The organism is Bacillus sp. sid0103 (assembly GCF_019219025.1).
Window position 1 is genome coordinate 115,343 of record NZ_JAHUWN010000004.1, and the last position, 57,671, is coordinate 173,013.

54 protein-coding genes and 2 pseudogenes (2 of these 56 running past the window's edge) are annotated in these 57,671 nt (G+C 38.9%); 4 read left to right on the forward strand and 52 right to left on the reverse strand.

Features of this window, described 5'->3' with window-relative positions; all coding sequences use genetic code 11:
- The 22 genes and pseudogenes from KW850_RS06190 to KW850_RS06295 all read right to left on the reverse strand — a co-directional run.
- Positions 1-209, reverse strand: the 5' end (the start) of a protein-coding gene (locus KW850_RS06190; RefSeq protein ID WP_218346702.1) for an S-methyl thiohydantoin desulfurase family protein. 910 nt of this gene lie to the left of the window's left edge; only the first 209 of its 1,119 coding nucleotides appear in the window; its start codon is at positions 207-209; the stop codon falls past the left edge of the window.
- Positions 210-237: 28 nt separating this feature from the next.
- Positions 238-1,557, reverse strand: a complete 1,320-nt coding sequence (locus KW850_RS06195) for a purine-cytosine permease family protein (protein WP_218346703.1) — start codon at positions 1,555-1,557, stop codon at positions 238-240.
- Between the two features lie 94 nt (positions 1,558-1,651).
- The gene (locus tag KW850_RS06200) at positions 1,652-2,677 is read right to left on the reverse strand and encodes a dipeptidase (protein WP_218346704.1); all 1,026 of its coding nucleotides are present in this window, start codon (positions 2,675-2,677) and stop codon (positions 1,652-1,654) included.
- Between the two features lie 155 nt (positions 2,678-2,832).
- The gene (locus tag KW850_RS06205) at positions 2,833-4,413 is read right to left on the reverse strand and encodes a hydantoinase/oxoprolinase family protein (protein ID WP_218346705.1); all 1,581 of its coding nucleotides are present in this window, start codon (positions 4,411-4,413) and stop codon (positions 2,833-2,835) included.
- On the reverse strand, positions 4,410-5,507 hold the full coding sequence (locus KW850_RS06210; protein ID WP_218346706.1) for an S-methyl thiohydantoin desulfurase family protein: 1,098 nt from the start codon (positions 5,505-5,507) through the stop codon (positions 4,410-4,412). Before KW850_RS06210 ends, KW850_RS06205 begins: the two co-directional genes overlap by 4 nt.
- Positions 5,508-5,550: 43 nt before the next feature.
- Positions 5,551-6,894 (reverse strand): purine-cytosine permease family protein, encoded by a 1,344-nt coding sequence (locus KW850_RS06215; protein WP_218346707.1) that lies wholly within the window; start codon positions 6,892-6,894, stop codon positions 5,551-5,553.
- A 171-nt stretch (positions 6,895-7,065) separates the two neighbouring features.
- The gene (locus KW850_RS06220; RefSeq protein ID WP_218346708.1) at positions 7,066-7,794 is read right to left on the reverse strand and encodes an aspartate/glutamate racemase family protein; all 729 of its coding nucleotides are present in this window, start codon (positions 7,792-7,794) and stop codon (positions 7,066-7,068) included.
- A gap of 330 nt (positions 7,795-8,124) precedes the next feature.
- A complete protein-coding gene (locus KW850_RS06225) occupies positions 8,125-9,678 on the reverse strand; it encodes a hydantoinase/oxoprolinase family protein (protein WP_218346709.1) in 1,554 nt (517 codons plus the stop codon).
- Positions 9,662-10,777, reverse strand: a complete 1,116-nt coding sequence (locus KW850_RS06230; protein ID WP_218346710.1) for an S-methyl thiohydantoin desulfurase family protein — start codon at positions 10,775-10,777, stop codon at positions 9,662-9,664. Before KW850_RS06230 ends, KW850_RS06225 begins: the two co-directional genes overlap by 17 nt.
- Before the next feature lie 68 nt (positions 10,778-10,845).
- Positions 10,846-12,522: a sigma-54 interaction domain-containing protein gene (locus tag KW850_RS06235; protein WP_218346711.1), complete on the reverse strand. Its 1,677-nt coding sequence runs from the start codon at positions 12,520-12,522 to the stop codon at positions 10,846-10,848.
- Between the two features lie 345 nt (positions 12,523-12,867).
- A complete protein-coding gene (locus KW850_RS06240) occupies positions 12,868-13,326 on the reverse strand; it encodes a RidA family protein (protein WP_218346712.1) in 459 nt (152 codons plus the stop codon).
- A gap of 20 nt (positions 13,327-13,346) precedes the next feature.
- Positions 13,347-14,471 carry a M20 peptidase aminoacylase family protein gene (locus tag KW850_RS06245; protein WP_308128760.1) on the reverse strand — a complete coding sequence of 375 codons (1,125 nt, stop codon included), beginning with the start codon at positions 14,469-14,471 and terminating at the stop codon, positions 13,347-13,349.
- Between the two features lie 40 nt (positions 14,472-14,511).
- A complete protein-coding gene (locus tag KW850_RS06250; RefSeq protein ID WP_218346713.1) occupies positions 14,512-15,345 on the reverse strand; it encodes a GNAT family N-acetyltransferase in 834 nt (277 codons plus the stop codon).
- Positions 15,323-16,930, reverse strand: a complete 1,608-nt coding sequence (locus KW850_RS06255; RefSeq protein WP_218346714.1) for an N-acyl-D-amino-acid deacylase family protein — start codon at positions 16,928-16,930, stop codon at positions 15,323-15,325. The genes KW850_RS06250 and KW850_RS06255 overlap by 23 nt, the downstream gene beginning before the upstream one ends.
- Positions 16,931-16,964: 34 nt before the next feature.
- Complete coding sequence (gene menC / locus KW850_RS06260) at positions 16,965-18,095, reverse strand: o-succinylbenzoate synthase (RefSeq protein ID WP_218346715.1); 1,131 nt, start codon at positions 18,093-18,095, stop codon at positions 16,965-16,967.
- Between the two features lie 34 nt (positions 18,096-18,129).
- Positions 18,130-19,002, reverse strand: coding sequence for a MurR/RpiR family transcriptional regulator (locus KW850_RS06265; RefSeq protein ID WP_218346716.1), 873 nt, complete (start codon positions 19,000-19,002; stop codon positions 18,130-18,132).
- Positions 19,003-19,082: 80 nt separating this feature from the next.
- The gene (locus KW850_RS06270; protein ID WP_218346717.1) at positions 19,083-20,573 is read right to left on the reverse strand and encodes a M81 family metallopeptidase; all 1,491 of its coding nucleotides are present in this window, start codon (positions 20,571-20,573) and stop codon (positions 19,083-19,085) included.
- Between the two features lie 48 nt (positions 20,574-20,621).
- On the reverse strand, positions 20,622-21,851 hold the full coding sequence (locus KW850_RS06275; protein WP_218346718.1) for an MFS transporter: 1,230 nt from the start codon (positions 21,849-21,851) through the stop codon (positions 20,622-20,624).
- 142 nt (positions 21,852-21,993) lie between these two features.
- Positions 21,994-23,499 carry an amidase gene (locus KW850_RS06280; RefSeq protein WP_218346719.1) on the reverse strand — a complete coding sequence of 502 codons (1,506 nt, stop codon included), beginning with the start codon at positions 23,497-23,499 and terminating at the stop codon, positions 21,994-21,996.
- A 1,090-nt stretch (positions 23,500-24,589) separates the two neighbouring features.
- Positions 24,590-24,882: pseudogene (locus KW850_RS06285) on the reverse strand (hypothetical protein); the annotation flags it as partial.
- 372 nt (positions 24,883-25,254) lie between these two features.
- Positions 25,255-25,722, reverse strand: a complete 468-nt coding sequence (locus KW850_RS06290; protein ID WP_218346720.1) for a phage tail protein — start codon at positions 25,720-25,722, stop codon at positions 25,255-25,257.
- Positions 25,723-25,744: 22 nt separating this feature from the next.
- Positions 25,745-26,224 carry a GyrI-like domain-containing protein gene (locus tag KW850_RS06295; protein ID WP_218346721.1) on the reverse strand — a complete coding sequence of 160 codons (480 nt, stop codon included), beginning with the start codon at positions 26,222-26,224 and terminating at the stop codon, positions 25,745-25,747.
- 109 nt (positions 26,225-26,333) lie between these two features.
- Between KW850_RS06295 and KW850_RS06300 the strand changes: the two genes are divergently transcribed.
- Positions 26,334-27,293, forward strand: coding sequence for a helix-turn-helix transcriptional regulator (locus tag KW850_RS06300; RefSeq protein WP_218346722.1), 960 nt, complete (start codon positions 26,334-26,336; stop codon positions 27,291-27,293).
- Positions 27,294-27,625: 332 nt separating this feature from the next.
- On the opposite strand, the gene KW850_RS06305 is transcribed toward KW850_RS06300, so the two are convergent.
- The 5 genes from KW850_RS06305 to KW850_RS06325 all read right to left on the reverse strand — a co-directional run bounded on the left by KW850_RS06305 (position 27,626) and on the right by KW850_RS06325 (position 32,059).
- Positions 27,626-28,729, reverse strand: a complete 1,104-nt coding sequence (locus tag KW850_RS06305) for a Ger(x)C family spore germination protein (RefSeq protein ID WP_218346723.1) — start codon at positions 28,727-28,729, stop codon at positions 27,626-27,628.
- Positions 28,726-29,826, reverse strand: coding sequence for a GerAB/ArcD/ProY family transporter (locus KW850_RS06310; protein WP_218346724.1), 1,101 nt, complete (start codon positions 29,824-29,826; stop codon positions 28,726-28,728). The genes KW850_RS06305 and KW850_RS06310 overlap by 4 nt, the downstream gene beginning before the upstream one ends.
- A gap of 4 nt (positions 29,827-29,830) precedes the next feature.
- Positions 29,831-31,378, reverse strand: coding sequence for a spore germination protein (locus tag KW850_RS06315; RefSeq protein ID WP_218346725.1), 1,548 nt, complete (start codon positions 31,376-31,378; stop codon positions 29,831-29,833).
- A 197-nt stretch (positions 31,379-31,575) separates the two neighbouring features.
- Entirely contained in the window at positions 31,576-31,791 is a 216-nt protein-coding gene (locus tag KW850_RS06320) for a helix-hairpin-helix domain-containing protein (RefSeq protein ID WP_218346726.1), read from the reverse strand.
- A gap of 97 nt (positions 31,792-31,888) precedes the next feature.
- Complete coding sequence (locus KW850_RS06325; RefSeq protein ID WP_218346727.1) at positions 31,889-32,059, reverse strand: hypothetical protein; 171 nt, start codon at positions 32,057-32,059, stop codon at positions 31,889-31,891.
- 181 nt (positions 32,060-32,240) lie between these two features.
- Between KW850_RS06325 and KW850_RS06330 the strand changes: the two genes are divergently transcribed.
- Both KW850_RS06330 and KW850_RS06335 read left to right on the forward strand, forming a co-directional pair.
- Positions 32,241-32,612, forward strand: coding sequence for a VOC family protein (locus KW850_RS06330; RefSeq protein ID WP_218346728.1), 372 nt, complete (start codon positions 32,241-32,243; stop codon positions 32,610-32,612).
- A 24-nt stretch (positions 32,613-32,636) separates the two neighbouring features.
- Entirely contained in the window at positions 32,637-33,035 is a 399-nt protein-coding gene (locus tag KW850_RS06335) for a nuclear transport factor 2 family protein (protein ID WP_218346729.1), read from the forward strand.
- A 271-nt stretch (positions 33,036-33,306) separates the two neighbouring features.
- On the opposite strand, the gene KW850_RS06340 is transcribed toward KW850_RS06335, so the two are convergent.
- From KW850_RS06340 to KW850_RS06360, 5 genes are all read right to left on the reverse strand, one after another.
- On the reverse strand, positions 33,307-33,639 hold the full coding sequence (locus tag KW850_RS06340; protein WP_218346730.1) for an IDEAL domain-containing protein: 333 nt from the start codon (positions 33,637-33,639) through the stop codon (positions 33,307-33,309).
- Between the two features lie 112 nt (positions 33,640-33,751).
- Complete coding sequence (locus KW850_RS06345; protein WP_218346731.1) at positions 33,752-34,165, reverse strand: RrF2 family transcriptional regulator; 414 nt, start codon at positions 34,163-34,165, stop codon at positions 33,752-33,754.
- A 157-nt stretch (positions 34,166-34,322) separates the two neighbouring features.
- On the reverse strand, positions 34,323-34,457 hold the full coding sequence (locus KW850_RS06350; protein ID WP_218346732.1) for a BA3454 family stress response protein: 135 nt from the start codon (positions 34,455-34,457) through the stop codon (positions 34,323-34,325).
- 71 nt (positions 34,458-34,528) lie between these two features.
- Positions 34,529-34,924, reverse strand: coding sequence for a transcriptional regulator SpxA (gene spxA, locus KW850_RS06355; protein WP_218346733.1), 396 nt, complete (start codon positions 34,922-34,924; stop codon positions 34,529-34,531).
- A 581-nt stretch (positions 34,925-35,505) separates the two neighbouring features.
- The gene (locus tag KW850_RS06360) at positions 35,506-36,348 is read right to left on the reverse strand and encodes an aldo/keto reductase (protein ID WP_218346734.1); all 843 of its coding nucleotides are present in this window, start codon (positions 36,346-36,348) and stop codon (positions 35,506-35,508) included.
- 300 nt (positions 36,349-36,648) lie between these two features.
- Here KW850_RS06360 and KW850_RS06365 point away from each other — a divergent pair, with 300 nt between their 5' ends.
- Positions 36,649-37,716 (forward strand): sulfite oxidase, encoded by a 1,068-nt coding sequence (locus tag KW850_RS06365; protein ID WP_218346735.1) that lies wholly within the window; start codon positions 36,649-36,651, stop codon positions 37,714-37,716.
- Between the two features lie 721 nt (positions 37,717-38,437).
- On the opposite strand, the gene rpmG is transcribed toward KW850_RS06365, so the two are convergent.
- The 20 genes and pseudogenes from rpmG to KW850_RS06465 form a co-directional block, all read right to left on the reverse strand.
- Positions 38,438-38,587: a 50S ribosomal protein L33 gene (gene rpmG, locus KW850_RS06370; protein WP_088090954.1), complete on the reverse strand. Its 150-nt coding sequence runs from the start codon at positions 38,585-38,587 to the stop codon at positions 38,438-38,440.
- Positions 38,588-38,613: 26 nt separating this feature from the next.
- Complete coding sequence (locus KW850_RS06375; RefSeq protein WP_218346736.1) at positions 38,614-39,798, reverse strand: GTP-binding protein; 1,185 nt, start codon at positions 39,796-39,798, stop codon at positions 38,614-38,616.
- Between the two features lie 148 nt (positions 39,799-39,946).
- Positions 39,947-40,951, reverse strand: coding sequence for a CobW family GTP-binding protein (locus tag KW850_RS06380; protein WP_218346737.1), 1,005 nt, complete (start codon positions 40,949-40,951; stop codon positions 39,947-39,949).
- Positions 40,952-41,824: 873 nt separating this feature from the next.
- Positions 41,825-42,175 (reverse strand): DUF1980 domain-containing protein, encoded by a 351-nt coding sequence (locus KW850_RS06385; protein ID WP_218346738.1) that lies wholly within the window; start codon positions 42,173-42,175, stop codon positions 41,825-41,827.
- Positions 42,176-42,178: 3 nt separating this feature from the next.
- Positions 42,179-43,192 (reverse strand): permease, encoded by a 1,014-nt coding sequence (locus tag KW850_RS06390; RefSeq protein WP_218346739.1) that lies wholly within the window; start codon positions 43,190-43,192, stop codon positions 42,179-42,181.
- A 497-nt stretch (positions 43,193-43,689) separates the two neighbouring features.
- Positions 43,690-44,520, reverse strand: coding sequence for a DUF427 domain-containing protein (locus KW850_RS06395; protein WP_218346740.1), 831 nt, complete (start codon positions 44,518-44,520; stop codon positions 43,690-43,692).
- Entirely contained in the window at positions 44,507-46,093 is a 1,587-nt protein-coding gene (locus tag KW850_RS06400) for an HAL/PAL/TAL family ammonia-lyase (protein WP_218346741.1), read from the reverse strand. Before KW850_RS06400 ends, KW850_RS06395 begins: the two co-directional genes overlap by 14 nt.
- On the reverse strand, positions 46,086-47,192 hold the full coding sequence (locus KW850_RS06405) for a thiohydantoin desulfurase (RefSeq protein WP_218346742.1): 1,107 nt from the start codon (positions 47,190-47,192) through the stop codon (positions 46,086-46,088). The genes KW850_RS06400 and KW850_RS06405 overlap by 8 nt, the downstream gene beginning before the upstream one ends.
- Positions 47,185-48,855 (reverse strand): thiourocanate hydratase, encoded by a 1,671-nt coding sequence (locus tag KW850_RS06410; protein WP_218346743.1) that lies wholly within the window; start codon positions 48,853-48,855, stop codon positions 47,185-47,187. The genes KW850_RS06405 and KW850_RS06410 overlap by 8 nt, the downstream gene beginning before the upstream one ends.
- Positions 48,856-48,865: 10 nt before the next feature.
- On the reverse strand, positions 48,866-50,206 hold the full coding sequence (locus KW850_RS06415; protein ID WP_218346744.1) for an LLM class flavin-dependent oxidoreductase: 1,341 nt from the start codon (positions 50,204-50,206) through the stop codon (positions 48,866-48,868).
- 62 nt (positions 50,207-50,268) lie between these two features.
- Positions 50,269-51,213 (reverse strand): ABC transporter substrate-binding protein, encoded by a 945-nt coding sequence (locus KW850_RS06420; protein WP_218346745.1) that lies wholly within the window; start codon positions 51,211-51,213, stop codon positions 50,269-50,271.
- 25 nt (positions 51,214-51,238) lie between these two features.
- Positions 51,239-51,889 carry an ABC transporter permease gene (locus KW850_RS06425; RefSeq protein WP_218346746.1) on the reverse strand — a complete coding sequence of 217 codons (651 nt, stop codon included), beginning with the start codon at positions 51,887-51,889 and terminating at the stop codon, positions 51,239-51,241.
- Positions 51,890-51,944: 55 nt separating this feature from the next.
- Positions 51,945-52,703, reverse strand: a pseudogene (locus KW850_RS06430) (ABC transporter ATP-binding protein); the annotation flags it as partial.
- Positions 52,704-52,834: 131 nt separating this feature from the next.
- On the reverse strand, positions 52,835-53,662 hold the full coding sequence (locus KW850_RS06435) for a DUF427 domain-containing protein (protein WP_218346748.1): 828 nt from the start codon (positions 53,660-53,662) through the stop codon (positions 52,835-52,837).
- A gap of 137 nt (positions 53,663-53,799) precedes the next feature.
- Positions 53,800-54,012, reverse strand: a complete 213-nt coding sequence (locus KW850_RS06440) for a Fur-regulated basic protein FbpA (RefSeq protein WP_218346749.1) — start codon at positions 54,010-54,012, stop codon at positions 53,800-53,802.
- A 73-nt stretch (positions 54,013-54,085) separates the two neighbouring features.
- The gene (locus KW850_RS06445; RefSeq protein WP_218346750.1) at positions 54,086-55,231 is read right to left on the reverse strand and encodes an amidohydrolase; all 1,146 of its coding nucleotides are present in this window, start codon (positions 55,229-55,231) and stop codon (positions 54,086-54,088) included.
- A 13-nt stretch (positions 55,232-55,244) separates the two neighbouring features.
- A complete protein-coding gene (locus KW850_RS06450; protein ID WP_218346751.1) occupies positions 55,245-55,757 on the reverse strand; it encodes a GNAT family N-acetyltransferase in 513 nt (170 codons plus the stop codon).
- Between the two features lie 26 nt (positions 55,758-55,783).
- The gene (locus KW850_RS06455) at positions 55,784-56,557 is read right to left on the reverse strand and encodes an amino acid ABC transporter ATP-binding protein (RefSeq protein WP_218346752.1); all 774 of its coding nucleotides are present in this window, start codon (positions 56,555-56,557) and stop codon (positions 55,784-55,786) included.
- Positions 56,554-57,264: an amino acid ABC transporter permease gene (locus KW850_RS06460; RefSeq protein ID WP_218346753.1), complete on the reverse strand. Its 711-nt coding sequence runs from the start codon at positions 57,262-57,264 to the stop codon at positions 56,554-56,556. Before KW850_RS06460 ends, KW850_RS06455 begins: the two co-directional genes overlap by 4 nt.
- 15 nt (positions 57,265-57,279) lie before the next feature.
- Positions 57,280-57,671, reverse strand: the 3' portion of a protein-coding gene (locus KW850_RS06465) for an amino acid ABC transporter permease (RefSeq protein WP_218346754.1). It continues 316 nt past the right edge of the window; 392 of the gene's 708 nt are visible here — the last part of the coding sequence; its start codon lies beyond the right edge, outside the window — the gene reads right to left on this strand; it ends in the stop codon at positions 57,280-57,282.

A 57,671-nucleotide genomic window follows, 5' to 3' on the forward strand; every position in this document is an offset into this window, starting at 1 on the left:
ATCGTAGGCGCACCCATCATTGCTGTTGGGATGACCGTTTCTTCATCGGGAACTTCAGAAGGATCCAATAACAAAATTGGGCCGTTTTTCCGTATTGCCTTTTGTACCATTAGCTTCCCGAGATATGGATCTCCTCCTCCTCCTGTACCAAGAATCGCTGCCCCTACTGCCAAATCTTCAATCTCTTCTTCTCCTATCCATTTCCCCATCGAGCATTCTCCTTTGTAAAAAAATTTATTATGCTTGTTTACTAGTTTCGATGTTTCGTTGGTTCTTAACTAGATCTATCAACTTCATTCCTACATAATAGATAATTCCGCTTATTAAAATGGAATTAAGTGATGGAATTCCTCCTTGAATCAAATAACCTCCGGCAAATCCAGCTCCCCATGCAACTAGAGTCATATAATTAATATTTTCACATGATATCGGTAGACTGCCTTGCGCTCTAGTTTCATCTAAAACCTTTCGGCTGCGCTTTAGGATGAAGTAATCAATTACCATAATTCCAGCGATAGGTGGTACCCAAATTCCAAGGAAGACAAGGAATTGAACAAATTTATCTAGGATTCCAATGATAGACAAAAACGTTCCTAATAAACCAATGATCAATGTCACAAATGCCCGATTTACTTTTCTATTAAAAAGAGTATTAATTAAATTGGTAATTCCTAAAGAAGAAGAATATAAATTAATATCATTAATTTTTACAGTAGCAAAAGCAACGATGGCGGCACCCAACAAGCCTGTAAGCTGAAGGACGATTGACATAATATCACTGCTTCCAACCGCATGTGCCATTAACACAGCGATAAGGTTAACCCCAAATTCACCGAGAAACGTACCTATGGTGGCAATCCAGAACACATCCTTACCTGACCTGCAATATCTGGTTAAATCAGGAGTTGTTACACAACCTACAATAAATCCGCCTGCTACCATTGTTGTTGCAGCACCTATTGTTAATGCAGGACCTGGAGCTGCGGAGGAGATTAAGCTTGGAATCGAATGGTCTTCCAGAACTTTATAAATCCCGTATCCCATAACGATGAGGAAACCAGGTACTGCAATTTTTGCTGTCCAACTTAACCACTTGAATCCAAATACTACGATCGCGGTTACAAATAAACCTGTTAGAGCCGCAGCTAACGGAAAGCCTAGTGCCCCGCCAAGAGCCGCATCTACCCCATTGGCGAATACGCTGTTTTGGACCCCGAACCATCCGGTCAGACTAATCGCAAACACGATACTAATAATGCCAGACCCATATTTGCCAAAGCCAGTCCATCGGGCCAGTACACTAGTTGAGAGCCCCTCACGCGCTCCTGCAATCCCGAGCATCAAACTGACCACTTGCAGGATAACACTTCCAAACATCGTTGCCCAGAAAGCTTGCCATAGTGTCATTCCAAAACCAAGGGCTGAACCGAGCATAAATTGCGAAATACACGTAAATGCCCCAATTCTGACAAGCAAAACTTCCCACATCGGCAGCCGCGCTTCCCTCGGTACCCTTTCAAGCGAATAATCATCGGCATTATTCATTTGTCCTGCCATGCTTAATCATCCTCCCTATCTTTTTAGCGGCAGTAAGCGTTACTTTTTTTTAAATAGCGCCTTTTCCAATGCCTAGCTTTTATAAGTTTAAAATCTATCTAAAAATCCTTAAAAAATTGGCGCCCAATATTTTCTCCATCTCATCTTCTTTGTATCCTCTATTAATCAAGCCCTCTATCAACTCTGGAAGATTTTGATGACCCTTAATGACATCAAAAGGTTTCCGTTGCATACTCGTTAAAACTTCTGGGGACACATATTTAAAGAATTCCTCACACAAATCCAACCCAATTCCCACATGATCAATTCCAACTACCTCTACCAAATGATCTATGTGATTTAATAATTGCTCTAAATGGCTATTTTCGTCTTCCATGCCAACGATTATGCTTACCGCATTAACTCCAATTACTCCACCTTTTGATGCGATCTCTTTTATTTGTTCAATCGTTAAATTCCGCATGGTGCTGGCAATTACCCTTGAGTTCGAGTGAGAGGCTATGATAGGCTTCTTTGAAATTTCCATCACATCCCAAAAACCTTCATCATTAAGATGTGTGACATCAACCGTCATTCCAAGTCTTTCAGCCTCTTCAATTACTTCAATGCCAAAAGGGGTAATTCCCCCCTTTTTCCCTTCACGAATGGGGCTAAAATGACTTCCATCACCGACTTCGTTTCTTCTGCTCCAAACCAAACCAAGGTTGCGCACACCCAATTCATAGAATACTCTTAATAGACTTAATTCCTTCCCAATGGGTTCCGCTCCCTCAAGGGATAATAAAAATCCAATCTTTCCCGATTGCTGTGCTTGAATCATATCATCACTATTTTTGCAAATCATCAATTTATCGGGCGATTCTTCCACTTCTGCATACAAAGAGCTCACCTGTTCAAGCGCTTTTTGTAAGGCCAGATGTGGTATAAAACTGTTATCTACAAAAAGGGCCGCAAGAATGATATTGACTCCACCTTCAATGAAGCGGGGCAAGTAATCTGTTTCAATAACCTTCTTTCTCCCTTTTTCTCTTTGAATTGCAACATCCATCAATAAATCAAAATGGGCGTCAATAATTAATGCACGCTTTTTAAATTGATTTATGTAAAATTTCTCCTCCATAAACACACATCCAATATTTAATTATTTGGAAAAAGAAGCTGTCTCAAAAGTTCTATAATATGACCATTTGAAACAACCTTGTCTTTTCATTTTTAATAATGGTGCCCCAAAGATTGGGGCACCTACCTATAGATTTCAAGAATGCGCCAAATGATTCATACCGGTTCATTTACTTCAACTTGAGCTAAATCCCCGGCAGCTTTAACACGAATTCGAGTTGCATTGCCTGGAAGATAGGCGAGCGGTACATCTTCAATGTCGACGATGATGAGACTATCCGGATTTGCACCCGCATTTATGGCTTCCGACATCGCTTTTTCTTTGGCCAGCTCCAAAGCCTTCTCTCTTCCAATATCCTCTAAGGCATATACCTTTTCAATTTGTCCACTGACTTGAGCAATAGCCGCTCCTATAGCATTTGCCACACCGAAATTATGTGGTCGAATAACTTCTGACGCACCTTTAAGTTGATCTGGAAGCAGAATACTCCCACCGCCGACTAAGATGACCGGTACAGGGTCTGCACTAGTTTTCATCTTATCAATGGCCACTTCAACTAGTTCAACCATTCCTTGATAAACTTTTTCTAATAAATCCTGATCCAAATGACTTACTTTCGAAGGGTCTCCTAAGTCGACCATACCTAATGCAACCACAATATCAGTTGTGGTTAAGGTTGTTCCTCCAAAGACCAATCCTTCTTGGGGTAGACGATAACCGACACTGTCAGGACCGATCGTAAACTCACCATCTTCTTTAATTCGAACAATCGTTCCGCCACCCAACCCGATGGAGACTAAATCAGGCATCCTAAAGTTTGTGCGGGCACCGCCAATTTCAACTGCAAGTGATGACTCACGAGGAAATGAGTTGATTAAAACGCCAATATCGGTTGTCGTACCCCCTACATCCACAACCAGCGCATCAGAATGGCCACTTAGATAGGATGCTCCTCGTAAACTATTCGTTGGACCACAGGCAATGGTTAAAATAGGGTACTTGATTGCATATTCAACAGCCATTAATGTCCCATCGTTTTGACCAAAGAATACTCTTGCCTCAATTCCCTCATTTTTTAATGCATTGACAAATCCTTCAGCCGTTGCTTTTGCTACGTTCACTACAGCAGCATTTAAGATGGTCGCATTTTCCCTTTCTAGTAAACCGACACTGCCGATTTCTGATGATAAAGAAATATGGACTTGATCTCCTAATACTTCCTGGATGATTTCTTTTGCACGGTGTTCATGACTTGTTGAAACAGGCGAGAAGACGGAGGTAATGGCAACCGAATCTACAAAACCCTTAATTTCATTCGCAATTTGGTAGAGATGATTTTCATCTAAATCAGTAATTTCTCTGCCATCAAATTCATGCCCGCCACGAATAATATAATTGTACTTACCAAGAAGTTGTCTTAAGTCCGCCGGGACACCCATTAAAGGTTTAATAGCTAAAGTAGCAGGTGCACCGATTCTTATGATTGCAATCGTATTTAGCCTTTTTCTTTCCACTATGGCATTTGTACAATGAGTAGTCCCTAACATGGCATATTTAATATGCTCCCTTGGGACACCTGAAGAACTAATTACTTTTTTCATAGCTTCATAGATACCTGTACTTACATCTTCTGTAGTAGGAGATTTAGTTTCAGAAACCACCTGATTGTCTTTGTCCAAGATAACGGCATCTGTATGCGTTCCTCCTACATCAATACCTATACGATAGAAACTCATTTTGCACCTACTCCTTTCATTACAAGCTCTTCAACCGGAACATAGTCAAATTCATATCCAAAATATTTTGGTCCGCAGGTTGCAATCCCTTTTTCCGTTCTCCATTTAGGATGACAAGGGAGTCCAACAACGACACAACGAGCCCCATATCGTAACGCTTCTGTTGTAATTGGAATGCCGGTTTCGGCATCTAGAACCGCGATAAGGTCTGGAGTAACACAAAGCAAACGGTCTTTCGTTAACGCGAGTAAGTGTTCATTTTGAAACCTTAACTCTAGATCTTCACCTTTATAATTTTGGATTCCTTCTATTAATGCTGTTCCTCGAGCAAAACCTGTTTCCGTTTTGCGGTTAACATCGACTACTTTACCCTGGAATAGTTTATAACCACCTGTTAACTTCAAAACTTCATGGATTGGGTCTTGATTATTCTGTTTGGCTAACCGAATGGTTTTACCAATATTTTCTTCCAGTTGTAAAATATTATGAATAGCACTATCCTTAATATTTCTGCCTGTCATTGGATAGAGGGCAATCATCGCCGCTCCGCCTTTTTGGATAACTGCCGTTCTTGCGAGTCTTTCTGCCCACACATTATTGATTGCATTAAATAGTGAGATATTGCCCTTTTCATCCGCAACGATCATCGGTGTTGCCGAGATTCCATCCAAATAGAAAGTGACCATTTGCAATTCCGGGAAAGCTCTTCCCATCCCGTCTGCATCCACTACTGGCAATCCTAACCTTGCTGCAAGAGCAAATGGAAGAAGAGAGTTAACCCCGCCTGCTTCAAGCGGCATGGTGGCAAAAATTTTCTTTTCTAAATAGGATTCAAGGCTATTAAAGGCTTTTATGGCCTCATCACCGCTTGGTGTTTTTTCTACCAAAACCGTGGGTGCTCCCATCATACCTGAAGGGACAACCATAGCATCATCCGGCACCTCATCAACCGAAATAAGCTTGATTGGACCATATTCTTCTATGGCTTGTAGGGCCATCAACTTTCCAATATACGGATCCCCTCCGCCGCCAGTACCTAGTAATGCCGCTCCTACAGCGATATCTTCGATTTCTTGCTTTCCAATTAGTCTCAAATCCATTCTCCTTTCAAATAACTATCTTTTATTTGATAATCTTTTATCCTACAATTCCTTCTTGGGTATCTTCTTCAATTATTTTTGCCCCAAGAAATGGCTTTTCTACTCCGTAATATAAAATGATATATAATAGAACAGAACCTACTATACTCGTAATGGCGGCCATAGGTAAAAGTCCAAATTGCGTTAATAATCCAATCGATACAGCTGAAATTAGTCCGGCAAGTCCCTTTGTTTCAACCTTCTTACCGCCTTTTTCAATCACATAATAATGGCCTATTAAAACCCCGGCCATTGGTACTAACCATGCTCCCAATGCACCGACAAAGCCAAGTATGGCACCAATTGCTCCGGATCCGACAAATGCTAGAACAATCCCAATAATTGCTGGAACTAGTGTTCCTTGTTTTCTGGTTAATCGAGGGATTCTTTTATTTTTTTCATGCAAGGTGGTAAAAATAGTCGATAAAGCTAAACCGCTTGAAAATGCATTCACATCATTTGTAGTCCATTGGGCAAGGAATAGTCCGATGACCGCAAAAATACTAAATGCCATCCCAAATTGTGAAAATACAGTCCAATAGGATCCGCCTTCAGCCGCACCAACGACTACGCCCCAAATAGGGATGAAAGTAGAAGCTATATAGCCAATTACCATGGCCTTGATTAAACCACTTCTGCTACTAATAAATCTTGAAACATCAGGCATAAATGCTGAAAACCCTGCGTATAATGCAACTCCTAAAAACATAACAGATGAAAAGCTTACTTCATCGTGCTGAATCGTCATAATGGCAGGAAGTCCACCAGGATACTTATTAACCGAAAAGATAAAGGATAAGATCAATACAGCAGAAAAAATAGGAACGGATATCCAGCTAATTAGCTTCATTTGGCTAATTCCTCGATAGGATGTAAACATCATCAGTGAACACAATGCTGCAGCCACTAAACCTCTTTTTAAATCGAATCCTTCATTGAAGGAAATACCTAATATAGACATTCCAATTCTGGCAATCGCATCTGCTTGCACCCCAATAAATGCGCCTGCAATTAGAAACACAATAAATACGGGTACAATTTTTCCATATTTAGAAAAAGGCCGATCACATAACACCGGAGTCGCTAATCCCTCACGTCTCCCAATCTCCCCTACCAAATAGCCAAATATCATACAAATCACATAGCCCAAGAAAAAGGCTAGTGACGCTTTCCATGGGGTTAGTTTTGTTCCAACATCTACCCCAACCCCTATTGCACCTAGTGAGGTCCACATGCCAAGAAATAACATAAGAAAACTAACCCAGTGCTGCTTCGCGCTCTCTGCCACTTTTTTGTATACATCATCATCCATATAGCCTATTTCTTTTTCTTTCTCATTCATCATTATTCTCCACCTTTCACATATAGTTTTGTTAAAAAAAAACAAATTTTTGAGTAAGGATTTTGCTCTGCCATAAACGGAAAGCAAAATCCTTATTGAAAATTAAAAATTTTCAGTAAATTAATTCTACATGCTACCCCTTGGTGGTTATTTAATGCTGTAAAAAAAAGCTTAGTTTACACTTTTTACTCTCTGTTTTGATGGTGGAGTCATATATGTCAAACGGCTTTGTTTAACTCCCATAGCAATTAAACTTTCAAGCATTCGTGTTGCTGCAAATGCAGGATCGATCACTGGGACATCATAGCCGTTTTCTTTTAAACGCTGTTGAAGCTCCGCAGCTACACCCATAAAGCCAGTACAACCTAATACAAGTGCATGAGCGTTATCTAGTTCAATAGCCTTGATCATTTCTTCATACAATGCTTTTTTCAACTTATCCTTTTCATGAACTTCTAAAACAGGAATGTTTACGTACCTGATAGAAGCTAGATTTCCATTTACCCCTAATGTTTTACTTATGTTTTCAATCATCGGTACAACGTTCGGTAATACTGTTACAACTGAAAAAGATTTTGCTAAGGAACTCGCAAATAACATGGAAGATTCACATGCACCAACAACTGGAATATCCAAAACTTCTCGTGCAGGCTTCACTCCAGGATCTCCGAAGCAATCACTAATGATCCCCTCGTATCCCTCTTCTTCTGCCTCGATTGCTTTTTCTAAGAAATTAGGAATACACAACGCTTCATCATATTCACATTCTACAGATGCAGGACCATAATCCAGGCTGACAACGCCGACTTCTGTTGTATCGGAAGCATAATGTTTAATTTCTCTCTTAATTTCTTCATTAAAAATATCCGAAGTAATTGGCATAATAACTTTGATTTTCATTTACATGCACTCCTTTTTATTGAATAGATTGGTAAAAGAGATTGTTTGAATTAGTGTTTTAGAGATCACAATTAATTCTTTTAACTCACCTCCTAAAATGATTAGTAGAACTTTCTCTCGCATAAATACATTGCAAGAACTGTGCCAAAATAAAAAAACCTCTCAATCCTGAGAGGTAAGGAAAAAAACTAAACAACCTATTAAATATAATCTGAATTTTAAGATAATGATAAACTTAAAATCCCGAGAAAAATGTACTATATTATATATTTTCTCTTATTTTCTCATTTTTTCTCATCTTTTCTCATTTTCTTTGTCGATAAACCTTTTTTATAAACTCAATTCACCAATTGCTTTGGTTCTAACCCTGAGAACTTCTCCCTGTATATAGTCGAAAGGAAATTCTTCAACATAAGCTATTTGAACACTTTCCGGTTTTCCACCTTTCTTGATTACCGCATCTCTAACGGTATCAACAGCCCTGCTGACCACTTCTTCCTTCGTCAGCTCATTCAGCCAGTACACCTTGTCGATCTGTTCACTGATAGGGGCAAAGCAAGCGCCGATTGCATTACAAATATGAAATCCTGATGGTTTCCTGATCTTTTTATATTTACTAAATAGGCTGTCATGCAAAAGCGGACTCCCACCACCTACCAAAACGATTGGCAATTCTTCTTCATTAACAATTAACCGTTCAATCGTGCTTTTTATCTCGTTCATCACATAACTGATGACTTGACGACATGCCTTCTCAGTAAGGGAATCAAGAAAGTTGTTCTGCTTTGTATCATGTAAAAACGCGTCCGGAAACGCTTTTAAAAAACTATCGGTTACGGTCCACTTCTCCCCTCCCCATGCAATACCCTCTTTTCGAATATCACTAGCAACTGTGTTTCCAATCTCGACCATTCCTTCTTTCAAAGAAACAATACTCCCTCCGCCAAAAGGCAATGAAGTAACCGCAGGCATTGGGATGTGTATGCCTGTACCTAACAAGCCAGAAGAATTGATTACTTCTTTGAGACGACTTCCTTTGACCATGCCAACGTCAATAGTGCTTCCACCGACATCAACTGCAATAAATTCAGTATATCCACTTATGACTGCAGCTCCGCGCATACTGTTGGCAACACCTGAACCAATCGTTAAAATAGGATAATGAATGGCTTCCTCAATGGACATTAGCGACCCATTGTTTTGAATGAGCCAATATGGACATTGAAATGAATGCTGATGAAATATGGTTGACAAGCCTTCGAGGGCAGTCCTGATGACTTTGGAGATGATCGCATTCAATAGGGCAGAATTTTCTCTCTCAATATACCCAATACTGCCAAGTTTGTGCGAAACTGTGACAGGGAGAGTTGGAAATTCTTCCTGGATTCGTCCTTTTAATAGCATTTCTTCTTGCTCATATAATGGAGAATACGCTCCTACAATACATACGGAGTCGATCTCACCAAGTTCAATGGCAGTAAAAAGCTCATCCAAATCAGCAGCAAAGCCCTCTGATTCCTTTCTTCCCCTATATCCGTTGCTACTTTTCAGATGATAAATACTATGGATGTAGCTTTTAAGTGAAGCAGGCCAGTCTAATCCAGGTTTTAGAGTCATGTTTTGTTTTGTCAATCTTATTAAGGCTGTACGGGCCAATTCCTTTTTGGAATAAATTGCATTAAGAACATGTGTTGTTCCAATAAAGACCCCTTTTACTTGGTCTGGTAAAATTCTCGATTCATTAAGAACACTGCTAATTGCAACACTCATACCTGTGAGTATATCTTCAGTAGTCAGTTGCTTGGCGGCTGCGAGTAACTGTCCATTTTCTGACATGAGTACGACATCAGTGTTAGTACCTCCTACATCAATCCCAAGCCTCATAATCCTCTTCTCCTTCCACCCACTGGACCTGGCGATAGTCAGTATTTATACCAAACCTCCTAGGTCCAACAAGCTCAAGCATATCTTTCGTTCGAAGAATAGAAGGAGCGGTTATTGCAATAACCATCACAACATCCCCTTCTTGCAGTTCTGCTGCTAGCTTTGGCAAGAATGTATGGGAATCTAGCAGCAAGATCAGGTCCGGTGTGGTACAAACATATTCACCTTGATAAAGGATAGATAAAAATTCATTTTGAAAGCTAATTTCAATTGATTTACCATCGTGAGAGTACTTTCCGTTAATACCGCATGTTCCGACAAGTGTACCATGATTAAACCACCGCTTGATGAACGATACATATCCAATAGTGATGAGCTTAAGCTCACCGTAAACTGAATTGTCAATAATTCGGTTCATATGTAGAAGCCTTTCGTCGGTTGAACCATATAATATCGTCTTACCGAGCTCTAAAGCCAGCTTTAACGTTCCAGGTATTACGCCAGCTAATAAATGGCCGCCAGTCATACCATAACAGGCAAGATGGACGTAGCCGGTGTTTCGCATGACGATTTCCTTAATCGTTGTGACCGTTTCAGATGGTGTTGTCCTTTCAACGAGTGACATACATTCTTCTCCTGTTTGTGCAGCAATCGGAAGCAATGGAATGTTGTTAAGGAAATAGGTTGTCATGTCTAGTTCTGGAAATGCTCTTCCCATTCCATCCCCATCAATAACCGGAAGATTGGTTTGTAACGCAATCAAAAGTGGATATAACGCGTTCAATCCACCTATTTCAAGCGAGATAAGCGCATCTGCTTTCGTTCCAGACACCTGCTCATAAATGGAGAGAACCTTAACTCCTTCCCTTCCTTCTGGCAAATCCTCACTGAATAAGACAGGCGAACCTGCCACCGCAATAGGGACAACCCACTCATTTGCGACTTCATTTATCGTCTTGACTGTGATGGTATCGTCTTCTTTCATTATAGACCGTAATAAATATTCCATTGTTTTCGGATCACCACCTCCACCACAGGAAAGCATTTTAGCTCCTATTGAAATGAATGGGACGTCTGCTTTTTGGATGGACCAAGACATCTTACATCTCCTTTCTTATTTACGTCCTATCATCATATTTCAGCGTTATCACACCAATTATATTTTTATCACTTTATTCCCAATTGATTTAATTTTCTGTATAATGTTGGCAAACTTATCCCTAATTTGTTGGCTACCTTCTTCTTTCCGTTCGTATCTCTCCCTAATTCATCTAGAAGTTCAAGTATATGATCTTTTTCTACTCGGTTTTTTCGCTTCGAAAAACTATTACTCTTCGAAGGTTCCGTGGAATGATCCGCTAGAAAATTGTTGGGTAAGCTTTTCATCGTAACAATTTCTCCTATTTCAAGCTCAATAAAATGCTGGACAACGTTATGAATTTCGCGGATATTTCCTGGCCACTGATGGTTCAATAATGTTTTATAAACGTCAGCCGACAGTCTTTTTGGCGGACGGTTTAGTTCCAACGAAAACTTTTTCATAAAATGTTCGATTAAAATGGGGATATCATCTTTCCTATCTCTAAGCGATGGTAGAAATAGTGGAATAACATTTAATCTGTAAAATAAATCTTCACGGAATTTGCCATCACGTACCAGCTGTTCTAGATTTTGATGGGTTGCAGTGATGATCCGTACATCTACATTTCTGGAATTACTGTCTCCTACTCTTTCAATTTTTCGTTCCTGAACAACTCGAAGCAGCTTCGCCTGGAGATGAAGTGACATATCACCTATTTCATCAAGAAAAATAGTTCCGCCATTAGCTAGTTCAAATCTTCCTGGTTTATCTGTTACAGCCCCAGTAAATGCACCCTTTACATGTCCAAACAATTCGCTTTCTAGTAAGTTTTCTGGTATTGCTGCACAGTTAAGAGCCACAAACGGTTTGTCCGAGCGCAAACTTTCTTGATGGATCGATTGAGCAAACATCTCCTTACCTGTTCCACTCTCACCTCTTAACAATATGGTCACATCGCTGGTTGATACTCTTTTAGCGATAGTAATAACTTCTTGAAGCTTCGCACTCGTCCCTTTAATATCTTCGAAACAACACATCGTTTTTTTCGCCATTTTTTTAGGTGATTGCTTTACCAGTTCAAGTTTAATCAGATAGGATTGAACTTGTTCATTGTTGAAGATTGGTTTTACATGGGCAATAAATTCTTGCTTGTTCAAAAACGACTTATGCATTTCTAACCGGTGGACAACCTTATTTTTTAACTCTTTAATATCAACCCAGCTTTTCTCAGAAATGATACTGGTAACCTCTTCCCCGATAAGAATATGTTTTCTAGCATTCAGCTTTTCAGCTAATCTATGATTTATTTCTTCTATTCTACCATCAGATGAAATCATCAAGAACAGATCGTCTGTCATTGAAAAAAGTTCCAGTACTTCTCTTTTTAAAAGATCATTTTCTTTTTCTAGTTTTTCTGCAATGGATTCACATGACAATAGATGACATCCAACTTCTGCTAAAATTCCAAGCATTTCTCTATTTTGAATGAACCATTCCTTGTTGCCATCTTTAGGATGTAGGATTCCAATCGCTTCTACTCTGCCAGTTTCTTTTATCGGAACTAGCAGTATAGAGTCGCCATTATAATATAAACATTCCTCCTGGAATACAGATATTCCAGTTTGAATGACTTGGTTAATAGATGAGACTTCATGAACCATATGTTCAAAATCATCTCTGGTAAGAATGCTAAATTGAACTGAAAATCTCTTAAACAAATTCTCTACCTTATCTACGTGTTTATAGAAAGCAGTGTCCTGCATGGTATCACACCCTATTTTTACTTCGATTTTTTTAAACCAGTTACTAAATGGAATAGTTAAAAAGACTAGACAAATAGGTGAATGTCATCGTTTTGGACAAATACGTAAAGAAACTAACTTCATATAACTTTTAAAAATCCGATACATGGATGAATGTAATTAACTTTATATTAACAAAAAACACCCCGGTGGGTGCTATTTTTATAAAATATTGATAATTCGGTACACTTTTATAGTAGCAAATACAAAAATACCAAAAAAGCTACTCAAAAATTTAAGTAGCTTCTATGATTGAACATTTAATGTTCTTTTAACACGCGTATCATACCTTAAATAACTTATCTTTCACTCTTCTATTTCTAGGACCATCTCAATTTCAACTGGTAAATTCAAGGGAAGGACATTGGTTCCTATAGCCGACCTTGCGTGCTTCCCCTTTTCCCCGAAAACTTCTACCAAAAGATCTGAAGCACCATTGATTACTTGTGGATGATTATAAAAGTCATTTGTAGAACTTACAAATCCGAGTAGTTTGACTATTTTTTTCACTTTATTTAAATCCCCGAGCTCTTCCTTTACTATACTGAGTAAATTTAAAGCAGTAATTCTAGCCGCGTCATAGCCTTGCTCGATAGAAATATCTTCTCCAAGCTTACCTTGGTAAAGTGGCTTTCCATCGATAAAGCATCCGGAGCCAGAAGTAAAAAGAAGGTTTCCAGAACGATTAATGGTAACATAATTGGCCAGTGGTGCTGGTGCTGGTGGTAACTCATATCCAAGTTCTATTATTTTAGACTCTATCATTCTTATACTCCTTTAGTTTATCACGTATTTTTTTCAAATAACTTGATGACAGAAGCTGTTAAAATAGCTACGCCATTCCCCAAAGCTGCTAAGTTAAATTTCATATTTGGGTGATGAAGACCGGGTTCTAGGCCTGTACCTAACCCTACCATCGTTGCTTGAATATTAGGTCTTTCCTTTGTATAAAAATGAAAATCTTCACCGCCCGGTGTGACAGGAGGTTGGACAAGTGATTTTTCACCAAGTATTTGGCGAACCACTTCTCCCACTATTTCTTCCATATCAGGGCTTTTCTCTGCTGCTGCCATTTGCGCACGAATTTCAAGTTGTACTTCAGCGCCATTGGCTTCCCCTGCATATTGAACAGCTCTCATTACACTTTCTGTTAAAGCTTCCATGGCCTTATTCGTTTGTGCTCTAAGATCGATACTAAACTCTGCTTCATCGGGAATAACATTGATGTTTTCCCCACCGGCTTTCACTTGTGTAACTTTGGCTGAACTTGGTAAGGTTGGATCAACCTTAACCGAATTAACCGCACTTATAATCGCCCCAAGGGAATCTACCACATTAATGCCCAGATTAGGTCTTGAGCCATGGGCTTGTATCCCTTTAATTTTTCCTTTTAAAAGAGTGGCAGCTCCATGGTAAATTGCGGAAGATGCCTGCCCCATCCCAAGTTCGAATACCGGTCTAACATGAATACCGAGCAAAAAATCAACGTCATCGACTATTCCATCTTTTATGATTGCTTGAGCGCCTTTCCCTGTCTCTTCAGCAGGTTGGAAAATAATTTTTAGGCATCCACTATTCGGTTGAAATTTGGATTCCTTTAAACAACGAAGCGTATTTAAAACCATGGTCATATGCGCATCATGCCCGCATGAATGGATTGCCTTCCATACACCATCAACATTCTGCCACAATGCATCCATGTCCGTCCGAATAGCGATTGTAGGGCCACGAGTATCGCTTTCCCATTTAACGACTATTCCACAATGACTCTGGTACGTTTCGTATGGAAAACCAAGTTTATCCAGTTCTTCACAAAGAAAGTCCCTGGTTTTATGCTCCTTCCAACTAACTTCTGCCAAATCATGTAATTTATCGTAAGTATCTAAAAGAAGAGTGTGATTATTGTTCACCCATTCTTTTATTCTAGTTAAACTAATGTTTGTCTGTGTATTATGCAGATGGATCACTTCTTTCTAGTACGTAATACGCAATATTATCTTCCGGGATTACCCCGGTAACGCGAAAGCCCTTTGAAAGGGCTTCATTTAATTTATTGCGAGTGTGTGATCGCCACTGTTGGAACAGATCAGGTGCGTCTTGCTTCATTTGCCGTACCTCTTTTGGAATGGCGAACAAATATCCTGGAAGAGACTGCACACTTTTATTTCCGCTAGGAATTGGATGTTCACCGGCAAACGTAATGTCTGATAGCTTTTCATACTTCTTCCATTTGGCCTGATGGCTACGGTTTCCCTCTAGCGCATATATAACCGACTCAGACAAAAGATCCCATTCCACCAAGAAGCGGTCGGAAGGTGTATCTTTATTTAATTTATCATTCATGTAACCATAATAAGCTTCAATATACGTTTTTACATACCCACCCAGTTTGGAAAGGTTAAGATATCCATTTTTAACTTCAAGAGGGTCAAAAGTCCAAATGATTTTTTCATAACCATATTCAATTGCCCATTCTCGCTGTTTAAATTTCAATTTCTCACCGATTCCTTGATTGCGGTAATGGGGGTGTATAGCCATCATATGTGAGCAGAGATAGGGCTTTTTACTAAGATTACTGTAACCGGCAAATCCATAGCAAAATCCTACTAGTCTATTACTTTCCTTCTCAAATGCACCAATAACGACCCCGCCATTATGAATGGCGGCCACCATCTGTGGGAGAGAGGTGACTACCTCTTCTCCCCACACCGTGTTTTGCAATTCAACAATGTCTGACAGTGATTCAAGTTCTGTTATGATCCTATACGAAAACTTTTCTTGCATGACTGTTCTCCTGTCGCAACACTTTCCCAGCAGTTGTACCGATATATTTGCCTTCTTTAACCGCCATTTGCCCATTGACAAGGACGTAATCAATTCCAACCGGCTCTTCTAGTGGGTTCTCGTAGGTTGATTGGTCATTGACAGTTTTGGGATCAAATACCACAATATCCGCTGCATACCCCTCCCGAAGCAATCCTCTATCTTTTAAACGAAGTAACTGAGCAGGCGCTCCTGTCATCTTACGCACGGCCTGTTCAAGGGTAAGAGCCTGTTTTTCACGCACAAATCTTCCTAACACACGTGGATATGTTCCGTAAAGTCTAGGATGAGGTTTCCCGCCAAAAATACCATCTGACCCTACAATCTGGAGCTGGTGCTGCATTCCAAAGATGACATCTTTCTCATCGCCCCAGTGAACTACCATCGTAATTCCTGCATTCTCCTCAATAAGTAAATCGAAAGCCGCGTCTGCTACATCTCTGTCTAAAATTTCTGCTATTTCAAACATGTTTTTGCCTTCTGCCCAGCGATTTTTTTCTGTAGAAACAGCAGAAATAATAATATTCTCCCATCCGCAGGTTAGGACCCAGTTTTCGTAGTCGCCATTATCTTTAAATTCTTGTTTTATTTTTTCCCGGATTTCGGGTTCTTTTAATTTTTCTAACAGTTCAGAGGTTCCTCCTGAATGCATCCACGGAGGTAAAATCGCATGAAAAACGGTTGATCCAGCAGTATACGGATATTGATCAAAGGTGATTTCAATTCCTTCCTTGCGGCCCTCATCCATTTTTTCAAGCGCTTTTTCAAATTTATCTCGATTGATTTTACCTGCGACTTTGAAATGAGAGACATGAAGACGGACGCCTGATTGACGGGCAACATCAATGACCTCCTCCAGAGCTTCTAAGGAGTGGTTGCTCTCGTTACGAATATGGACTACAAAGCAGCCGTCAAATTTAGCCGCCCCTTTGCAGATCGCAATTAATTCTTTTTTACTGGAAAAGACATTCGGAGGATAGACTAGACCGGAAGATACCCCAACTGCTCCTTGCTTCATTCCTTCTTCAACAAGGTACTGCATTTGATCCATTTCTTCTTGTGTCGCTTCTCTTCCATCAAAGCCCATCACCAGTGTCCGTACTGCCCCATGTGGAACGAGGTAGGTCGCATTGCCTGCAATATCGGAATTTTCCAAAAACTGAAGGTATTCATCGATTGTGTTCCATGGCCAATCACCGATATCTCCATTTAATCCTTTTAACTGCTTTTGCCATAAAGGCTTGGTTTCTTCAGAAACCGGAGCAACCGAAATACCATCCTGTCCAAATAATTCCGTCGTCACACCTTGTAATACTTTTATATGGTGGATTTCAGGTTTTGTACAGAGTAAATCAGAATGGACATGCGTATCGATAAATCCAGGTGAAACAGCCAACCCCTTAGCATCTATCACTGTTGCAGCCTGTTCATTACTTAAATCACCCATTTTACAAATTACCCCATTTTTAATACCAATATCTAGTTTCGTCCATGGATTTTCTGTACCATCAAAAACCTGTCCACCTTTTATAATGAAATCAAACATTTTATCCCTCCTGTTTTTTAGTTCTACTATTTCTTTATTTCAATATCAATTCCTTTGTAAATAACTCTTTATCGATCACATATTGATTCAATACAGCTTCGTTGATTTCATAGCCAATACCGGGAGAGTCCGGCACTTGAAGCCTACCTGGTTGAGATAACATGACCTCTGGCGTAACGATATCATAAGCCCAATAACGATCAGAAGCGGATGTATCCCCAGGGATACTAAAGTTGTCGAGCGACGAAAGGGCAATATTGTGTGCACGTCCGATCCCAGCTTCAAGCATCCCCCCACACCAAACCGGAATATTGTGAAATTTACATAAATCATGAATTTTTTTAGCTTCTGTCAGTCCGCCCACACGGCCAACCTTAATATTGATAATTTTACAACTTCCTAGTTCAATAGCTTTTCTAGCGTCTTCCACTGAATGAATACTTTCATCCAGGCAAATTGGCGTAGCCAGCTGTTTTTGAAGCTTAGCATGATCAATAATGTCATCGTGAGCCAATGGCTGCTCAATCATAATAAGCTTAAACTGGTCCAATTGTTTAAGGTTATTCACATCATTTAATGTGTAAGCTGAGTTTGCATCTGCCATCAACGGGATATTAGGGCCAAATTGTTCCCGAATGGCACGAATCACTTCGATATCATGACCTGGTTTAATTTTTACTTTAATTTTTTTGTAACCTTCGCCAATAAATTGCTCCACTTTCTCGAGCACTTTTTCTACGGTATCCTCGATACCGATACTGACTCCTACATCAATTTCACTTTTATGACCACCAAGAGCGGTTGCAAGTGAAATACCTTGTTGTTTTGAATATAAATCCCAAATCGCTCCATCAAGGACAGCTTTAGCCATGTTATTCCGTCGGATCGGCATAAAGAGTTCATGAATGTCAGTGGGATGTTTGATGCTTTTAGCTGAGAACAATTTAGGAATAAGAAATTCCTTAAGGATATAACTGACGGTTCCTGTGGTTTCTTCATTATATATAGGATATGGAAGAGAAGCGCTTTCAGCATATCCGATAAATTCGCCGCTATGGACACTGACTACGAGAAAATCTTTATATGTCAAACGGCCAAAGCTGGTCTCAAATTGGTTTTTTAGTGGCATTTTTAGTCTAGAAATTTCCACTTTATCAATATTCATGTCATAGCCCCTTTCTCTATTTAATGTTAGAGGATCAATCCTTCTCCTGCTTAAAAAATGGAAAGAACTGTTCGCTCGTTTGTTGATAGTCATTAATTCGATTTTGTACCTCTTCCCACTTGGATGAGGCGACGCCAGATACAATAACATTCAGCAATGAAAACATGGTAGCCATCCCGTTTAGTCCTGTCGGTGAGGGAGTGTACACTTTTATTAACAGATCGGCAAATGATCCTAACGGAGATATCTCGCTATCAGTTATCGCTATTATTTTTGCTCCCTTTTTCTTGGCGACTTTAACAAACGAAACGGTCTCTTCAGCATAACGTGGAAATGAAAAGGCGATAACCAAGCTATCTTTGTCCATGTCTGAAATTAAAGAAATGGCGTCGTCAATTTCTCCTCGATATAGATGGGTGTTTCCTTTGACAATATTTAAGCTAAACGCCAGCCAATTAGCGGCTGCGTATGAGCTTCTCATACCGATTACACACCTTTTTTTTGAATACAGAATCGTATCGATAATTTTTTGATACAATTCACCGTTCAAAGAATCCAGGGTTTTCTCAATATAAGCAATATCCCGTTCCTTAATTTGTTTGATAAGATCATCATTGTTCTGGCTGAGGGCTCCAGTTGATACTCTATATTTTCCTAATGGATCTGTTTGTCCATTCTCTAATAAAGTCGATTGAATGTCTTTTTGCAAATGACTATATCCCGTATATCCAAGTGCGTAACATAGACGGATCACTGTAGTCTCACTGGTTGATGTTAACTCACCGACTTCTTTTGCCTTTTGGAAGGCGATTTGTTGTGGATGATCAAGAATAAATTTGGCTACAATTTTTTGACGATTCGTTAGCGTATTAAAATTCTTTCTGATGACTTCTTTGATAGGTTCCATATTATGTTCTTCCCTTCTAGATGCTTTTGTTCCTTGAATTGACACCTATTGTTTCACATCTTTTAGATCGGAATTTACTTTTATACCTTTGATGTCTGCTTTTTATAATCTTGAACAGCATCTAAAGGAAAGATTGGTCGATGAATTTGTTTATAATCAAATGACGAAAAATCACAAGTACTTAAACCTGGTGAATCTACCGTAATGATTTCTTTCGCGATTGACTTAAAAGCTGCTCTAAAGTGCTGACTTGATTTTAATGCGACAACTTTATAACTTGTTACATCGATTCCATGAAGCAAGAAAACCTGCTCATCAAAGGTTTGGGCTCTTACCGAGCAAACGATGATATCGACATTGCCAATTTGTAACCTCGCAGATTTTCCTAGATTTACTTTTATTCCTCGCCACATAGGAGAAGTTTGGAAAAATTGACCGTCCGATAAAGTCTTAACGTAAACTTTTAAGGACAAAGGTTGGCCGTGTAATGAATCTGTTTTTCCACCCAATTCCACATTTATATATGACCCCGGCCCTGCTTGGTGGGCAAGCTCTGCTACTTCAGGGTCGTAAATAAATCCAAAGCATGTATTTAGAGCATTCGCTTCAATCATTGCTTTCAATAAGAATGTTCCATCCCCTGGAGTTCCTCCACCTGGATTATCTGATGTTTCATTGATAACGATCGGTTGTCCTTGTTTAGATAAAGCCTGTTGAATTCCTTCCTCAGGGGTTGGCAAACTTGGCCGAAACGCCTCTCTCTTATCCCAGATGGTAATCGCCACTTCGTTCCCCGCTTTTTGAGCTAAAGAAGGATCCCCGTTTGTTATCGTAATCACCGAAACGCCTACATCAGGAATATCGGTATAAGGGAACCCATGGAAAAATGTGCAATCCAAAACTTCCTGTTCCTTTTCCCATTTCCAGCATAACTCATTGATATCCTTTGCTGGAGATTCATATGTGGTTGAGGTGGGAATGATCAAAGGCAGCTTTTCCAGATGCATAACTGGCTTTATGTCACCTTGAATAATTTGTCCTAGTAACTGAATCGCTTCTCTTCCTCTATCATGAGAATCCGTATGTGGATAAAAATTAACTCCTAGAAGAGCATCTGCTTCTTGCACCATTAATTCTGTAACATTTGCATGCAAATCTAATGTTACAACAATAGGAATCTCATATCCAATCGATTTTCGCAAAGCTTTTAGTAAATATCCTTCTAAATCGTCGATCCCATCTGCAACGCCTGCCCCGTGTAATGCAAGACAGATTCCGTCAATTTCTCCTGCATGTAGGATGCCTGTAATTAACTCATTCTCTAATGTTTGATAGGTTTCTTTAGTAATCATCCCCGAAGGTCCTGCAAAGGCTGAAAATGTTGGGGAGTATTCGATACCAAGTTGGTTGCATTGGTCAATCATGCCCCCTAGGTAATCATCGACTCCCAGATGTCTTTCGATAATATCCTCTTTATAATCCCATTCCCAACTTTTAAAAATATCTACGGTCGTTGGCACATTCGAAAAAGTATTTGTTTCGTGAGCAATCTGTGCTATAGCTATTTTCATATAAACTCCCTCTTTTCTTCCTTTTTTTCGATATTACAACATAGCAATCTATGCACTTTTTACATTTGATTCTAGTGATTTCTTTGTATCACCGAGTGTAAAGCATGCGACAACGGAGATAATGGAAGAAAGAATTAAGAAATAGAATGCTGCATCGTAAGAACCATTAAAGGCAGTGATTAAAAAGCCCATGATCATTGGAGAAACAAATCCAGCTAACTGACCACCAAAATTAATCATTCCGGCCGCAGATCCCATCACGGCAGTAGGGAGGAATTTTAGTGGTAATGACCAAATCCCTGCGAACCCTGCATATAGGAAAAAGGCTGAGATTATTTGATACGTAACAGCCATTTGAAGGGAAGGGGTTTTAAACATTAGGTAAAGAAACAGAGCCCCCACTACTGTCACAACAATTGCAAAATACTTTTCACGACCTACAAAATATTTATCTACTAACCATCCTCCTAATATCATCGCAATTCCTCCTGCAAAAAACGGCAATGATGAAATAAAACCAGCCTGCAGAAGATCCAATTCACGTACTTTTAACAGGTAGGAAGGAAGCCAGGATGCAAATCCCCAAATCACAACATCCAATCCAAACCATGCTACTACCAGTTTCCACATCGTGGCATTCCGCAGTAAGTCTTTCATCGAGATTTCTTTATTCTTCACCTGCTTAGCCTCATTTGTTTGTTGAGTTGGCTTCTTTAAAACCATCCAATAAACAGCTACGAGAACAATACCAGCTATTCCAATTACGACAAACATATTTCTCCAGCCCAGCATTAGCATCATTGGCGCAGCAAAGAGAGGAGCTAAGGCTGCACCAAAAGCGTTGGAAGATAACATCGTGGACTGTGCTTTCGCTCGTTCAGCTTTTGGAAAATATTCCGCAATGGCTTTTGAACTGGCTGCAGGGAATCCGCTTTCACCCACTCCGAATAAGAATCGAATCACCAGCAAAGAAGCCAATGACCATGCAAAGCCTGTTAACACCGTGAACAATGACCATGAAATGAGAGATACAACCATTATCCTTTTAGAACCGAACTTGTCTGCCAAATAACCTCCTGGAATTTGCATTAATGCATAACCAGCAAAAAAGGCACTAAGAACAATTCCTAATGATGCAGCACTCAAATGAAAGTCATCCCCTATTGATGTAAGGGCAACACTCATGACCATACGGTCCAAATATGCAACCATCCATCCTGCAAAAAGAATAAAAAGTATAAAATATTTATTCTGCGAAAACCCTTTCAAACGTCCCATAATGTTCCTCCCAAATCAATTTTAATTAACCAAGCGGTTTGAATTAAATGTGTAAAGCATTAAAATGAGTTCTTATTCTTATTTTTTTTGACCTTGGCAAGTTTGTTATTACTAACGAAGTACTGATTTATGTTGCGGTAAGTTAATTTCTTGAGGATATTTGATGAATGTCTAAGATTCGATTCTTACATATTTCATAAATATGATTCCAAGGTTTCAGCTTTTCAAATACAGCACTAGCTGTTATCACATCGGTATCTGCATACCGTTTTCCGATAATTTGCATTCCAACGGGAAGTTGGTCTGAAAGCCCTGCAGGGATCGATGCAGAAGGATGACCCGTAAAATTGGTGATATAGGTCATACACCATCCAATTAATGAGTCTATTTCTTCACCGTTAATTTGACTCGGCCCAAGCGTGTTTCCACAATGGCCATTTTCTGTTGGAAGAGAGGCAACTGTTGGTGTTATTAATAAATCATAATCTTTCAATACATTTTGAATCGTGTCATAGATTGTAGTGCGCATAATTTGATCTTGGTTAACATCAACCATGTTCATCTGGTAAGCTTTCTCAATCCATTCAAGATACTGAGGAGGCAAATCTTCTCGATGATCCTTTAATAAATCAATTCCCTTACTTTTATAATTTTCGAATATGGAAATTGACCCTCTCATTACGATCCGATTAAAGAGTTCACTTAACTCACGTTGATCATAAGGAATACCAATATCAACTTCTTCAACCGTAGCTCCAGCCTGTTCGAATACCTTTACTGCTTCGGCAACCGTTTGAGCAACACGACTATCAACAGGGTAAACGCCAAAATTTGGACTGTAGGCAATTCGCCAATCTTTGATAGAACCATGTAATGCCGAACGGAAGTCCACTTTTTCATTTAGACTATAAGGATCTCGATTGTCATATCCCGTTAACATACTAAGACTTAGTGCTGCGTCCTCGACGGTTCGTGTCAGTGTTCCCTCAGTTGAAAATATGTAAGTTCTAAAGCCGTCAGGTCTTCCTAAGAAAGGCACGCGTCCACCAGAAGGCTTAAAACCATATATTCCACACCATGCTGCTGGGATACGAGTGGATCCACCAGTATCCGATCCTTGAGCAATTGGAACGAGACCATCAGCAACTGCCGCGGCGCTTCCACCAGATGATCCCCCTGCGTTTCTACTTAAATCGAATGGGTTTCGTGTAGGTCCAAACAAATAATTATCTGTCACCCCACGAAAACCTAAAACGGGACTATTTGTTTTACCTAGTAAAATTCCACCTGCCTTTTCAAAGCGCTCCCCATAGGCACAATAGTGGTTTACTACGTTATCTTTAAATGCTCTGATGCCTCCAAAAGTAGAAATCCAGCCAGGCTTGGCGCCAAACAAATCTTTTAAAGCTGAAGGCACACCATGAAACATGCCAACATCTTCACCGGCTAACAAAGAACGTTCTGCCTCTTTTGCTTTGTTCAATGCGTCTTGATATCCAAAGTAGACAAAAGCATTTAAACTTTTATTTCTTTCTTTAATACGATTGATAAAGGCCTCTGTCACTTCTACAGGGGAAAATTCAAGGTCTTTGATTTTAGCAGCTATTTCACTTGCAGACATATAGGCCACTTCATTATGAGAAATCATATAAAACCTCCATAGTAAAGAATTTTAATCGCATGGATAAATTCAATCCCCATAGCCCCCTTTTTACTTTTTGAAGTCACAACTTCAAAATTACATTTTATTTGAAGCTATAACTTTATGTTTTAAAGTTTAAACAATTTAGAAGATTTAGTCAATTATTTTTTTATTTTTTGGCTTTGTTAAACTTGGCTGTTGATTTCCACTCCAGGCGCTTCGCTTTCCGCGTGCGGTCCGGGGAGCCTCCTCGAAGCTAAGCGCCTGCGGGGTCTCCCGCTGGAGTCTTCTCGCCTTCCGCTCCAATCAACTTGGCTATAAAATCAACAATGTCCTTTAACACAACCTATTTTTTAAAAGATTGGGATGGAATGGAGTGTGTTTGGATTTAGTAATAGAATGAGGCAATGCTATAAGTCCAGTCACCAGACCTAGTTATACAGGTTGATGTTATTTTGATTGCTATAGTAGGAATTGAATAATTAATTGTAGAATAATTTCATAATAAAAAGAAAAGTCCGGGGAAGGTTTTGGAACCGTCCCGGACTTTTCTTTACTTCTACTATAAAAAAATAGTAGGACAAACCATGGCCTTGGTTTGTCCTACTAATCTTAGTATGTTTGTGGTCGGCACTTACCAAAAACCCTGAGAACCGTCCCTGTGGTGTTCGAGCTTTGCCGTCTCCCTTTCCATTGCATTTTTTTACCTCCCCAAGACCATAATCATTTACTTCTCTATAGTGTTATGCCCATATTGGGGGGTATTAAAGATGTATATTCTGGAAATCATCTTCTTGAAAAAATCTAAGGATTACATTTCTTTATAAAAGAACAATAAAAACCACTTCAGTTGTACAATCGTTCCGAAACTGTAACGCCCTTGGTACAAGCTGAAAACAAAAAAATCGTGCTAAATTAACACGATTTAATATTAATATTTAATTAGTCCACAGAGTTGAAAAATTCAAATAGGGATTTGCGTCAAGCTTTTGGTCTGGAATAAATAAAAGGGATAAATCACTCCCCAATCATACCTTTTGGCAATTATGATTTCTGCCCCGTTGATTGTAGGATTCATTCACAAACCCTTTTCTTATTATATGCATGTAAACGATTGAATTTGTCGTAAACTTATTCCCATATAAACCCATCTAAATCCAGTCCAACGCCACCCTGAGACAGAGGTTCGGCCAACAAAAGTTGGATAAAACCAAAATTGCTGAAAGCCTCTTAGCCATAAATACGTATATCTGAATAAACATCTTCTGATTCCCCGCCTGGATCAACTGCAAATTGTTCTGCTTGTTGTGTCTGAGCGGGAACATAGGATGGCGGCGGTGAAGTTGGCGGTCCAGCCCCTGGTCCTTGACCCGGTGGTGCAAACGGAGGTTGAACCCGCTCTCTTGTCAAGTGTTTGTCTACGATTTGCAAACTAAGGGAGAATTTGCACAAGTGTTGCTTTAGAATAATGTTAGATCAAATTGATACTTATAACCCTGATAACGAACAAAAAGAAAGAGCGTGTTTTGAAAAAGATTGATCAAAACACGCTCTTAATATATTCAATTGAATTATATTATTTTTAAAAAGTTCGATCTTTTCTGAAGTTTCCAAGGAAAATGTCCTCATCCATTGGGTTTTCTAGCGAGTGAAAGCTATTTTTTACCTAGAGAGAAAATAGCTTTCACTAATTTAAATGAAGAAAAAGAATGACCAAATACAAAAAATGGCTGGATTCCTCCACTTGCGCTTATGCTTACTTTAATATTCACCTTTAATTACAAAATACGAGCCCCGAATGGTTCCAGCTAGTTTAGACTTCTGCCTAGCAAACTTAAACTTCCCTTCTAACTCCTTTGGTACCTCCATCCCCTCAGAAAGCTTAAAACCAACAGCTCGCTTCGGCTTAGGGACATCAACCGTATACATGACATTGACCTCAAGACCATCCTCATAAAAAACGTAGGCCATTTTGATATTTTCCACTTGAAAACGTGACGTTTCTAAAGGTTTGGCCGCAAACTCAATATCACGTTCCTCCTTCAAAATTCGATTCACATAATCAAGTGTCTCCTGGCTTTCACTAGCTGGTACAACCGTAAATTCATGCTTGTATTTGTTCATAAAATAACGGGCTTCATTAGCACGTAAACCAGCAAGCGCTTCTACTACAGGTGAAGACTCTAAACCAACCGTAGACACGTTTTTAAAATCAACGCTATAGGACATTTCCGTCCCTCCCTTTATCTCTTTATTTCCTAACAACAGGAATCCACATTTCACCAAAAACTAAGCAGTTTCGCTGGCCCATCTCAACCGTTGTATTGGGCCCACCAACATAGGCAAAATTCTTTGCTTCTGGCAAGACTTGACCAAAGGCAATGCCAGCTAGCTTATTGTGCAATTCATCAGCCGTCTCCCCTTCCCCTTTAACAACTAGGTATTCCCCCTTAGGAAATTGGATCACTCTGTCTCCATCTGGTGCCGACTCCTCTGTCATGACGCCAGCATAATGCATCATCTTGTTATTCACCGCTTCGTTCACGGCAAAAACGTAGTCATTTGTGGCTTTGGCTTTTAAAGTGGCAAGCCTTCCATCTTGGCTGACGGCCTGCCAAAAGTCTGACTTTTCCTTGCTTAAGCCAGCAAAGTCTGTGTAATGGCTCTTAAGCTCCGTTCCAATACCTAAAACGGTAAAGTTGTCTTTTTCTTCCAGATTATATTCTGCCATATTTAAAACCATCCTCTTTTTTTAAATTTCAAATGACTTGTTTTCTTCACTTGATGGGTATATCATAGCCTTAAATCATGTCAAAAAATGATACTGTTTAGGAGTCCCGATGAAAAAAGTTGAACGGATTAATATCATTATGCGTTATATCAACAACCGCTCCCACTTTACAATTTCTGAAATCATGCGAGAATTTAACATCTCTCGTTCGACAGCTATTAGAGATATCAGAGAAATTGAGGCCATGGGGATGCCACTTGTCGCTGAAGTTGGAAAGGATGGGGGTTATTTTGTCATGCACAACTCTGTCCTGCCCGATGTTCGCTTTACCGATAATGAGGTCAAAGCTCTTTTTATTGCCTTTATGGCCACAAGAAATCAACAACTCCCCTATCTAAAGAGTCGTCAGTCTTTAGCTGAAAAATTACTAGGCCTCATCTCAGAAAACCAGCAAGATGACCTTGTTCTTTTAAATCAAATCTTGCTTTTTGAAGGGACCAATCCCTATAATCCCGATCTGCTTGATCTTTCAGACCTGCCCCATCCCATGTTAGAAAAACTCATTCAAATCCTTCTATTGGATCGCTATTTATTGATTTCCATCGAAGAAAAGGTAATCAAGTCTTATCCAATTTATCTCTTGCATCTCTATCGTGAAAAAAGCCTTTGGCTGATTGAAGGCTTTGACTTAAAGGAAGAAAAGAAGAAGATTTTTCCTGTCGACCATCTCACCAATGTCAAACCCTACCCGACGAAAAAAAGATTAAGTAAGAAAAAGATTTTAGAAAAACTAAGTAAGCAGGAAGAAGTAATCAACCTTGTCCTTGAACTTGGTCCAAAAGCGATTGCCCAGTTCAAAAAATACCATCCTTTAAAAGTTTCAATTTCCTATACGAATCCTTACCAAACCACAGCCATTCTAAAGACTTTTATCAATGTTAATAAGCCTGAAGAATTGATCGAAATAACAAATTGGCTACTTTTCCTAGGTGAGGATATCAAGGTCAGGGAAGTGCCAGACGAAGTCTTAGAAGGTTTACAAGAGAGACTATGCTTATACTGCCCATAAGCAGTGGCCAGTTAAAACCCCTATAATTTTGAGCTTGTCCAGTGAAGAGAATTTGGGTTCTATTATGAAACCAGAATTTGCCGGAACTGATGCACAAAAAGTAAAACAAGAAATTCAAAAAGATGTAAAATAAATATCTCTAGTTACATAATCCCAGGCTAATTCCCATTCCATTGGAATTTTTAATCTTTTGTGCTTGGAATTAGAAAATCTATTTTCCTTTGTTCTATTAGTTGAAAACGAGTAAGATGCACCATAAACAAAAAGCTATCCTTTATGTAATCATTCACAAAAAGAATAGCCTTTTTTAAATAGAACATCATTGGCCCGTGTTACTTCATCGTTCCCATCCCGCCAATGGTTACATGTACCTTGACGTTTACATCAGCCTTCGAAAAGGCTTTCCCCCATTGATTTTGGACTTTTTTCCACTCTGGATACGTATAGGCTCTTGCATAAATCCCAAATCCAAACGGGTCAATGGTGGCGGTTTGCGTTCTCTTGATTAAGCGCTCGAAATCGGCTTGCAGTTTCGTTTCTATACTCTTTTGCAGTTTCGCTGTGTCCTTCCTTACATTGAATGGAAAAAGCCGTTCTGTAATGGCAATTCTCATTTTTACGTCTGTGTCAAAAATAAAATGACCGTCATACTTTACCTTTGTTTTTACCTTGACGTTCGGCGTACTAAAGCTGATCCAATGTTTATCCTGTCCATTCGATTTCAAAGGGATTGAAATGGTAAATGGAAAATCACCTTTTGTTTTATGCTGCAGGATGCGTAATAATTTGTTTTCATGCGGTGTGATGCTTAACTTATATCTGTTCTGTTCATCCAGCAGAGCCGTGCCGGTCAACATGATTTTGTGGTCTTTTTTCATTTCGGTGATGCTTGCTGTCATCCCTTTTTCCGTCGTTTGCTCATGAAATTCTTGAATGGTGGTTTTTACAGCGACATTTCTTCTGAAGGCTGTATCAACTAAATTAGTTAAATATAATGGGAGACGAGGCTTGTCTTTTGGCCTGAAAAAAATCACGTCCGAAACAGGCCCATCTACGGCGACAACGCGTGTGGTTACCGTATTTTTGGGATCCCGATAAAAGGGATCAATATAATCAATCCAATTTTTTCGTTTTAACAGCTTTTTCCCGACTAAGATTAATTGCGTTTTGCTTCCCGATGTTAAAGCCATTACGGTCGTATCAAACAGTTCCCTGGAATCTCGAATAGTAACAGCCTTCACTTCGACTTTCTCTTCTTTTACCTTTGCTTCTTTGTTAAACACCGGACTTGACATAAACACCACTAAATGGTCATCCTCATCCAAGTCTAAACCAAGTATTAGTGACAGAGTGACATCTTCAACATACATTTGGTCCACGCATCCGGTCATCATCATAGCCACAAGCGATAGGCAAAGCAATGTCTTCCTTTTCAATGGCTTACCCTCCGGCGGAACTTTTCATATATCCAGCTATAAACCCATAAAAAGGGAGGAGCTGCAAATGCCAATAGCAGCCCTCCTTTCGTAAGCATTTTCTGCCATTTCTCCGATTCCATCCAAGTTGGCTCGAGCCAAAATATCAATCCGATAATGATCAATAATAAAATAAAAACGTGACGACTGTGATCCTGTTTTCCAAGCAATTGACTAGAGCAAAAGGTAGCAATGTATACGCAAGGTATCCAGGCTGTCGAAACAACAATCAGATAAACAGCCAATATAACCATGTCAAAACGCTCCAAAAAACGAAATTCAATTAGTTTAAGTAAATTCAGTACGGGCTGGTTAAATTCGACAATCCCATCGGGGCTAAAATAGACAAAGCAGACAATCGTTACAAAAACATAAAACAACATCGTCATGGTGTTAGCAATCGTGATTCCGAGAACCGCATGCTCCTTTTTTTGTAAAAAGGGGTACATAAAGAACGCTACTTCAAATCCTAAAAAGGAAAAAACAGTGGTCGGCACAGCCGATATGACTGGTTTCCACCCTTCTTTAAGCAATGGAAGAAGGTGCAGCCAATTTCCATCCCTTAGCGGTATCAAGAAAAACAGAGGAAGCCACATCACCATGTAAAAAGATAGTTCGGAATATCTGCCTATAACGCGCAGCCCGTTGCGGGCTACAAAAAAAGTGGGAATCGAAAATAAAAGTAAAATGATGTAATCTGGGGTTTTAGGCAGGAACCATCCCTTGATATATAGACAGCCGTTCACAAGAATGATCCAAGCGTAAAAAGCAAAGTACACCATGTAAACGATGACGGCTGCTTTCCCCACTATTTTTCCGAATAATCGGATAAGAATTTCGACAAGGGTGTCATCTGGGTATCTTTCGGCCGTTTTAACTAAAAAAATACTGGCAACAACGGAGAAAAACCATCCAATCAGAATAGCGATCCAACCGTCCGTTCCAGCTTTTTCCGCAAGTATACGCGGGAGAGCTAGAACACCCGTCGCCACCTGCGCCCCATTAATCAAAAAGATATACTGCATGAGAGTGATTTCATTATAGGCATATTTTTTCATCGTTTCACCTTTTAGTGCGATTTCGACCTTGTCGAATAGTTGGAATAGCCCCGGTGCCTTTGGGGCGGCTTTTCATTGCCCATAAAGGAAAGCGCAGAAACGCATCCTTCATATCAGCAAATCGGAATGGAGCTAGAGGAGTTCCATAGGGTGTGCCTAATGATTCAAGACTAACCAGGTGGCCAACTATGGTCATCCATCCTACCACAATCCCTACAACTCCAAACATGGCAGCAGATAACATCATTGGAAATCTTAATAGTCTAATGGACGAACTCATATCATAATTTGGGATGTTATAAGAAGCGATGGCTGTAACGGCAACGACGATGATCATAATGTTGCTGACAATTCCCACCTGAACAGCCGCCTGCCCAATGATAATACCGCCCACAATGCCAATGGTCTGACCGATCGGAGTCGGCAGCCTTAGTGCCGCCTCCCTCATCAATTCCAGAATCATTTCCATAACCACCGCTTCCAGCACGGGTGGGAACGGAACTTGTATCCTTGATTCTGCAATCGAAAGTAAAAGCTCCATCGGGATAACTTCAAAATTATAGGAAATAAACGCAACATAAGTAGCGGGCAAAAATAAGGCAATTATAAAGGCTAAAAAACGCATTACCCGGATAAAGGAAGAAACTAACCAACGGGAACCGTAATCATCCACAGCCTGAAAAAAGGAGATAAAGTTTGTCGGAGCAATCAATACGCTCGGAGAACGATCTATAATAATCACAAATCTCCCCTGAAGAATTTGGGATGCAGCTGTATCAGGTCTTTCAGTCAACATAATTTGCGGAAAGGGTGAATAAGGATTGTCTTCAATGAACTCGATAAGTTCGCCGGTATTAATGATAGCGTCAACTGTAATATTTTGAATCCGTGTTTCCAGTTCTCTTAGCACGTCTTCAGAAGCAACATCTCTCAAATATAAAAGGGAAACCTTTGTTTTCCCTCGAATACCGACGGTCATCTCTTTCAAGATTAATTCCTGATGGGGAATATACCTGCGGATTAGGGCAATATTTTGAATCCCTGTTTCCACAAATCCTTGATTAGCACCTTTTAGAGATAGTTCATTTTGAGGATTATTAAGCTGTCTTTGCGGCCACCCTTTTGTATCTAATTGATACCCGGTGATTTGCCCGTTTAACAATAAAACGCTATCTCCTCCTAGAATCGCATTTTCGATCTGCCCCCACGTATGGACCATTTCGATCTTTCCTATTGTGATTGGCAGTTCCTTATTAGGATCGAAGGAGCTATGCATCAATGGCTTTAGAACATAATTATGGATCGCCTCTTTATCCGTCAATCCGGGCAAGTACACCAAAGCGGCCTCCGTTTTACTCGCTCCGATGGGAAAGCGACGAATCACTAAATCCGGTGCTTGAGAAAATAGCAGTTGGAGATTCTCTGCATTTTGGGATAAATCAGAGTCCAGGACATCATCTTCCATATTTTTTTTCTGAAGATTAGAATTATTGCTTGTTTGATGGAACCGAGAAGACCGCTTTCCTCTTAAAAACTTCAGAAAATAAGACATCCACTCCTTCCCTTTCTGCATTTGCTTTAAATTATGTTTATAGTATGCATGGTCTAAGGAAAAATATTCTAATTCTTCCTTTGATTCATTATTCAAGAACAACAGTGAGCATATGAAGTTCATTTTACAATAAACCAGAAGAGATTCTACTATAAAAAAAGCTCTAGACTCTTTAAAAAACAGAGTTCAGAGCTTGTTTATTTTCTAGCAAAAGATAATTGTTTCTCTTTAAGTGCTTCATTCAGTATTCTCACCGCTTTCGGTCCAACACCATGTAACTTCAAAATTTCTGATTCAGTTACCTTTGTCAATTGATCAAGTTTATAGTAGCCAGCATTGGTAAGAGCTCTTGTAGCCGGCTTACCAATATTGGGGAAATCATTTTCTAGTGGCTCTTTTTTGATATTGTCCATTTTTTTCTCCTTTCATTATTGAAGAACTTAGTCTTTAATTCTTTTACTTTTTTTCTCAGTATTAAACCTATAATTAAGAGCTCCTAAAGTAATCATATTAATGATGTTCCAGGAATTTAATGGCTGAACGAATAGACCTAACAAGACTTGGTCCAATTAATTCTGCGATATCCAAAAAGACATCAAGAATCTCCCACCCTATGGATTCCTTTCCTTCTTCTTTTCTCTTGTCTCTTCGGGCTTTCCTTTTCTCTTTAAATGTATTCACCATACTCCTCTCCCATCTCGTATCTATATTTTTAACATTGATAAACGTTTATTTTTGCACATTTTATTTTTTGTTTGGCATGTGAAATAAACCCACCTCTTCTTTAATAATATGGTAAATGTTGTGAATTTCATAGTACTCATTTATAGTAAAAATAGATACGTTAAAAGGAGGAGTATATATGAACCTAGGAGCTTTTTCTGTGAGTTTAAATGTAAAAGACGTTCATCTTTCCAAGTCATTCTACGAAAAAATGGGTTTTCAAGCTTTTGGTGGGGACATTAGTCAAAATTGGCTTATTATGAAGAATGAAAATTGTATTATTGGGCTATTCCAAGGAATGTTTGAAAAGAACATTCTGACCTTTAATCCTGGATGGAATGAAAATGCCGAAAACCTCGAATCGTTTACGGACATTCGAGACATTCAAAAACAACTAAAGGCTGAAGAAATAAAAATGCTGACTGAAGCAGACGAAACAACAGAGGGACCAGCGCATTTTATCATTGAAGATCCAGACGGGAATCAAATTCTTGTTGATCAGCATCGATGAAAAAAAAGAAAAAGGAGGATTAGAATGAACACGGAACAACCATTGACATCGAACCACTCTTTCAAAGAGAAGGCAGTGTCCTTTCTACAGCTTGTCGCATCAGGGAAAGTTCGCGAAGCATACCAGACTTTCATAAGTCCTGACTTTCGTCACCACAACCCTTATTTCCGTGGCGATGCAGAATCACTCATGCTCGCAATGGAAGAGAATGCAGCTATAAACCCCAACAAAATCTTGGAGGTCAAACTTGCGATTCAAGAGAATGATAAGGTTGCTGTTTACTCGCATGTAAGGCAGCATCCAGAGGATCTTGGAGGAGCTGTGGTACATATCTTCCGTTTCCAAGATAACCAAATCGTTGAATTGTGGGATATAGGACAACCCATACCAGAGGATTCCCAAAATGAGAACGGCATGTTCTAACGTACTAAAATGGATGTGCTGCTAAATCACGTTTATCCTATTTGTTAGTTGTTTGTTTTCAAATTTAGTGTAACAAATTAGGAGATTACATGGATTAGTTCTCCTTGAAAATATGTAAAACCCTGAGGCAAATACTTATGTAAAAAGGTGCATTAATCCGTTTCTGGATTAATGCACCTTTTTGTTCCGCTATTTGGACTAACCCGTTCCAATAAATATTGGATATACCTTTTATCAAAATTCAACACAAATGGAAGTCAATGTGTAAGTTTTAATGTACTCCATTAACAAGCTGCTTCATTGCGTTTAACTCCGAAGAAAGTGCCAAAAACCATTCCTTATCCCCTGTTGATAAAGCCAAGTCTAGGAGAAATTCAATTTGTGTCTTGTTGGTTACATTAGAAACAGGCAGCTTTTTAACCCGTTTACTTAAAATTGGTATTGTTTTGCCAATCATATGATTATTGTCACTTGTAACAACGGTTACCTTTACTACTCCTTCTAGACTAGACAGTGAATCAATATAACCAATTATTAATTCGCCATCCCGTGATTCAGCCTTAATCCAATCACCTGTTTTTAAAATCGTACTATTTGAGAACATTGTCTTTTCACCCTCTTATTTTTTTCGTTTAATCCTGGGATAAGCTAGCTATATTTGATCTGTAATTTTTTTTATTACATTTTAGTTAAATAAGTCTGCAGCCAGATATCGGTCACCGCCGAGTATTAACAAGATCAACCACCTCTTTGATCGTATACTCCTTTAAATATTCTCCAAGATGTTCTTCCGCTCCAAATAAAATGCTGCATAGAACTCTTTGCATATTCGCCCCTACAATACACTTTTCATTTGATTCAGGACACTTGGGCTGCAGGGCACCTTCTGAGGTTATCTTATAGAGATCCCAAAGATTCACTTCACTTAGATCTTGCGCAAAAATAAATCCGCCGCCCGTTCCCTCTTTTGATTTAATAAATCCACGTTTTTTTAACAAACTTAGCACTTTTCGAATGCGTACCGGATGGACGCCGGCACTTTCCGAAATGGTCTCGCTAGTTGACATGCGGTCCGGCTGTAGCGCAAGAAAAGATAAACTATGAATGGCAAGGGTAAAATCACTATTCATGTGCTTGCCTCCTAAGCAATAAAACTTCTCACTAGTTTTACTATTACATGTATTTTCTTCATCTTTCTTAAAATTAATAACGTACTGTAATACTAAGCATTACAGATTAGGTAGCCAAGCATTTAACTTATCTAAGTCCGTTGATATGTCGATTTATTTAAATATCCCATTGTTTTTTGACTTGTTCTTCTGCGATCCGTTTAATTTTTTCCCATGTCATATCTTTTTCCGCAATAACATTGGTTTGGTAATTTCGATCTTTATAATTCACTGTCACGAAAACTTCAATCATTTCATATTCCTCCTTTTAAAAACATTTATATAAGAGTTATAGTTTTAACTGTTTAGACTAACATTTTGCCCTTAATTGGCCTCTTTCTGCAATTCGTTGTACAAATAGGTTCGAATCCTACGGGGCAGAAAACTACGAATTTCGTCCTCGTTATATCCTACTTGTAATCTTTTTTCATCCATGATAATTGGCCGGCGCACCATTTTGGGATGCTCCATAATTAATTTATATAATTCATTTAGCGGAAGAGATTCAATATCTACGTTTAAATCTTGGAACGCCTTTGAATTTGTTGAAATAATTTCGCTCGTTCCCTCTTCTGTCATGCGAAGAATCGATTTAATTTCATCGACTGTAAGGGGATGAGATAAAATGTTTCTTTCCATATAGTCAATTTGATGTTCCTCAAGCCAAGCTTTTGCTTTTCGGCAAGACCCACAGCTTGGTGTCGTATACAAAGTTACCATACCTTTACACACTCCTTGCGTATATTTTGGCCAACACGTTAAATTGTAACGAAAAATATTACAGTTCTCATACTGTAAATTTAATCGTTACAGTTCATTTTGTCAATTGACAAGTATTGGATTGAATATCATATGTATGTAAGAGACATTTTGACACACCCCACATCATATCATCTAATCTTTAAAATTTGCTCCTCTTTAGGTGCAAGGATATGATCACAATCCATTTCGATTCATTATCATCCTAACAATTCCTAATACGTTTTCTTCAACCGAACTGATCCCTTCATGCTCAATAAGGTGTCTGCTGCTTTTAACTATTATGTTCTCACGGAAACGTAATAATATTCATTATTTACAATCCTCCTACACCATATGGAAAATATTGTTAATTTCAACGTTCAATAAATAGTTAAATTGCAACCTAATCGTTGAATGGTGGGATATCGGACAACCTCTACCAGAGGAGTCCCCTAATGAGAATTGCATGTTTTAACTTACAAAAAGAGATTCAACAAGAACACCAAACAACCTCCCTTTTTTAACGGGGAGGTTGTTAAATGGATACGTTCATTACTTGTTTAAAATTCTTCGTATACAGCTGGGTCTTGATTATTGATCCTTCCATCAGGGCGACTAAATCCTGAAATAAGGCTCATTTCTGTTTCATCTAAGGTGAAGTCAAAGATTGAGATATTTTCAAGTTGTCTTGTAGGAGAAGAAGATTTCGGAATCGAAATGGCCCCCAGTTGATAATGCCAACGTAGAATTATTTGTGAAATTGTTTTATTATGCTGGTTGGCAATCATTTGAAGCGTGTCATTATGTAAAATATCATTGGCGCGAGCTAATGGGCTCCACGACTCGATCTTAATCTCATGTTCTTCATGCCAATTTCTTTGATCCGCTTGATTGAAGTAAGGATGTAATTCAATTTGGTTCACACTAGGCTTAACACCCGTTTCCTTTTCTAGACGCTCCATGTGTTCAGGCAAGAAATTACACACACCAATTGAACGAATTAGCCCTTTCTTTTTTGCGGCAATTAATGCTTGCCATGCTTCCACATATTGGTCTTGTTTTGGGTTCGGCCAATGTATTAAATATAAATCATAATAATCTAGATGGGCGCGATATAAGGATTCTTCAATCGTCGTTACTGCTTTATGATACGATTGATAACGACCCGGCAATTTGGAAGCAATTCTTAACTCTTCTCTAGGAACTGAATTGCGTCTAACTGCTTCACCTACCGTTCCTTCATTTTCATAATTATAAGCAGAATCTATTAGTCGATAACCGATATCCATAGCACTTTGGATAGAATTAACCCCTTCATTTCCTTTTAGCTTATATGTACCCAGCCCGATAACTGGCAAAGTTAACCCATCATTAAGAGTCACCTCTGGAATGGCTTTACTCATTATCTAATCCCTCCTCTCAGTAATAACTTAAGATTAGCATAATTTTGAATCATTTTCATGAAGTGAAGTCTACACCCAAAAAGCACTTACCTCGGAACTTGATTCTCCTGGTAAGTGCTTGTTTCTCATTCATTAAACGTAACCTCAAAAAACGCCTTGCTTATCTATTCAATTGATTCCAACTCACTGGGGAATAAATGGTCTTTATTCCATTCACTAGAAAAACATAAAAACTTTGAATGAGAATTCATAAACAACATAATCATGAAGGAGCAACTCCATTTTAAAGGAGGTAGTTATATGCAAAATTCTCATCTACACCAAGTTAGCCCCAATCTGATTACCAAGAAACTAGTTCCTGAAAATCAGGAAACACCCATACATTTTTATCATTTCGATATTGTAAATGAAAAACTCTTTTATAGAAGAAACCATTTTCCTTACCCCAAATTTGCATCCTCCTTCTATTTTCTTCCTATCGAGGGATTAGTGCACACCCCAAAAGTCTTTTCTTTACAGGAAATTTACTCACTACCATCAAAAACGATAAAACTTGTATTAGAATGTGCAGGTAATAAGCGAGAGTTCTTTAAACCAAAAGTGTTTGGAGAGCAATGGGGTAAAGGTGCGATCAGTCAAGGGATTTGGAAAGGTGTATCTTTAAGTTCCATATTGAATTATACAGGATTGCTTGATACTGCCAAAGAAATTGTTTTTGAGGGTTATGATTATGGAGAAAGACCTGAATCTAAACAACTATTCCATTTTTCAAGGAGTTTACCCATTGAAAAAGCCCTTGATCCAGATACCATTATTGCTTATGAATATAACAATCACCCTATCCCCTTCAAGCACGGATACCCGCTGAGATTAATCGTCCCTGGATGGTACGCCATGGCATCGGTAAAATGGATAAAAAAAATGATTGTGATTGATAACCAATTTAAAGGTCCATTTCAATCTATCGATTACGTTTACTATTCGAACAAAGAAAACGATAAAATAAATGCTCCTGTTACTACGATCAATGTTAACTCAACCATACAACAGCCACTAAATATGCAACTAATGCCTACAGGGATATATGAAATTTATGGGATCGCATGGACAGGAAAAGGCCAAATAACCAATGTGGAAATTAGTTTGGATGAAGGTCAAACATGGAATACATGCCAATTGACTTCATCATCCGAGAAATATGCTTGGGTTCGGTGGAAATATAAATGGGATGCTCTTAAAAAAGGAGAATATATCATAAAATCAAAAGCAACTGATTCTCTAGGCAATATTCAACCATTGGATCCAATGTGGAACAGGAAGGGATATGGTTATAACGCTATAGATAGTATAAAAGTAAAAATAGAGTAACCCGGAAAAGTACAAATACGCAAGTAGATGAGTATCCCCATAGCTAAAGCTAGGGGTTTCGAGAGAATAGGCTTTAAAGCCGCATTGTCTTTACGAGGGCTACCACAGCTCCGCTACTACATCAGTCCGAGGCCTTCAGCTCTGCCTTTCTTTTCTTCATGATAATTATTTTTCGTTGGGATTGAAGGAACTGTTTTCTTTCCAGTCCTTCGAAGACATCCTTGGTTTGTTTACGGACAATATTCAAAGCACTATTCACATCCGCATGGATCAAAATCTTAGAACCTTTGATTTTGTAAAATAAAGCGTTCTATCCATGAACATCAAGGTCACTGGGATGAATGTAAGCCAGTTAGCTGCGGCTGTAATCACGAAAGTGATTGCGGGCATGAAATGGTTCCTCATGGAGATCACATGGATTACCTTGTAAATGACCGCCTTCATCATATACTGATGGTCATTGTGATGATCATGATCCGGTAGAGATTTTTCAATCAATTTAATGCTAGCTAATTCATAGCTTCATTAAGTGAGAGCTCCTCTAAAATAATAAGGAGCTCTTACGTTATATTTCTGTCATATTCTTATCAATCTTCTCTGGCAACAGTTATTGTAACCAGGGAATACACAGTCATTTACAATACAGAACGTCATTCGTTATTTTAATTTTTATAATCAAAAGAAATAACATCTCATAATCCCTTTGACAGTTCTTGAGTAATTATTTTGTTTCTCGGTGTAACGTACGTCTTTTTAAACGTGGTGAATATTTCATCAATTCAATACGGTCTGGGTTATTTCGCTTATTTTTGGTGGTAATGTAATTGCGGTCTCCTGTTTCTGTACATGCTAACGTGATTTTTACTCTCATTTTTATATCCTCCTTGTGGGTATTTATTACGCGGTAACTGTAAAGGATGGAAGCGGATCATGGAATAAATCCCAGTCCATTTTCATTTCTTCATCGGTCAATAAACATCGATCTAAAGAAGCCTCGATTTCATCGCGGTTCATATCAACCCCTATTAGAACAAGTTCTGTCAACCGATCACCAAATTCTTCATCCCAATTCTCCAATAGCTCTGGTTCTTCCATAAGGATTTGCTTTCTTTCGTGTTCAGGGTAAGCCGCAAGCCATTCGCCAGCTCCCTGAAGCATAATCGAGGGTCCTGCTTGTGATAACAGACCTGTCATATCATTTCGGGTAGGCAGCCAAAAGAATCCTTTTGCTCGAACGACTTCCACTGGCCAATCGTCTAACCATTGCATCCATCTTTCAGGATGAAATGGTCTCCTCCTGCGATAGACGAAGGATGAAATGCCATATTCCTCTGTTTCTGGAGTATGCTCTTCCGTTAATTCCTTGATCCAGCCTGCCCCTTGACTTGCCTCTTCAAAATCAAATAATTTTGTATCCAATATTTCATTTAAGTCTACTTGTGAGTGATCACTTTCAATTATTATTGCATCTGGATTCAGCTTTTGCAGGACTGCTTTTAGCTCAAGTACACTCTTTTTACCCACTAAATCGATTTTATTTAAGACCAGCACATTCGCAAATTCAATTTGGTCGATTAATAAGTCGACCACTTCACGCGTATCCGACTCATCTGTCCCCTGTTTCCGATCTAGCAGGCTTTCCCCGGAAGCAAAATCATGCCAGAAACGATTCGCATCGACAACAGTCACCATGGCATCGAGCCTGCAAAACGCAGATAAATCAATTCCTAAATTTTCATCAACGTAGGTAAACGTTTGGGCTACGGGTATCGGCTCACTAATGCCGGTTGATTCAATGACAATGTAATCAATATCCCCTAAAACAGCAAGCTTCTCCACTTCTTTTATTAAATCTTCCCTCAGCGTGCAGCAAATGCAACCATTCTGCATTTCCACCAGTTTTTCTTCTGTACGTGAAAATCCTCCTTGTTTTACTAAAGACGCATCAATATTAATTTCACTCATATCATTAACAATCACAGCAACCTTTTTATCTTCACGGTTTGCTAAAATGTGATTTAATAATGTTGTTTTTCCTGCCCCTAGATACCCACTTAATACGGTTACCGGTATTTTCTTCACTTTTCCTTCTCCTTTATAAATCTGAATGATTACGATTTAGTTGATAGACCTGTACATCTGATTTTAATAGTAATCCCTCCCCCCACTACCTTTGCAGGACAATCTGTTAACAAAGAGTCGGTCTTTATTTTACTTAGTCCACACATAGTTAGGATAAGGTAAATTGGGTAGTGTAAGAGTTTTGAATAGTCGTAATATCTATATCTTTCCCAATTAAGACAATACAAGGATCTGCTTCAAGTTTTTGCGGAAAATCACCTATATGCACTTGATTAGAACTATACTGAAATGGATACAAACCCGGTTTATCTTTCAGGAATATGTATCCTTTTCCACGCATAACCCCTTCTGGTAATGATTTCAGCCATTTTTTTAGTTGTCTTCTAGTTACAGAAGGAACATCTTGAATCGTTATGGTTTTAATGCTCGCATGCTGTACATGATCATGATGGTGTGCATGGTCATGATTACAAGTAGAATGACGAGGATCATCACAACTACCTGTTTGGTGTTTATGTGAAACGACGGTTGTGTCTGACCGTTTTTGTAGTAATTCGCCGATATCAATGTTTCCATAGGAAGTCTTCATTACTTGTGTATTGTTATCTAGCAACTTAATGAGTTTAGCATCTATTTTTTGTAATTGTTTTTCATTCACCAGATCCACTTTATTTAGAACGACAGTTGTAGCTCCCTTAATTTGATTTTTAAGCAAGTCACGAACTGTTTTCGAAGTAAAAATATCTTGATTTTCTAAGTAAGAACTTGCATCAATCATACTAATGACGGATTGAATATCAAAATAGTGCACAAAAGGAGGACTAGCCATTACTTCTACGATTTCTAACGGATTCGCAACACCTGTCCCTTCAACGAATAATGCATCAATAGATTTTTCAGTGTGTGTTTCTAAAAGTGATGTTAATGTTGCTTTTAAATCGTCTTGAATTGAACAACAGATACATCCATCTAATAACTCAAATACATTCTCGTCCTCAAACAAGTAACTTTCTACATTTACACTGCCTAGCTCATTTAATAGAATGGCAGCTTTTTTTTGTTGAGATTTGCAATACTTTAATAAATGTAGCAGCAATGTTGTTTTTCCGCTTCCCAAAAATCCTGAAATAATATAAGTGGGTATTTTTTTCATCGTAATCCTCCTCGTCTACATATACTTTCAGTAAAACGTAAAGATTTCATCTTATATTACAACAGATATGCACCGCTCTCCATATAATGCATAATGACGGCATTTATAAAAATTATGTTTAAAAAGGGAATAAATCCAAAATTTCTAAAACAATTTGTTCCTAGAAAACTCCAACCTTTTATGTAATCCGTCACTATAAACTACTAACAATCCGTGCCGCTGCTTGGCGTGCCACAGAGATATTGCGAACAATCGTCCATTTATACATACACCTCACCTCTTTAAAATCGTAATCATTACGATTTGAACTTGAATAATTGATAATTTACCACTTTTTTATTCAATGAGCAAGTTCATTTCGTTAAAAATATTTAAAATATTTGTTCCTTGTTGCTGTATACAGTTAGCCTTTCAGTATTTTGTTTCTTTGCATCATGCACTACATATGTTGTTTTCAGGGTGAGGACCGTCAATGGAAAGAGAATGAAACAAGATTAAGTGAACTTGTTTTTATTGGAATAAACAAGAATTAGTACAGCAATTTATTCATTGTATGGCGCAAATTAACAGAACTCTTCATCATGACATGACAAATCAGCTATTTCTTATTTAAATGACTTAATGCCTTTGAGATGTGGCCTTAGGGCCTAGAAACCACAAAAAAGTTTTTATCACAATGCTGAAGATGCATCACCGGTATTATTTGTTTGTCATTAACCATTTCCGAGATTAGGTCAATAGAAAAAGAAAACTCAGTTTAGAAATGAATGCCCATCTCTAATTATGAACAAAAAAGCTGATTCCTTGGAATCAGCTTTTTTGTTATTTAATAATGCTGTTCCTCTCTGCTCATTAGGAGAAATATTACTCATGCTATTTGAAAGGTACATGAACGGTATCAATAAAATCATTTAGGACAAGAGATAGTATGATCACAAAAATGAAAAAAGAAGATTTCATGATGATTATGAACAATGAAGAAGATGGATCACAAACTTCACAATCGCAGTCCGCTCCATTTAAATCACTATTTAAAAGACGGAAAAAACCGATTATAAAAAGACTTACCATAGCAAACAACAAAAAAGGAATCATCTTGGGTTCCAGTATTATCAAGATTTTTTTTGATACATATAGCTTAAAAATCACTAAACTAAAACCAATTAAAAGAATTCCCTGTAGTTCGTTGTTGAATTGCCAAATAGGAACCTGCTTTTCTTTCATTTTTTAACCTCCATTTATTAGGTGGCCAGCCAGCAATGAGAGGCCAAATACTGTTATAGTTATGACAAGAAAATAGAGCAGTACAAAGCGAACTTTGAACGAAGATAACATAACAAATACATTCTTTAAATCCAAAATTGGACCATAAACTAAAAATCCTAATATTGCACCTGGAAGAAATACATGTCCTATAGAAGCCGCAACAAATGCATCCGCTTCTGAACAAAGTGACAGAATAAAGGCAAACGCCATCATCATAATCGTTGAGTTTACAGGTTCTTTTGCCGTTTCAATAAGCATGGATTGCTGAACATACACTTGAGCAATACTTGCAAGAAATGCACCGATTATAAATACCTTACCCACAGCAAAAAATTCCTGGCAAGTATGATGCAATACCCCCTTTAACTTTGAAGCCCCTCTGTTTTGATTTAATGGCCTCTGCAGAGTCAAATCTTCCGTATTAAATTTCAGAATATTTGTTTTGTTGAAACTAACATAAATTACTGTTCCTGCAATAAGAGCTGTCATTACGCACAAAATAAATCGCCCGTAAAAAATTTCAGGCTGCCGTTGAAAGGCATAAAACGTAGAACCGAATACCACAAAATTCAAAATCGGTGCACCAATCAGAAGTACGGTACCGGCATGCACTGGCATACCCTTTTGAATCAACCTTCTGACCACCGGGATGATTGCGCATTCACACACAGGAAGGATGGCAGCTCCCATTAACGCAGTAATCATTGCCGGAATAGGCCTTTTGGGGATAAATCTCTGTATGATTTCTTCGGTTATAAATATTTGAATAACCGATGCCATTAATGCACCAATAACTATAAAAGGAAGTGCTTCAAGTAAAATGCCAAGAAAAACAACAAATACAGTCCTCCATTCACCCTGAAAAATGACACCTATGATTTGAAGGGATTCATTATTTCCAAAGAAAAAAAGATACACAATAAACAAAAATAGACCGTATAGGAATATGTCCTTTATAGGAGATGAAATTGTCATATATAGCTCCTTTAAACCGAAATAATTACGATTTAATTTTATGCTTGTCTACTTTGTTACATTCCTGTTTTTCTTTTTTAAGCCATACACAAAAGGCTTTCACCTTATCATAACTTTTTGTACTTACATAGCCGCATTTATTCCAAGGCAAAACGTGGTGTTGTGTTTTTGCTTCCTGCTCCACCGCCCCTTAAGAAAGTAATATCTCTGTATTCTCCCCTATTCAATTCTACAATCGCGTCAGATTGATTCGGAAACTCCCTTACAGGCAAGGGTGTTTATAAGCTTTGGTTAGCCTTATAGCTGTAGCAGCATCGTTCCTTTTAGATTACGGATTCAGCGACTTCATAACAGAATTACATTAATCCAATAAATCAAGTATGATATTGCAATTTAGGTGTGAAGTTTGAGAAATGATTCCATAATAAAAACTGTAGATAATTGCCATCTACAGTTTTTTTCTCAATACATGATTCAAGATTCGTTTATAAAGCCATTTAGTTCAATGAACTTTCCACCACTTTTTTATAAGGCAGTCGATCTTTTGAGTTTAATGACCATTCTTCTCCGTCAATCAATACGGTATCCACTGCTTCATTATAAAAGCTTAGCAATCCTTTTATTTCATGCACCTCTGGAAGTGGTTCAATATAACTCCAGACAACATCCTTATATTTCTTTCCATTAATGGAAACCGACCAATAACTTGCAAATCCCTTATATGGACACTGAGTCTGTGTTTGACTCGGAATTAATAAATCCAGCTTTATATCCTCCTTCGGCAAATAATACCTAGGTGTTAATCCTGTTTCATATAGAATCACAGGCCGCTTGCTGTCCGCAACAATTTCACCATCAATTATAATTTGGACATGCCGGGAACTTGGAATAGCATCAATTCTTGAGTACGGGTCCCTCGCATGAACAAATACTTCTTCCTCTTCTTCGTACCATGCGTCTGCCTTATTCCAAACAAAAGATACAAGACCACTAATTACGGAGCTTTTCTCTGGAGGATTTGGAAAACTCCAAGCAGCGTTCTCAATCACATTATCGCCTGCTTTTATATGCCAATAAATAGCCTCTCCCTTGTTTGGGTCAACCGTTCGTTTATCTGATTTTATTAGTTGCTCGTTCCGAATATCTGCTAAGGGAAAATAATAGACTGGCAGTTTTCCCGTTTCCGTCACGTTAACGACACGTTTACTGTCAGCAATGAATTCACTCCCAAATTTCACTCGAATCCATTTTGGACTCTTTTCAGCTCTGATTTGCCATCCTTCTTGATTGCCATCTCTCAATGACCATTGGGGGTCATGATGTACCATTAGCCTCACTCCCATTATTTCGTTTTAATTTTTCTAGGAATTTCCCGTTTTTAAAGAGCGTGTAAATTTTCTCAATATCGACCGTTAAATTTCGGTCCTCTGAATAAAATGAAACCACTGAACGAATCGCCTGATAGGCTGCTTTTGTGCCCTTTCCTAACTGTATGGAACCGCGAAGATCGATGGCTTGAGCTGCATGAATGGCTTCAATTCCTAAGATAGTAAAGAGTTTATCCAAGATGTCTCTTGTTTTTGAAACAACAAATGGTGCATTGGTTCCATGATCCTCTATATCCCCTGCAAGTGAAAAGTAATCGGCTGAAGCGGGATTTGATAAATGACGAATCTCCGCATCCAAGGCCGTAATAGTTTTCTGCAAGGTACAGAATCCGATCGACTCCTGTTCATTGGGTGTTAAGAAACGTGAAAGACCAGTAAAAGAAGGATTTCCTAATTTAATCGTCCGGTAACAAGAACTTTTTGAAATATGGTGTAAAGCATTTCCAGCCATTTCAAAACCAAGAACCCACGAGAGAGGATCAAAATTGGCACAAGAAACAATTCGCTTTTCCTCTACGAGCACACATGGATTGTCATCGGAACTATTTATATGTAGTTCCAGCTGCTCTTTACAATAATGGTAAGCATCCCGAGCCGCACCATGAATTTGGCAAGCATCTCGAAAACTAAGCGGATCTTGCAGCGATTCTTTATTATAGCTGGTCCACAAGTCGCTGCCTGCAAGTATCTTTCTGATATTTTTTAGACTCCCTAATTGTCCTGGAAAGGGCCGTACTCGATGTACCGCCTCATCGAGCGGGCTAATATTCCCCCGAATGGCCTCTAACGATAACGCATAAACCATATCGGCCAATTCTATCACTCTCTTAAAATCCAATAATGCGATAGCTCCTGTCCCGGCTGATAATGCATTGGAACTTACGATGGCGAGGCCATCCTTTGGTCCGAGTTTAAGCGGTGTTAACCCTTCATTTTGAATAGCTTTGGCCGCTGGCAAGCGCACTCCATTCACTTCTACCTCCCCTTCACCAATCATGGCGAGACCAATATGGGAAATAGTCGAAATGTCTGCAGCACCTACCGACCCTTTTAAGGGTAGCACCGGATGGATACCTAAGTTGAGAAAATCTACATATCTCTCGACAATCTCAGGTTGAACACCCGTGCAGCCTAACAGTAAACTGTTCAGCCTCGCAAGCATAACCGCGCGGATTTCCGCCTCTTCTGCCATTGGTTTTACACCTGCAGAATGAGAGAGAAGTAGATTACGATTATAGTGTTCAAATGAGGCTGGTCCAATGACTTTATCCTTATTCCAGCCTACCCCCCGATTAAATCCATAAATCGGGACATCCTTGCTTGCAAGTTCATAGATTAATTGCCTAGATTCACGAATTCTTTGTGTTACTTCCTCTTTAATTTCTATTTTTCTTTTTTCAAATGCTACAGAATAGAAATCTTCAATTGTAAGATGACTGCCATCCAAAGTTAATGCTTGGCTCTTATACTCTTGCGCCGTTATAACATTGTCACCAATAGCTAGATCACACATTGATTTCTTTCTTTTCTTCGAAGGCATATTTAAAGAGTTCAATGCCTAATACTTTCTCAACTTCCGGATAAACAGACGGGTCTTTCACGCTAGAGCTAAGTGGGATCTTAGATTTATCAATCGCAAATACAGCGATTTCTGCCCCTTTTTCTATATTCCCAACGCTGACAGGCTGACCTGTCTCGATGGAAAAGGTTGTAATCACATCAGGGAATGTACTATAACGTTCTCCGTTGCGATCCTCGACAGCCATATATTCATTCATTACGTGGAGAATGAAGGTATTTTCTGCTCCTTCGACCTCAATGGTACCAATATCAAAGGCGCCGGAGTAATGGACATCTTTTTTACTTACTTTTCCCTTGCCAATAATCCTTCCGCCTGTTTTTTCCGTAATGGTCTCTAATACATGTGCCGATCCAAAAGGCTCTGCCTCGATAATGGCTCTGCCTAAATCAATGGCAATAGATATACCTCCAAGGGCTGCATGTTCTTTTATATACTTAGCAGGAAGGGGATGTCTTGCAGCGGCAATAAATCCGCCAGCCATATCGGAGGCCGTACGTAAGATATTGGATGTCCTTGCTACCGTTCCTTTGACTACGAGTTCCAGATAGCTTCCAATCTCTGGTTTGCCCCCTGCCACAGCCTGTATGGTTTCGTACTCAATATTAGAAGAAAGTCCTAAGGAACCCATTTTTCCCGTAGGATGTGCTCTGATATCTCCCGTAGCATCTACCACAACCAAGCCAAGAGCAGCAGCCGGAAGCCATCCATTAATAGTACTTGACATCCCGTTTTGTGGAGTCATCACCCCGACAATTTTCCCTTCATATTTTTCGATAATCAGTTGAACCGCTTTTATATAATCTTTCCCCAACATTTGCCAATCTCTTCCTGCTGGTGCCCCTATCGCAGTACAAGTCAAAATAATCGCATCATCTGGGAGCTCATCCACTGAAACCAGCTTTGGTTTTCCAACAGCTAGTGCTGCTCCTCCGATTTCTAATCCATGATCCACCCAGCCTCCGCCTCCGCTTGCAAATACGGATCCACCTTTAACAGCTGCTAGCACATCATCTTTCGTTAATTCACGCATGAATGTTCTCCTCCTCATTTGTATTCACTCGATTAATACCCTTTTTGGAAATTTCATCTAACGATTCTTCATAACCTGCATCCGCATAACGTAAAACACCTAAACCCGTATCATTTTGAAGCAGTGTCTGAATTCGAATATCCGTCTCCTCCGAACCATCCGCCACAATTGTTACTCCTGCACTAGTCATAAAACCTGTATAACCGCCTCCTCCCGAATGAATCGCAACTAAATCCGCCATGGATGAACAATTAAGCATTGCATTTAGTAATGGCCAGTCAGAGATGGCGTCACTTCCATCCTTCATCCGTTCCGTCATGATATTAGGATGGGCCATGGCACCTGCATCCAAATGATCCCGCGAGAAAGCAATTGGTCCAGACAATTTCCCCTCTCTTACTAAACGATTCACTGCAAGTGCCAGTTTGGTTCGATCCTCATGACCTAACCATCCGATTCTGGCTGGGAGACCTTCCACTGGAATATACTGATTCGCTAGTCTAATCCAATTGGTAACAATTTCGTTGTCGCGAAATTCTTCCAATATATATTGATCAATGGTCCGAATATCTTCTACATCACCACTAAGTGCAATCCAGCGGAAGGGACCGATTGCTCTAGCAAAAAGCGGACGTAGAAAGGCTTCTGTAAAAATATCAATATCAAATGCATTTTCTACGCCGTATTGTTTTGCCTGGGTTCGAATATTATTTCCATTATCAAATACCACTGCTCCTTTTTCTTTAAAACCAAGCATGGCCTTTACTTCTTTTGCAATAGAAATCCCGGCATCTTCTTGCAGCTGTTCAGACCGGTTCTCTCTTGCTTTTGCTAATTGCGCGGTTGTGTAATTACTTGGAACGTAACCATATAAAAGGTCATGCGCGGAGGTTTGATCCGTTACTATATCAGGTATGATGTTTCTTTTTAAAAGCTCCGGATAAACCTCCGCAGCATTTCCAAGCAGGCCAACAGACAAACTTTCTTTGTTTTGAACAGCTTGTTGAATCCAGTTTAATGCTTCATCCAGATTCTCTGTTTTTCTTTCCAGATAACCTGCTGCTATTCTTCTGTCTATTCTTTCCTCGGATACTTCTACACATAGAATTGCCGCATTCGCCATTTTTCCTGCTAATGGCTGGGAACCGCCCATTCCCCCCAATCCTGCCGTTAAAATAAACCGTCCGGTTAAATCTCCACCGAAATATAGACGCGCAATGCTTTGAAAGATTTCATAGGTTCCTTGTATCACACCTTGTGAACCGATATATTGCCACGCCGCCGCTGTTAGACCGCCCCAGATAATCAACCCTTTTTCCTGGAGCTGATAGAAGTTTTCACTTGTGGCCCACTTTCCTACTAAATTACAATTGGCCATCACCACCAAGGGCGCCTGGCGATGGGTTTTGAATATCCCAATCGGTTTACCAGATTGAATCACAAGGGTTTCGTCTTCCTCTAATTCCTTTAATGTACGAACGATTGCATGATAAGAAGGCCAGTTTCTCGCCGCCTTTCCTAGTGAAGCGTACACAATCAGTTCGTTAGGGTTTTCCCCATTTTCAAGAACGTTCTCGAGCATCCGTAATAGTGCTTCCTGTCTCCATCCTTTACAGCGGAGCTCGGTTCCTCGTTTCGCTAAAATAGTTGTCACTTTTTTCACCTTATTTCTTTTAATTAACAGTTGTTGGGGTAAAACGATTTATAGGACGTTCTAATCCAAGATTTTCACGAAGTGTTTTGCCACTATATTCGGTTTTATACAATCCCCTTCGCTGCAGTTCAGGAACCACCAAATCAACAAAATCATCAAGCGCACCCGGTAAATATGGAAACGCAATATTAAATCCGTCTGCTGCTTTGTTTACAAATCTTTCTTCTAATTGATCCGCAATCTGTTCAGGAGTTCCTGCAATTCCTCGTGAATTAAACCTTTTGCATAACTGACGAAGCGTTAAATTTTCTGTTTCCATTAATTTTCGAACAGCCAAGAGCTTGCTTTTACTTTTGTTAGCACTCTCAATATCAGGAAGAAAAGGTAATGGCTCGTCAAGCGGATAAACGGAAAGATCCTGACCAATCTCATGGGAAAGTAAATCGAGGCCTAACTGCCATGGTATTAAATTATCAATAACTGCTAATTTTTCTTCAGCCTCTTCCTTTGTTCTTCCAATTACCGGCATAATGCCAGGCAGGATTTTCAAATGCTTTTCTGACCGGCCATACTTCGCCATTCTTCCCTTAATATCTTGATAGAGATGCTTTCCTTCTTTTAATGTTCCTTTAGGTGCAAATACAACTTCAGCAGTTGCCGCCGCTAATTCTTTTCCCGCTTCAGATGCACCTGCTTGAATTAGAACTGGATAACCTTGTGGCGGACGTGCCACATTCAAGGGACCGCGTACGGAAAATTCATGCCCCTTATGCTGTAAATAATGGAGCTTATTGATATCTGCAAAATGGCCGCTCTCTTTATCAAAAAGGAGAGCTTCATCTTCCCAGCTATCCCATAATCCTTCCGTTACATCGATAAACTCCTTCGCCCGTTCATAACGTTTTTCGTGTAGAAGGTGCTTCTCTTTCCCAAAGTTTTGGGCTTCTTCGTCCGTTCTAGAAGTCACGATATTCCATGCCGTTCTACCGCCACTTAAATGGTCTAGTGTCGCCAGTTTTCTGGCAATATGATACGGTTCGTTATAAGTAGTGGAAATCGTTGCTCCTAATCCAATATGATTTGTAACAACAGAAAGGGCTGAAAGAAGCGTAAACGGTTCTGGCCGAATACTATTTGCATATTTCACACTCGACTCAAAGTCATCCCATACATACAACTCATCCGCATAGAAAAAGAGATCAAATTTACCCTTTTCTGCTGTTTGAACAATCCGCTTGTAATAATCAAAATTTAATAATCCATCTGCCTCAGCTTTCGGATGTCTCCAGCTGGAAATTTGCTCTCCAGCTGGAAAAAACATCATGGCACCAAGGATCATCAGACGTTTTTCTCGTTCCATAACCTTCTCCTTATCTAATGTAATTTTTAGGTCAAGCAGGTGAGACGACGCCGATTGGAATTTTATTTGATTAACCCCTGTTCTTTTAACCATTCCTTGGCTACATCAAGCGGCGGCCGTTGATTTAACTCTACTTCACCGTTTAATTTTTGCATTTCTTCGTCGGTAATTTTACCAGCCAATTTATTAAGAGTCTTCTCTAGTTCTGGGTGCTCTTTGAGTACACTTTCTCTAATTAAAGGAGCCGCATAATAGGGTAAAAAGACATTTTTGTCATCCTTTAACACCTTCAGACCAGTTTCAGATATTTTGCTGTCTGTTGAATAAACAATCATGGAGTCAATCAAATTTTGTTTAACGGCTTGATATTGCAAAGACTGTTCCTGAATCGTTTTGATTGCTTTGTATTTAAGGCCATAGGTTTTTTCAATAATAGGCCATGAATCAGGCCTGTTCATATACTCCTGGCTGGCCCCAAAAACAAGCTGATCCGATACTTTAGCCAAATCTGAGATTGTTTTAATACCTAATTTTTCGGCTGTTTCTTTCTTTACTGCTAAACCATACGTATTATTAAAACCTATCGGCTCCAAGATTTTTAATTGGTATTTCTCCTGTAGTCCCTTTGACACCTTTTCATAAACTTGATCGGCATCAAAGATTGGATCTTCTTTTAATAAATTTAGTAAGGCAGTCCCTGTATACTCCACATATGTATCCGCCTTTCCAGCCTTAATCGCATCCCATAGAAGTTTGTTATCCAACGTCTTCACTTCTGTTTTCAAATCTGTATCATTCTCAATGAGAAGTTTTTCCAAGTTTGCTAAAATATCTGATTCGGCAAAGCCTTTTGTTGCAATCACGATGGTGTCAGTTTTACTTGATCCTGAAGCCTTTTCATTTTGTGTACCACATCCCGTTATTGCAAACAACAATGTGGCCATAATGGCTGCGAATAAGGTGATTTTTGCTTTTTTCCTTTTATTAAACTTGTAAAATGTTTTCACAAATTTTCCCCCTTGAAATCTATTATTATATTTTTGTTTGACCCCTTAACCCTTTCGGAGTAAGGAAATAATTAGCACCCAGTAATAGTAGATTGACGACGATTACCAGAATCGATACGGGTATGGCTCCTTCTAAAATCGTAACGGTATTCACCATTGAAATACCACGTGTAATGATATCCCCTAACCCTCCTGCCGCAATATAGGTAGCAATCGTTGCAAGGCTAATTGTTTGGACCACAACAAGCCGAATACCCGCCAAAATGACTCCTCTTGCGATGGGCAGCTGAATCATTCTAAGAATTTGCCCCTTCGTCATTCCCATCCCTGTCCCTGCTTCGATCAAGGCCCCATTGACATCTAAAATTCCTACATAGGTGTTCTGAAGGATGGGAAGCAGTGAATATAACGTTAAAGCAATAATGGCGGGTGTGGTGCCGATACCAAAGAACGGAATCAAAAAACCAAACAGGGCCAAACTTGGTATCGTCTGAATAACTGAAATAATCGTAATTATGCCGTTTGCTACCTTTTTCTGCCTGGTTAAAAAAATACCAAGCGGAATGGCGAGTACACAGGCAATCAGGACCGAAATAAGAGATAGATACATGTGTTCACTTGTCTTTTGTAGAATTAATGGCCAATCCGCTCTTAGCGTTTCCCAAAAATAATTCATAACATCACCTGCTCCTGTTTCAATTGCTAACCATTCTGCGGTTTCCTAATCCCACAGAATCGATAGATTGGTATCTTTCTTCTCCGATAAATTGCCTGACAAACTCATTTGCAGGATTTTTCAAAATCTCTGCTGGCGTTGCATATTGGACCACCTGTCCCTGATATAAGAGAATAATTTGATCCGCTATTTTTAAGGCTTCCTCAATATCATGTGTGACAAAGATAATCGTTTTTTTCAGCTGTTGGTTTAACTTTTTCAATTCATTTTGAAGTTGGACCCGGCTAATGGGGTCAAGAGCACTAAATGGTTCATCCATTAAGATAATCGACGGATTCGAAAAAAGCGCTCGAGCAACTCCGATCCTCTGCTGCTGTCCACCGCTCAACTCGTGTGGATATCGATTACGAAATGCTTTTGGCTCTAAACCTATTAACTCCAATAACTCTTCTACACGACTGGTTAAAACTTTTTTCTTTTCACCCTTCAAGCGGGACACGATAGAAATATTTTCTTCTATCGTCATATGTGGAAATAATCCTATCTGTTGGATCACATACCCGATATTCCGTCTTAATTGCACCGGGTCTAACCCTTTGATATCACTACCATCGATGATTATACTCCCATCATCAGGCTCAATAAGCCGATTCACCATTTTAAGTAGTGTAGTTTTGCCACAGCCTGATGGACCGATAATGGTGATTATTTTCCCCTGTGGAATGGAAAGGCTGAAGTTTTTAAGAACAGATCCCGTACCATAATCTTTTCTAACTTCTTTAAACTCTACAGCTGTTTGGCTCACTTCCTTCATTCCTCTCAATAAATATAAAAGGCCACATTCTCATGTTTGAGAATGTGACCTCCATTTGAATGGTCGATCAATGGTTGATTTTGATTAATATATGACTACTAGTTCATCTCAGTATATTTAGGTAAGTTAACTTAAATCTCACTTGCATTAAAATACTCTAGCGCAGAATAATGCCAATCTGGTTGTTTCTGAAGTTCTCCATCCACATAGACTTCTACTCTTTCATTATAAAATGAAAGCAGTCCCGCGATTTTTGGTATCTCTGGAATGGGATTAGGGTAACTCCAAACAATATCTTCAAAACTTTTACCGTCAATTATGACTGTCCAATAGGATGCAATTCCCTTATAAGGGCACCTTGTTTTTAAATTAGACGGTTCAAGAACTTCTTGAACGATATCTTCTTTTGGAAGATAATATCTAACAGGGACTCCGGTTTCAAAAACAATAACGGGTCTCCTGCTCTCTGCTACTGTTTTTCCTTCTAATACTATCTTGATATGTCTTGAGCTCGACAAAGCATCAACTCGTTTATATGGATCTCTTGGATGAACAAATATTTCCTCTTCTTCTTCATACCACGCATCTACCTGATTCCAGTAGAAAGAAAAATAACCTTTAATCTCTTTACTATCAGGAATAGGATTCTGATAACTCCACACAGCATTTTCTGCTGATCGATCCCCCACTTTAATCGTCCAATAGCTGGCATCTCCTTTTAATGGGCAGTGGCTGCTTTTGTCTGTATGAATCAATACTTCTTTATTAACGTCTTTTTCAGGAAAATAATAGACTGGTAGGTGCCCCCGTTCGTGCAGAACCAATACATCTTTACTATCGGCTATTATCAATCCATTAAACTTAACTCGTACCCATCTTGGAGTAGATTCTATTTTAATTGATCGGTGGGTTGGACTTTTTTGAGTATCTTTTTTTAGCTGATTAACTGAATTTGACAATTTATTCCCCTCCTATTTTTAATTTTTTAACCCTGAATTAGATCATTTTTTCCTCATGTTTTGTTGACAGATCGTTATTCCCTTTCTCCTTTTATTGAAAAAAATAATAGGCCCTCAGAACTCAAATTGATTTTCGACTAATGTTTTGATTTTTTACTAATCAATTGTATGGACCCAAGATCACTATGAAAATGATTAAGTGATTGAAATCTTCTATATTCATTTTCTAGTTCTGTTAGTGATAACTCAAAAAGATGCTTATCTTCTTTCTTATATACATTAAAAGCAATCAGTTTTTCTATTAATTTTTTGCGCTTATTTTCCACAGCTTTCCGAAGAATATTCCCCACCCGAATCACTCCTATTTATAGATTTATTTTATAAATGAAACGTTTTTCGTTTGGATCATAAACTTTAGATTTGTTAAATAGCAAAATGTCGATCTAATAATTCTCGCGAACTTTCATATAAAAAATAAGCTGCTTTGAGAATAGCTGATTCATCTAGTGTAAATGCAGGATGATGCCATTCTTCGTTCCCGTTTGTACCAAAAAAAGCAAATGTCCCTGGGACATTGTAAAGATAGTAGGAGAAATCTTCACCAGCCATTGATAGTTCTGGGTCAATAACATGTAAAGATTGTTGCTTAGCCGCATTCCTAGCAATCTCTGTTACAGCCTTATGATTAACAAGTGGTGGTGGGCCTGGAAACCAGCCAATGTCAACTTTCTGCGAAAAAGCTGAGGCAATTGCTTCAACAATTGTATAAAATTTCTCTTTTACGTCTTCACGAATTTTATTGTCAAAGGTTCGAATGGTACCTTCAAGGATGACATCATCTGGAATAACGTTCCACGTGCTTCCACCTCTTATTTTCGTCACACTCAATACAGCGCTTTGAAGCGGAGACACATTTCGGCTGATAACCGTCTGAAGAGCTGTGATAAGGTGTCCAGCTGCGATAATCGGGTCCTTTCCATTTTGCGGTATCGCTGCATGACTCCCCTTTCCATAAAGCACGATATGAAAACGATCCACTGCAGCCATTAATGGTCCTTCCTTTAATCCGATTGTCCCAACTGGCAAATCCGGTTTATTATGAAGACCTATAATCGCCTCCACCCCATCCAATTGTCCATCCGCTATCACCTTTTCTGCCCCTCCACCGGATTCCTCTGCTGGTTGAAAGAGGAGGCGCACCGTTCCATTCAGTTCTGACTGTTTTTTTTGCAAAAGGCTGGCTGCACCAATAAGAGCAACTGTATGAAAATCATGACCGCAAGCATGCATCACTCCCTTTATTTTAGAAGAATATGGAAGTCCTGACTTTTCCTCAATTGGAAGTGCATCAATATCTGCGCGTACAGCTACGATAGGACCAGGTTTTCCTCCTTTTATGTCAGCAAAGACACCTGTTTTCAAATCCGTTTTGCGAATCGGTATGTCTAGTTCCCACAGCCATTTTTCAATTGACTTGGATGTTTTAAATTCTTGATTTGATAATTCTGGGTATTGATGTAAATGGCGCCGAATGGATATCAATTGAGACTCTAATTCCGCTTGATTCATAACAATCTCCTTCCTATATATCAAAACGATAGCATTTTACTAAAATATCATTGTTCATAAATTCTTTCGTTTGATCTCGCTTAAAACCAAACCATTCATATAAACGAATCGCTTTTTGCATTTTATCACCTGTGTGCAAATACAATTTATTTGCTCCTTGAGACTTTGCAAAATGAAGACCTGCTTTTAATAATTCTTGCGCTACGCCACATCCTCTTGCCTGGGGGTGGACAGCCAAAAGGCGAATAATCGGTGAAAAAATTTGTAATTCAGGTTTTTGATACGCCTTTTCAGATGACTCGAATAACTGTAACGTACCAAGAATATTTACATTATTTTTCGCAATCAATATCTTTTTCACATCTGGATTATCAACCGATGCCTTGATATTTGCTAAATAATCCTCCCATTGATGTGGGTTTGTATATTCATGTTCATACTGCTGATAGCTCTCAACTAATAAACGTCTAACCGCTACTTTTTCTTCCTCTACTAATTCTTCAATAATAATTTGCTTTGTCACCATGAGAGTCACCCTCTTCTCCAGGATTTTTATTGAATTAACCTGTTCTTAAAGTTGGGGAAGAATGATTCACCCGATATTCGTTGTAAAAATCGCCTGGTTCGTTCTTCTTTTGGAGCATTAAAAATTTCTAAAGGTGTACCTTCCTCAACGATTACTCCTTCATCCATGAACAATACGCGATCAGCGACTTCTCTAGCAAAACTCATTTCATGGGTAACAACGACCATCGTAATACCTTCCCGTGCAATATCTTTAATTACAGAAAGCACATCTCCAACTAATTCAGGATCCAAGGCCGATGTAGGCTCATCAAAGAGTATGACTTCTGGATTTAACGCAAGCGCCCTAGCAATACCGACTCTTTGCTGTTGTCCCCCTGATAGCTGTGAAGGATAGTGATGTAATTTATCACTAAGGCCAACTTTTTCCAGCACTTTTTCACTTTGAAATCTTGCTTCCTTTTTCTTCTCTTTCTTCGCAACAACTAAACCTTCCATCACATTTTCCAGCACTGTCTTATGGGCAAATAAATTATAATGCTGAAAAACCATGGCAGATTGTTTTCTTAATAACAACATTTCTTTTTTCTTTGCCTTTTCTGAATTGACCTGTATATCGCCAATTTTTACAATACCGGCATCAGGAGTTTCTAAAAAATTCAGACATCTCAATAAAGTTGTTTTACCCGATCCACTTGGACCAAGAATCGTTACCACTTCTCCTCTTTCAATGTTTAAGTTAATTCCTTTTAAAACCGGCTGTTTGTTAAATGATTTTTTAATACCCTGTAAATAGATCATGACACGCCTCCTCGATTATAAGCTGTCACCCTTTTTTCAAGTAAATAGGAGAGACCTTCTATAATAATAGTAAGAGCCCAATAGATCATCCCCGCAGCAATAAAGGCTTCGAGAAACTTTAAATTGATTGATGCGACGATATTGGCGGCACCTGTTACTTCTTTTTCCGATACAAGAAAAGCAATGGATGAAGTGTGTAAAAAACCTACAATGACATTAGTAAAGTTCGGAATAGACTGAGCTAATGCCTGTGGTAAAATGATTCGAACCATCGCTTGCATCTTCGTCATCCCAACTGAATAAGCCGCTTCCATTTGTCCATTAGAAACACTGATAATTCCAGATCGAATAATTTCTGATAAATAGGCACCTGCGGCCAATGATAAGGCGATTAATACAAATGAAATAATAGGAATCGAATTTGTATGAATCCCTAAATCAAACTTTTCTGAAAGTTGGTCCAATAATAATGGAAATCCAAAATAAATCACAAAAATATGCATAATGATAGGAGTTCCTCTAAAAAAAGATACATAAGCATTTGCTGCACTATAAAGAAATCTCACTTGATATACTCTAATGAGGGCCACAACAATACCTATTAGAAATCCCACCAATAAAGGAACAATAGTTACGATGAGAGTAATAGGAAGGGCCTTGATAATTTCTTTAAACGCAACCCATATAAATGGAATATCAATCGTCATTTTCACTCCTCCTTTCTATGCAGCAGCAGCTAGATCAGCTTTCTGATAACGATTGTAATATTTTTCTAGTTTACTAAATATTTTTTCAAACAATAGGACAACAACATAATAAATAATCGATAGAGATATATACACCTCTAGTGCATGTGCTGTTGAAGCAACGAGCGTATCTCCTCTTCCCATCATGTCCATCACACCGATAGTAAAAGCAAGAGAAGTATCCTTTAATGAACCAATCACCGAATTTGCCATATTCGGGAAAGCAATCCTTAGTGCCTGGGGAAGGACGATTCGAAAAAAGTTTTGGCTGCCTGTCATCCCTACAGAATACGCTGCTTCCGATTGTCCAAAATCGACTGCACGAATGGCTCCTCGAAAAATTTCAGCAAAACCAGCGCCATTGCTAA

Excerpts from the sequence above, each read along its gene's own strand:
- KW850_RS06360 (WP_218346734.1), bottom strand. The coding sequence starts at position 36,348 with ATGAGTAAAGCCATTCCAGAGGTGACTCTTAATGATGGGTTAACTTTG.
- KW850_RS06290 (WP_218346720.1), bottom strand. The coding sequence starts at position 25,722 with ATGTCCTATAGCGTTGATTTTAAAAACGTGTCTACGGTTGGTTTAGAG.
- KW850_RS06445 (WP_218346750.1), bottom strand. The coding sequence starts at position 55,231 with ATGAATCAAGCGGAATTAGAGTCTCAATTGATATCCATTCGGCGCCAT.
- KW850_RS06400 (WP_218346741.1), bottom strand. The coding sequence starts at position 46,093 with ATGTGTGATCTAGCTATTGGTGACAATGTTATAACGGCGCAAGAGTAT.
- KW850_RS06390 (WP_218346739.1), bottom strand. The coding sequence starts at position 43,192 with ATGACAATTTCATCTCCTATAAAGGACATATTCCTATACGGTCTATTT.
- KW850_RS06315 (WP_218346725.1), bottom strand. The coding sequence starts at position 31,378 with ATGTCTTATTTTCTGAAGTTTTTAAGAGGAAAGCGGTCTTCTCGGTTC.
- KW850_RS06230 (WP_218346710.1), bottom strand. The coding sequence starts at position 10,777 with ATGTCTTGGTCCATCCAAAAAGCAGACGTCCCATTCATTTCAATAGGA.
- KW850_RS06330 (WP_218346728.1), top strand. The coding sequence starts at position 32,241 with ATGAACCTAGGAGCTTTTTCTGTGAGTTTAAATGTAAAAGACGTTCAT.
- KW850_RS06205 (WP_218346705.1), bottom strand. The coding sequence starts at position 4,413 with ATGAGTTTCTATCGTATAGGTATTGATGTAGGAGGAACGCATACAGAT.
- KW850_RS06395 (WP_218346740.1), bottom strand. The coding sequence starts at position 44,520 with ATGGTACATCATGACCCCCAATGGTCATTGAGAGATGGCAATCAAGAA.
- KW850_RS06255 (WP_218346714.1), bottom strand. The coding sequence starts at position 16,930 with ATGTTTGATTTCATTATAAAAGGTGGACAGGTTTTTGATGGTACAGAA.
- KW850_RS06455 (WP_218346752.1), bottom strand. The coding sequence starts at position 56,557 with ATGATCTATTTACAGGGTATTAAAAAATCATTTAACAAACAGCCGGTT.
- KW850_RS06275 (WP_218346718.1), bottom strand. The coding sequence starts at position 21,851 with ATGGGACGTTTGAAAGGGTTTTCGCAGAATAAATATTTTATACTTTTT.
- KW850_RS06250 (WP_218346713.1), bottom strand. The coding sequence starts at position 15,345 with ATGCAAGAAAAGTTTTCGTATAGGATCATAACAGAACTTGAATCACTG.
- KW850_RS06195 (WP_218346703.1), bottom strand. The coding sequence starts at position 1,557 with ATGGCAGGACAAATGAATAATGCCGATGATTATTCGCTTGAAAGGGTA.
- KW850_RS06385 (WP_218346738.1), bottom strand. The coding sequence starts at position 42,175 with ATGAAAGAAAAGCAGGTTCCTATTTGGCAATTCAACAACGAACTACAG.
- KW850_RS06225 (WP_218346709.1), bottom strand. The coding sequence starts at position 9,678 with ATGAGGCTTGGGATTGATGTAGGAGGTACTAACACTGATGTCGTACTC.
- KW850_RS06335 (WP_218346729.1), top strand. The coding sequence starts at position 32,637 with ATGAACACGGAACAACCATTGACATCGAACCACTCTTTCAAAGAGAAG.
- KW850_RS06340 (WP_218346730.1), bottom strand. The coding sequence starts at position 33,639 with ATGTTCTCAAATAGTACGATTTTAAAAACAGGTGATTGGATTAAGGCT.
- KW850_RS06300 (WP_218346722.1), top strand. The coding sequence starts at position 26,334 with ATGAAAAAAGTTGAACGGATTAATATCATTATGCGTTATATCAACAAC.
- KW850_RS06235 (WP_218346711.1), bottom strand. The coding sequence starts at position 12,522 with ATGCAGGACACTGCTTTCTATAAACACGTAGATAAGGTAGAGAATTTG.
- spxA (WP_218346733.1), bottom strand. The coding sequence starts at position 34,924 with ATGGTAACTTTGTATACGACACCAAGCTGTGGGTCTTGCCGAAAAGCA.
- KW850_RS06380 (WP_218346737.1), bottom strand. The coding sequence starts at position 40,951 with ATGAAAAAAATACCCACTTATATTATTTCAGGATTTTTGGGAAGCGGA.
- KW850_RS06460 (WP_218346753.1), bottom strand. The coding sequence starts at position 57,264 with ATGACGATTGATATTCCATTTATATGGGTTGCGTTTAAAGAAATTATC.
- menC (WP_218346715.1), bottom strand. The coding sequence starts at position 18,095 with ATGAATATTGATAAAGTGGAAATTTCTAGACTAAAAATGCCACTAAAA.
- KW850_RS06320 (WP_218346726.1), bottom strand. The coding sequence starts at position 31,791 with ATGGACAATATCAAAAAAGAGCCACTAGAAAATGATTTCCCCAATATT.
- KW850_RS06415 (WP_218346744.1), bottom strand. The coding sequence starts at position 50,206 with ATGGAACGAGAAAAACGTCTGATGATCCTTGGTGCCATGATGTTTTTT.
- KW850_RS06220 (WP_218346708.1), bottom strand. The coding sequence starts at position 7,794 with ATGAAAATCAAAGTTATTATGCCAATTACTTCGGATATTTTTAATGAA.
- KW850_RS06200 (WP_218346704.1), bottom strand. The coding sequence starts at position 2,677 with ATGGAGGAGAAATTTTACATAAATCAATTTAAAAAGCGTGCATTAATT.
- KW850_RS06425 (WP_218346746.1), bottom strand. The coding sequence starts at position 51,889 with ATGAATTATTTTTGGGAAACGCTAAGAGCGGATTGGCCATTAATTCTA.
- KW850_RS06265 (WP_218346716.1), bottom strand. The coding sequence starts at position 19,002 with ATGGAACCTATCAAAGAAGTCATCAGAAAGAATTTTAATACGCTAACG.
- KW850_RS06240 (WP_218346712.1), bottom strand. The coding sequence starts at position 13,326 with ATGATAGAGTCTAAAATAATAGAACTTGGATATGAGTTACCACCAGCA.
- rpmG (WP_088090954.1), bottom strand. The coding sequence starts at position 38,587 with ATGAGAGTAAAAATCACGTTAGCATGTACAGAAACAGGAGACCGCAAT.
- KW850_RS06215 (WP_218346707.1), bottom strand. The coding sequence starts at position 6,894 with ATGAATGAGAAAGAAAAAGAAATAGGCTATATGGATGATGATGTATAC.
- KW850_RS06280 (WP_218346719.1), bottom strand. The coding sequence starts at position 23,499 with ATGATTTCTCATAATGAAGTGGCCTATATGTCTGCAAGTGAAATAGCT.
- KW850_RS06350 (WP_218346732.1), bottom strand. The coding sequence starts at position 34,457 with ATGATTGAAGTTTTCGTGACAGTGAATTATAAAGATCGAAATTACCAA.
- KW850_RS06310 (WP_218346724.1), bottom strand. The coding sequence starts at position 29,826 with ATGAAAAAATATGCCTATAATGAAATCACTCTCATGCAGTATATCTTT.
- KW850_RS06365 (WP_218346735.1), top strand. The coding sequence starts at position 36,649 with ATGCAAAATTCTCATCTACACCAAGTTAGCCCCAATCTGATTACCAAG.
- KW850_RS06270 (WP_218346717.1), bottom strand. The coding sequence starts at position 20,573 with ATGAAAATAGCTATAGCACAGATTGCTCACGAAACAAATACTTTTTCG.
- KW850_RS06405 (WP_218346742.1), bottom strand. The coding sequence starts at position 47,192 with ATGCGTGAATTAACGAAAGATGATGTGCTAGCAGCTGTTAAAGGTGGA.
- KW850_RS06345 (WP_218346731.1), bottom strand. The coding sequence starts at position 34,165 with ATGAATAGTGATTTTACCCTTGCCATTCATAGTTTATCTTTTCTTGCG.
- KW850_RS06450 (WP_218346751.1), bottom strand. The coding sequence starts at position 55,757 with ATGGTGACAAAGCAAATTATTATTGAAGAATTAGTAGAGGAAGAAAAA.
- KW850_RS06295 (WP_218346721.1), bottom strand. The coding sequence starts at position 26,224 with ATGGCAGAATATAATCTGGAAGAAAAAGACAACTTTACCGTTTTAGGT.